Raw genomic sequence first — 55716 nt, 5'->3', positions numbered from 1 at the left:
GAGCACCGCCTTGTTGCCGCGGGCGTTGTCGAGATCGACCCGGACGCGGTCGAGCCGGGCCTGCTGGACCGTCACGCTGGCGACCGCCATCGCGAGGGCGGCGCGGTTCTCCTCGACCTTGGCGAGGAAGCTGCGCGGATCAAGCTCGGCCAGTGGCTCACCGAGCCGGACCCGGTCGTTGAAGTCGACGTACAGCTTGGCGATCTGCCCCGCGAGCTGCGAGCCGACCTCGACCGTGTCGACCGGCTGCACGGTGCCGGTGGCGGTAATGACCTGCTCTAGGGAGCCGCGCTGTACCGGGGTCGTGAGGAAGTGCCCCTCGGGCGCGGGCGTGGCGACCTTAGCGGCCTCCTTGACATCCTCCTGAGCGGCCGCGGCCGCCGGCGACCCGTGCGGGGCGGCTCTGAAGCCGCCGACCTCGGGGTTGACGTAGGAGAGCAAGGCGAAGGCGGTGACCGCCGCGAAGCCGAGCGTCATCAGGTTGTTGGGCAACCATCGCGCCACGAACCGTCCCTCCCTTTGTCCCGCCTCGGATGACCGGAAAACCCGCGCCTCGGGACGGCGGCCCTGGGCTCAAGCCCGAGCCATTTGCATGTGATGTCAGTGATTGCTGCGCTTGGATATTTTCAGTGAAGCCCCGCGTATCCATCTGTAATTTCGACGCGCACGCTTGGGTCGGAGAATGCCCGTGGCCATTCCGGTGCGCCCTCATCGCACGCCGCTTAATTAATAGTTGGACGGGGGAGCAACTCTGTTTCCGACACCGTCTCCCACGCCGAAATTGCCGTTGCCGTTCGTTTGGTTGCCGTTGCCGTTGTTGGAACCGATGTTGCCATTGCCGTTCCCGTTGCCTGCGCCGCTCCTCAGGCCCGGGCTCGACGAGGCAGCAATCCCGCTGTTGAGAATGGTGAGACCTTCGGGCGTGGTGGGCGGCGTGCCCAAGTCGGTTGCGCCCGCGTTAGCGAGGGGCTGGAGCATGCCCCAGAACCGGACGAACTGGCCGTGCGGCGGTACGTGGTGAGGGCGCCAGATGGGGCCTGCACTCCACCTCTGGCTAGCGATCGGGACGGCGGATGCCGGCGGGATCACGAGCACCTGGGCCGAGAGGGAGGCCGGGAGCAGCGCTACGACGGTGATGTAGGCACCGAGGGCGACACGTCGGAACAAGTCGTTCATGCTGCGAACTCCTTCGATGCTGTTTCCTTGGCGAGGCGCGACCCTCATGTCTCGGACGCAAGTCAGCGACATGGCATGCGCCGTGTATTACTCTCTCCAGACTGAGATACCGCTCTCAAAGGTAATATCGCCTGTCCAAGAACATCCAGCGGCAGGGTCCGGGCGCACTCGGGGATCACCGCCGGAAGACGCTCAGGCTTGAGTTACCGTTGAGGTTGCCGTTCCCAGCGCCAATGTTGCCGTTGCCGTTGCTGCTGCCGCCGTTAAGGTTCCCGTTGCCGGCGCCGACATTCCAGTTGCCGTTCCCTGCGCCAGAATTGTTGTTCCCGTTATAGGCGCCGACGTTGTGCGAACCGTTGTTGGCTCCCGTATTGCCCATCCCGTTGAATGCGCCCACGTTGCCCGTCCCGCCGTTAAAGGCCCCGATGTTATTCGAGCCGCTGTTGAAGGCACCCATGTTGCCGTTCACGATCGGCATCCCAGTGCCGTTGCCGTTGCCGGTGCCGTTTCCTGAGCCCGAGTTCCAATTACCGTTGTTGTTCCCATTCATGGAACCAATGTTCCCGTTACCGTTTCCGACTCCGTTGCCGATGGCGAAGACCTGAGCCTGCGCCTGTGGAGAAACCGCAAGCAATGTGCCGAGGAAGAAGACTATGAGGAGAGATTTCACCGCAATGCTCCCTGGTTCCGACGGCCTCGCGTGAGGACGATCTCGAACGCAGTGTCGACGGCCGCACACCGGGCGACCGTCGCATTCGTTCTTGGCCCGCGCGCTTAAGGTAGGTTGCGGTTGCCGTTGAGGTTGCCGTTGAAGCTGCCGAAGTTGTTGACGCCGTTGAGGTTGCCGTTGGCGACCCCGAGGAGATTGCGGTTGCCGTTGAGGTTGCCGTTGGCGTTCCCGGTGTTGATGTTGCCGTTGCCGTTGCCGTTGCCAACGCCGAAGATGTTGCCGTTGCCGTTCAGGTTGCCGTTACCGGATCCCGCGTTGCCGTTGCCGTTGGCGTTGCCGTTCAGAAAGCCGATGTTGAAGTTGCCGTTGCCGTTGCCGTTCAGCGACCCGGCGTTGGCATTGCCGTTGCCGTTGCCGTTGCCCGAGCCGATGTTGCCGTTGCCGTTGCCGTTACCGTTGCCGCCGGCCAGCGCCATCGAGGGCGCGCCAGCAAGGGCAAGGACGGCGACAGCCGAGAGCAGCATTGTCCTCATCGCGTTCCTCCTGATTGATGCTTACCCAAGCCCCTTCTAGCGGGCCGGGCGATGTAGTCCGTCGCCCAGGTCGAGCAACGCGATCAGGGTGCTGATTTGAGCAGAATACGGATAGTTATCATTTCGATCTAGCCTATTAAGACTACTTCGTTTGACGTAACATATCATTCATTAATGGTCTGCGCCCAAATTTTATTTTGCAATGCAATATCCGGCTAATCCCTTGCAGTATTTATCTATACTTTTATTGAATCGGCGGCGGTATTAAGTAATCCATTGAACTAGGATGGCGCGATGAGCAATTACAATCGATGTCGTTGATAAGAGGCATTGTGACTTTGACTGTGGATCGGCCCTCTACGATGGTCAACTGAAGCGCTATAAGTCGCCCTCATGCGAACAGCACGAGTGAGTTCCAGTCATGTGCTTCCGCTATGCCGTACCATCACAACGCCACACGAAGCTTTTCAGCTGTCCGGCCAGCAAACGAGGCGTTCGGTGATCCTCCCACCGCTTCCCGGTTCTCCCGCACTTTGATATTGCCGGCGAATTGAACCCGGGTCCTGCGATGAGAGGGGGGGGCCGTGCGTCGCATCTCAGCGATTGCGCGCGTTCCCGAATCAGCCGGAGGTGAGTGAATTAACTCGCTGCGATGCACACGTACGTTGTGCTACTCGAGACTGCCCAGGTCGCGCGGGCGGTCTTCCCGAATTGGACCTCAATCATGCGCCTGTACCACCAGCTGGGCCGGAGCTGCCGGACGGCCGAGGGTGCCCGCCATGGGGATGCGCTGACGGCCGTCGGCATGACTGGCATGGGTCGAGGCTGTGTCAAAACGCGGGGGTATTGCGAAGTCGTAGAGCAAACGTCTCCGCATCAGCCGCCAGAGATCTCCAGAGCGACTGGCTGGTGGCAACAAGAAGCCCTTGGGGCCGATGTCACACTTCTTTGAGAGACCGATTTCCTACGGCTGCCGACAGCATTCGCGTTTTGACACAGCCTCGGTCGCAAGCTGCGCGTCCGCTTTTCCGACAGACCTGCTCCGAAGCGGACCGGCCGCTTCCGGCCAAATCCTGCCGAACGATGAATGTCCGCTTTTTAGACTCGACGCCCGAAAGCAGACGAGCAGGAAACCACCCGAATCGGAAGGTCGCAACATCAGCTGGCGTCATCTGAATCCGAGCATCATCAGAACACGGCGTGGTCGCCGCGCTCGGCGACCGCGTCGCCACGGACCACGCGCGCGTAGTAGTCGAACAGTGTCTCCGATCCGGTCGACGGGGTGGCTTGCGCATCGTATTGCCCGGTCGCCGGGTCCAGCACGAGCATGGACTCGGTCGCGTAGTAACGCCCGATCCGCGCGAATTCGGCCTTGGCGGCCAGGGCCGGCACCCATCGGCCAATCGTCGCCAGAACGGCGACGATCACATCCAGCAGCACGACCGGAACGTGTGTGAAGCGCGGTTCGCGCCCCAGAAGGGCGAAGAGCCGCTCGCCCTGCGCTCGCGGCGTGATCGCTTTGCCCGGCCCGCCGATCGGCAGAACGCGATTGCGCCGGTCCCCATCGTCGAGGCAGTCCGCGAGATAGCGGCCAAGGTCGTCGTCGCTGATCGGCTTGCAGGCCGTCAGGGTCCCATCGCCGAACACCAGGAACGACTTGCCGCGTCTCACGCGGTCGATCTGCCCCGAGAGCGATTTGAAGAAGGCGGTGGGCCGAACGATCGTGTAATCGAGCCCCGACGCGATCAGCTCTGCCTCGAAGGCGCGCTTGGCGTGCTGAAAGGCGAGGATCGGCTTCTGGACGCAGATCGCCGACAGAAGCACGACATGCGTCACGCCGGCCGTCCGGCCCGCGTCAAGGGCCTTGACCTGCGCGCCGAAATCGATCGCCCAGGCATCGTCAGGCAGACCGGTGCGCGAGGCGAGGCACGACACCAGAACGTCGAAGGGTTCGCCGCGGACGCCATCGCGCCCCAGCGACACCGTATCGGTCAGGTCCACGATCCGCGCGGTGGCGCCTGCGGAAATCGCGGTTCCGGCAGGGCGCCTGACGAGGCAGATGACCTCGTGACCGCGCGACACCAGTGCCCGAACTGTCGCCCGGCCGATTGTGCCGGTCGCCCCCAGAAAGAGGACGCGGCGCGGCCTCACACCTTCCGGTCGATCCGCGGTCATGATCGCCTCATCCCGACGTTCAACCACCCTTCCCAGACGAAGGGGGGTAGGTGCGACGACGCCGGGGGCTGCCGCGGTGAGCGTCAGATATCAGTCTGCTCCGACAGCACCAGCGTATCGTCTGTTTCGATGCCGAGGTAGCGTACCGTGCTCTCAAGCTTCGTGTGGCCGAGTTGCAGCTGGCAAGCCCTCAGGTTGCCTGTGCGCCTGTAGATCAGCGCGACCTTCGTCCGGCGCAGGCTGTGCGTGCCGTAGCCCGCTGGGTTGAGGCGGATCAGCGCGACCCACTCGTCGACGAGCCGCCCGTACTAACGGGTCGTCAGGTGCTCGCCCGGTCGGCTGCGGCTCGAGAAGAGCCAGTCGCTCGCCCGCAGCCCTCGCATCTTGAGCCAAGCCGCCAGTGTCTCGCGGGTCGTCTCGGTCAGCTCGATCGGGACGGGCCGGCCGGTCTTGTGCTGGACGATGGTGGTGCGCGGGCGGACACTGTCCCCGAGGTGGGCGTCGGTCAGGCGGAGGCGGACGAGGTCGCGGCCGTGCAGCTTGCTGTCGTTGGCGGTGTTGAACAAGGCGAGGTCGCGGATGCGGCCCTCGTGCTGCAGGCGGGTGCGGGTCGCCCAGATGCGCTTGGGCTTGAACGGAGGCTTGGGTCCGATTAAGCGGCCGAGATTCTAAGGACGGCGGGTAGTCTCGATCGTCGTGGGCATGATGGAGCTCCGTTTGAGGAGCCATCAGCATCTCACCCCGCCCGCGATCAGCCCGCGCCTCGTTTTCCCGACCTTGACGTCGGCGGGTAGCCCGTGACCTGCCGGAGGCGGAGGCATGCACCGCGCTTTCACGGATACGGCGGTACGGCTACATATCGGACGTGCTCATCCTCCTAGCGCTTGGCGCCCTCCTGTTCGGCCTCGTGTTCGGCCCCAACTGGTGGGTGCGCCGGGCGATGCGGCAACACGCGACCGAGCGGCCGGATCTACCCGGGACCGGAGGTGAACTTGCCCGCCATCTGCTCGACTTGGCGGGGCTGAAGCACGTTCCCGTCGAGATCGCGCCAGCCGACCACTACGACCCGGTGGCAAACGTCGTGCGGCTGTCGCCGGGGAACCATGACGGCCGCTCGGTCACGGCGATCGCGGTCGCGGCGCACGAGGTCTCCCACGCGCTCCAGCACGCGGCGGGGGACCGGCTTTTCGCGGCGCGGGTGAGGTTCGCCCCGGTCGTGCAGGGCTTCGAGTTCGCCGCGGCCGTGGTGATGATGACTGCGCCTGTGGTGCTCGCCTTCGTCCATTCGCCGGTGCTGCTCGCCTTACAGGTCGGTGTCGGCATCGCGCTCCTCGGCGTTCGACTCGTGTTCCACGTCCTGATGCTGCCTGTCGAACTCGACGCGAGCTTCCGCAGGGCGCTGCCCATCCTGGAGACGGGTCGCTTCCTCGACGCAGGCGACATGCCCGGCGCCCGCACCGTACTGCGCGCCGCGGCCCTCACCTACGTGGCCGCATCCCTCGTGGCGCTCGTGAACATTGCCCGCCTACGGCGGCTCCTCCCGTTCTAAAACTTCCGAGGTGAGGATCCGATTATCTGCCCCGCTCGGCTGCGAACGGATCGTCTTCTTCCGAAGCAGACCCAGTCTTTCCTCTCAGTTGCTGTGCGCCGATTTTGTTGAAAAACTCGGAGGCGGCTTTTCAGGCTTCATCCAAAGCGGCGCCCCGGAGAATTTCTGTCTTTCATAGCTGATCACCGCTGCTGTGTCGGCGAGTGTCGGGCAAGATTATAGTAGAAAATTCTCCTTCTGGGGCGGGCCGCAGCGCTCTTTCAGCGCGGTCCCGAGTTTTTCAACGAAATCCGCTCATGCCGGACATACAGGAACGACGGTCAATCTCTCTGAAGCGGACACCTCCTCGCGAGGCCTCTATGAGGGCAGATGGAAGGGAGCAGGACGTCATTGTGACGGAATCACCCGCGCCCGCAAGAATCCGATCGTCGGCGATCGCTCGCGTATTGTTCACTCCGGCAAGCCGGCGATCTGCAATGACTCGGCATAGGTCCTCGCCATGCTGGCGAGTGGAACCGGGATACGTGCGAAGAACGCGCTTACTGTCAGGTCCGGCTCGACACGAAGCAGCGTGCTGACAGCGATGCGCGCCTGTTCGGTCTGACCGAGCTTTACAAGGGCAACCGCCAGGACACGTAAGGCCACCGCAAAGCGGCCGTTCTGGGCCAGCGCCTGCTCAGCCAAGCGGGCGGCTTCAGCATAATCCTCGTCGATGACCGAGGCGAGGGCAAGAACGCCGGACATGAGCCAACCGCGCGGGTCCCGCGGGTTGAGCTTTTGCGCACGCAGTGCCATCGCACGGCCCTCGTCCCGGTTGCCGCACATAGTCTCGATCCACCCTGCCAGGGTCAGGGCCATCGCCGAATTGGGGTTGATGAGCAGCGAGCGGCGAAAGAGATTGCGTGCGCGCTCGCGGTCGGCTCCGGCCATGTTCCAGATGGCGAACGCCGCCATCCAGAGCACTTGAGCGTCTTCGGGCGCAATCTCGACGGCGCGCCACGCCGCGCTGACGGCGGCCCTGCGGTCCGTGTCCGTTTGATGCATCCACCCTTGGAAGTGGCATTGCGCGCGCGTGTAGGCGGCCGCGGCCAGGGCTTGCGCGTAGTCTGGGTCCAGGACCAGGGCTTGGTGGAAATGATCCAGCGCCGCTGTCAGGCTCTCCGCGGTGAACGCGGCCAAATGGGCGTAGGCCCGCAAGGTATGGTCGTAGGCGTCGAGCGGCACCGGACGTTCCCGCTGCAGGCGGCCGAGTTCGGCGCGCTGGAGGGTAGGCTCGATGACCGCGGCGACGCGCTCCGCCACGCGGTCCTGCAGGTCGAACACGTCCTCCGGATCCCCGTCGAAGCGATCAGACCAGATGTAGGCTCCGGAGGCAGCGTCGACGAGCTGGCCGGTGATGCGCAACCGCGTAGCGCTCCGGCGCACGCTGCCCGCGAGCACGTAGCCGACGCCGAGTTCCTGCCCGACTTGGCGAATGTCGACGGTCCCACCTTGGTAGGTGAAGGAAGAATTGCTAGCGATCACGAACAGGCCGCTGCTTCGGGAGAGGGCAACGATGATCTCCTCAGCCATGCCTTGGCCGAAATAGTCCTCCGCTGGGTCGCCGCTGAGATTCGAGAAGGGCAGGACGGCGATTGCCGGCAGCCGCGCAAAACGGAGCGCGCCGTGCGCCACGTCAATGCCTTCCTCTGTCCCGGCGCTGTCGTCGGCGACCTCCTGGACAAGAGCGACGAAGCGCAGGCCCTTCCTGGGCAGGGTTCGGATCAGCTGCTGCGCCGCGCCGGTGTCGCCGATCGCGGCGCGGGCGGCGTTGATGCGACTGCCGAGCGTCGCCTCGGAAACGATACGGCCGTGCCAGACTGCCTCTAGCAGGTCGTCGCGGGTGACTACCCGGTCGCGCGCCTCGATCAAGAACTTGAGAACGTCGAAGACCTGAGGCTCGACGGCGACAAGGGCCCCGTCCGTGCTCAGCTCGCGCCGGTTAGCATCAAGAGTGAAGGGTCCGAACCGGTAGATCACAAGGCGTCCGCTGCAGCGCGCGATGGCTTAGCACGCATGGTCTCCCGCATAAATCATGATGCTCTCAAGATTGCGCTAATGCCCTCTCAAAGCGCGCCACCGCGGCTTAGGGCAGCCTGTGAAGCATCGAAGACGCCAAGTCAGGGAGCTTCTCATGCCAAGGGACATCCATCCCGATACACACACTTGGAGCCGCCGCCGAATCCTCGGGACCGCTGTAGCGACCGTCGCCATCGCGGAAGTTGGGCTTGTTGGTGTTGCACGTGGGGAGAGTGCAACCATCGCGAAGGCCGGTCCAATGCCTGGCACGCTGAAGCAGATCGATGCCGGCGTGCTCAACGTCGGGTATGTCGAGGCCGGCCCAGCCGATGGCCCGGCGGTCTTCTTGCTGCACGGCTGGCCCTACGACATCCACGCTTTCGCGGAAGTCGTCCCGATCCTAACTGCAGCCGGGTACCGGGTGATCATCCCCCATCTCCGCGGCTACGGCACAACCCGCTTCTTAGCCCATGACGCGGTCCGTAACGGTGAGCAGGCCGCACTGGCTGTCGATGTCATCGTATTGATGGACGCCCTCGGTATTGCCCGGGCCGTTCTCGGCGGCTTTGACTGGGGAGCGCGGACGGCCGACATCGTCGCGGCGCTCTGGCCGGAGCGGTGCAAGGCGCTGGTCTCGGTGAGCGGCTATCTGATCGGGAATCAGGAGGCCGGCAAGAAGCCGCTGCCACCGAAGGCCGAGCTGTCTTGGTGGTATCAATTCTACTTCGCCACCAGCCGGGGACGGGCCGGCTACGAGGCATATCGGAAGGATTTCGCCCGACTAATCTGGCAGTCCGCCTCACCGGGGTGGCGCTTCGATGACGCGACTTTCGAGCGGAGCGCTCAGGCCCTCGACAATCCGGACCACGTCAGCATCGTCATCCACAACTACCGGTGGCGGATCGGCCTTGCCGAAGGGGAACGGCAGTACGAGGCTCTGGAGAACCGGCTCGCGCAAGCGCCGGACATTCGCGTGCCGACCATCACTCTGGAGGGGGACGCAAATGGCGCCCCGCATCCGCAGCCCGAGACTTACGCCAATAAGTTTGCCGGCCGCTACGAGCACCGCCTGATCACCGGCGGCATTGGTCACAATCTCCCGCAGGAAGCGCCGCAGGCTTTCGCGCGTGCGGTGGTCGACGTCGATGGCTTCTGATCTCCGCATGCACCGGCGGCTGCTGGCCGCGGCAGCCTTTCTCACCGCCGGTTTCGCCCTTGTGTCAGCCGGCACCGCTCAGGACGTCGGAGAGCCGGCCTCACCGGTCTATGGTGTCACGATCCCAGACGGCTATCGTAGGTGGCTTCTCATCGCCCCAGCCTCGGAGGGCGAACCACTTAACGAGCTGCGCGCCGTCCTGGGAAACGCGGTGGCGGTCGAAGCCTACACGCGCGGCACGTTGCCGTTCCCTGACGGGACGATTTTGGTGAAGCTGGCTTGGAAGCACGTGGCCTCGCCCGAGTTCGAGGCGGCCACCGTGCCGGGGATGGCGACGACCGTGCAGGTGATGATGAAGGACTCGAAGCGCTACCCGGCCTCGGGTGGTTGGGGCTTCGGACGTTTCGTCGACGGTAAGCCGACCGACGAAGCAGAGCACCAAATCTGCTTCGCGTGTCACGAAGCGCGTGTGAAAGACCGCGACTACGTCTTCACGCGCTACGCGCGTTGAGAGAATCCGGTGCAGAGAACCCACACAGGCCCCGGCGATGGCTGTGATGTCGCCAAGCGCCTTGCGCCTCGAGGATTGTGGGTCTAGCTGACAGCGTCTTATCAGAGTGCCGTCTCGCCATGTGATCCTCACCCGAACCTGCTTTTTATCCAAGCCTGTTTCGGGAACAGATCCATGTCCGCGTTCATCACGCTTTCGCGCCTTTCCTGGTCGACGCCAGACGGCCGCCCGCTCTTTTCAGACATCAATCTCGCCTTCGGTCCCGAGCGGGCCGGCCTGGTTGGACGTAACGGTGTTGGCAAGTCGACACTGCTCCGCTTGATCGCGGGCGATCTCCGACCGAGTGCCGGGTCGGTCTCGCTGCACGGCCGCTTGGGCGTCATGCGCCAGATTGTCCACGTGGATGCATCTGAATGTGTCGCCGACCTATTTGGCGTCCGGCGCGATCTTGCGGTGCTGCGTCGAGCCGAGCGCGGCGAGGCCGACGCAGAGGATCTGGCCGATGCCGATTGGACGCTGGAAGCACGGCTTGACGCCGCGCTCGCTCGCCTCGGCTTGGCGATTGCACTCGACACGCCTCTCGCGAGCCTGTCAGGCGGGCAACGCACCTGTGCTGCGCTCGCCGCCTTAGTCTTTGCTCGACCAGACTTCCTGCTGCTCGATGAGCCTACGAACAACCTCGATCGGGAGGGTTGGGACGCAGTTGCGGCTCTGCTAGCCGATTGGCGCGGTGGAGCGCTCGTCGTCAGCCATGATCGGGCCCTTCTCGAGAGTATGGACACGATCGTGGAGGTCACGGCGCTTGCCACAAGCCGATACGGTGGCGGCTGGAGTGCATACCGTGCACAGAAGGATCTGAAGCTCGCGGCCGCTGAGCACGACCTCGTTGATGCCGAGAAGCAAGTGGCCGCCGCCGCTCGTGCGGCACAGGTTGCTGCCGAGCGCAAGGCTCGCAAGGACAGCTTTGGTGCTCGCGCCGCCACCAAGGGCGACGCGCCCCGCATCCTGCTCGGCGCGCAGAGAAACCGCAGCGAGGCGACCGGTGGCGTCCAAGCCCGTATGGCAGAGCATCGACTGGTCGAGGCCAACGCCAGTGCCGCCGTTGCGCGCGAACAACTTGAGGCCCTGCAGCAACTTCGGGTGACGCTCGCGCCGACGGGCCTGCCGGCCAACCGGCGGGTTCTCGTGCTAGAAAAGGTTACCGCGGGATATGCCCCAGACGCGCCCGTACTCCGCGATACGTCTCTAGCGATCGTCGGTCCAGAGCGCGTGGCAATTGTTGGACCGAATGGGTCCGGCAAGTCGACGCTTTTGCGCCTTCTTACAGGTTTGTTGAAACCTTGGTCTGGTGAAGTCGCGCTCTATGTTCATTCCGTGATGCTCGATCAACGGGTCAGTCTGCTTGATCCAAGCGCGACAATCCTAGAAAATTTCAAGCGGCTCAATCCAACCGACGGTGAGAATGCCTGCCGGGCAGCGTTGGCCCGGTTCCAGTTCCGGGCGAATGCCGCGCTGCAGTTCGTGCACAGTTTGAGCGGTGGGCAGATGCTCCGTGCCGGCCTCGCCTGTGTTCTAGGCGGTCAGGCTCCGCCACCCCTGCTCATCCTAGACGAGCCAACAAATCATCTCGACATTGACTCGATCGAGGCTGTCGAGGCGGGGCTTGCCGCATATGACGGTGCCCTACTCGTCGTCAGTCACGACGAACGATTTCTCGACGCGATCCAGATAGAGCGACGCCTCAGGCTGACCAAGTCGCTTGACTGACGTCCAACCGACGGCAGCTTTCGGGAAGCGCCTGCGGCTAACCACACGGCTGGGTTGGGTCGGTAGCAGGCCGTCCGTTTTTCCCGCGAACCTTCTCCGAAGCGGACCGGCGGCTCTCGGCCAGCTTCTGCCGTTGAGGCTGCGATCGGCCTGGCTAAGCGGACTGTTCAAGGGCCTGTTTTCGGCCAGATCAGGCTTCCGGCTGCATCGTTCACAGAAGGTGGAGAGGAGGCGAGCGACGGAAAGGCGCTCGAGCGAGCCCCCTCCTCGTTCGTACAGCGGCGAAGGTCGTCAGACGACCTCGGCCGGAACGTTCGTTTCGCTCCCCAGATTGCCCGTCAAGGCGAGCCTAGAGCGCGGGGTCCCCCGGATTCATGACGGTACCTGCACACCCAACACAGTCCGCGAAGCCCTGTCGAATTCTCCTCGTCGCGACCATGCGAAACGAGGGCCCGTACATACCAGAATGGCTCACCTACCACCGTGCGATCGGGTTTACGGATATCGTCATCTGCACGAACGACTGCGTCGACGGTTCACCGGCACTCCTCGACCGCCTTCAGACGCTCGGTCTGCTCACCCATCTGCCCCATACGGTTGCGCCAGGAGACAAGCCCCAACTCGCCGCCTATGCCCACGCCGAGACGCTGCCCATCCTGACGGAGGCAGACTGGGTCATGGTGCTCGATGCCGACGAGTTCCTCAACGTTCATGTCGGCAAGCGGCGCGTGACAGACCTGATCACGGCCGTTCCCGGGAGCACCGCCATTCTCGTCAACTGGCGCGTATTCGGCAGTTCCGGCCACCGCACATGGTCTCGGGACTTCGTGACGGAGCGGTTCAGCAGGGCAGCGCCTCTGGAACACGGCGTCAATCGACCCTACAAAACACTCTTCACGAAAACGGAAGTTTACGGCTGCAAGCTGCTACCGCATCAGCCACGCTTTCCGCGCGCGGACGCACGCGACACACTTCGCTATGTGAATGGAGCAGGTACTATACTACCCGCCTACTTCTACGACGAGTCGCACGGAGACTTTCTGCAATCCGAGCCGGGGACGGTCTCCTGGGAGCTTGCTCAGGTCAACCACTACAATACGCGTTCTTGGGAGGACTACATCGTCAAACACCGACGAGGCGGCGGTCTGAACATCAGGTGGTCGCGCGAGGCGAACTGGCCTGTCTTCGACCGGAACGAGGAGGAAGACCTCAGCATCGCAGTCGGGCTGCCAGCAGTCAGGGCCAGCTACGATAAGCTCATGATGGATGAAGGCGTCCGAACCCTCTACGAGCAATGTTGCCGCTTCTACGCCACGCATGTCCGTGCGCTTACGCGTGATGTCGCCGCAGCTCAATGCGGCCCAGGGCTATTCTGAGGGCAGCGGATCGTGGCGGAACCTTTCACCTTCGGCATACCTCTGATCGCGCGTGACACTGCGACGGACTGGCCGCTCGTTGAGGCGCTGCTCGGCCTGACCCTCAGGTCAGCCGCGGCCCAGACGGATCAGGCATTCCGTGTCGTCATCGCTGGACATGACCAGCCAGCCATCGCGTCCCTTGATCGCCGGGTTAGCTTTATCGCCGCCGATTGGCCGGTCGAGGCCGTCCGTGCTGACAATCTCGACAGCGGGCGCAAGAAGCACCTGATAGCGCAGCGTACTCTGGCGGAAGGCGGTGGTCTGCTGATGTTCCTCGACAGCGACGACTGGGTCGACCGTCGGCTCGTCGAGGCGGCACGGACCGTGATCCCGGCTGGGGCACTGGGCGGGTACATCGCCGACGGCTTCATTGCCGACATCCGAGGGCACCGGGCGATCCGCCTGCCGGACGAGCGTATCTTTGACGGAAGCTTCCAGCGTCTCTGCGGTTCGAGCGTGGTCGCGCGGCTTGTCCCCGAAGCGCCCGATGCGCTGCAGCGCGATCCCCATGCTGTCCTGCACGAGCACTATCGCTGGCCTGAAACCGCGCAGGAGCACGGCGGAGCGGCTGTCCCACTCCCTGTGTCTGGCGCCTACGTAGTTAATAGTTCCGTGAACCACTCGGAGGTTCACGGCCCCTTCAGTTCCTGGCGCCGGAGCTTGAGCAAGGCGGTGGGGGAAGCCGGCTTTCCAATGGATGATGATTTTCTGTGTGATTTTGGGCTGACATCACACGAGGTCGCTCAAGCTGTTGGATGTCATCTGCGGTGATTGTAGATGCAGATCGGTTCAGCCAAGAGCTCGCTCCGGCCCTATTCGGCTCCTGGCGACGAGCGAGACTTCGTCTTCGACCGAAAAGCGGCCCTCTCGCTTCGCGCCCATTGCAGCCATTCAGCTAAATCTGTCCGACTCTCCGTAGTGGACATGGCGGGCCGCGGACCGTCGAGCGCGCTGCGTCGATCGCCACCGTGGCGGCGCCCAGCAGTCGCGGCTCAGTCGGCCTGTTCAGGGCGTGACAGGCGATCCCCGCCGCTTGGTCGTCGACCTCGACCGCGATGGCGTCCAGACGGTCCCGGTCGGTCTCCCGCCGGGCGGTCGAGCGGAGTGCGAGCAGGCGCGCCAAGGCAGTCCAAGTGCTGCGGGTAGCCGAGGACGGGTCCGAGGTCGAGGACGTGGCGCGCTACCTCGCGCGACACGATGTGAATGCGACGACGCGGCAAGTCGCAGTCTCGGCTTCGACCGCCGCCGAGGAACTGCAGAGAGCGGCGGTCGACGCAGATGCGGACCTGATCGTGAGCGGCGCCTTCGGTTACAGCCGCTTGCGCGAGTGATTCTTCGGCGGGGTCGCGCGCGACCTGCTGGCCGAGGCGGCCGCCTGCTGTCTGATGAGCCACTGACCAGACGAGGTTGACTTCCCATTCGCTGGTGGGGCGAAGGGTGAAGCAAACTTCAATTCAGCCAAAAACATTATAAATCAATAGTAACTGGCGGAGAGGGGGGGATTCGAACCCCCGATGCCCTTGCAGGCATGCCGCATTTCGAGTGCGGTGCATTCAACCGCTCTGCCACCTCTCCGCGAGGTGCCTCGATGAGACGGCCGGTGCCTAGCACGCGCGGCCCGGCTTCACAAGCGACGTCACGCGCCTCGGCCGGCTCAGACCACCACGGTGATCGCCTGCGCCGCGCGGGTGAGGCCGGTGTAGAGCCAGCGCGCCCGGTGCTCGCGGAACGCGTAGGATTCGTCGAACAAGGTCACCCGGTCCCATTGCGATCCCTGCGCCTTGTGCACCGTCAGCGCGTAGCCGTAGGTGAACTCATCCGTCTCGCGCCGCAGGAACAGCGGGATCTCCTCGTCCGTGCCGGAGATCATCGCGCGCAGCACCTTGATGTCGGTGGGCTTCCGGCGCAGCGCCGGGTCGTCCTCCGGCACCACGTCGAGGCGGATCAGGTCCGGCCGCGGCGGCGCGCGCAGCGCCTGGACCGTCCAGGTCGAGCCGTTGAGCAGGCCCTTCACCCGGTCGTTGCGCAGGCAGACCAGCTTCTCGCCGATCGCCGGCATCGGATCGGTGTGGCCGGCCAGTTCCCGGAGCCGGGCGTTGTAGAGGCGGCGCGTCTTGTTGAGGCCGACCAGCACCTGGTCGCATTCGAGCACCTCGGCCGGATCCAGGGCGCGGCGCGACACGACCCGGCTCTGCCCGTATCGGCCGAGGTCCAGCCGGCCACCCTCGCGGATCGTCATCGCCATGCGGACGATCGGGTCGTCCTTGGCCTGCCGGTGAACCTCCGTGAGCATCACGTCGGGCTCGGCCTCGGTGAAGAAGCCGCCGCCGCGCACCGGCGGCAGCTGGGCCGGGTCGCCCAGGACGAGCACCGGCCGCTCGAAGGACAGGAGATCGTTGCCGAGGTCGGAATCGACCATCGAGCACTCGTCGATGATGATGAGATCCGCCTTGGCGGCCGGGCCCGACCGGTTCAGCGTGAAGGTCGGGCCGCCCTCCTCCGCCTCCTTGGTGCGGTAGATCAGCGAGTGGATCGTCGCGGCGTCGTAGCAGCCCTTCTGGCGCATCACCGAGGCCGCCTTGCCGGTGAAGGCCCCGTAGACCACCGTGCCGTCGACATCCTCGGCGATCCGGCGCGCGAGGGTGGTCTTGCCGGTGCCGGCATAGCCGAACAGCCGGAACACCTGAGATCCCCCCTCCCGCCGCCACGCGGCGATCGCCTTCAGCGCTGCGTCCTGCTGCGGGGCGTAGGCGGCCGGCAGACCCGCACTCACGGCCAGCGCACGGTCGGCGGCATCGAGGACAGGATCGAGGCGACATTGCCGCCGGTCTTCAGGCCGAAGATCGTGCCCCGGTCGTAGAGCAGGTTGAACTCGACGTAGCGGCCGCGCCGCACCTGCTGCTCGTGGCGGTCCGCCTCGGTCCAGGGCGTGGCGACGTTGTCGCGCACGATCTTCGGATAAGCCTCCAGGAAGGCCCGACCGACGTCACGCGTGAAGGCGAGGTCGGCCTGTGGATCCCCGCTCCAGCGATAATCGTAGAAGATCCCGCCGATGCCGCGCGGCTCGTTCCGGTGCTTGAGGTGGAAATACTCGTCGCACCACGCCTTGTAGCCGGCGTGATCGATGCCGTGCGCCGTACAGGCCCGCTCCAGGCAGGCATGGAAGCGTCGGCTGTCCGGATCGTCCTGGTTGCGGCGCCGCTCGAGCACCGGGGTCAGGTCGGCCCCGCCGCCGAACCAGGCCCGCGTCGTCGCGACGAACCGGGTGTTCATGTGCACCGTCGGCACGTGCGGATTCCACGGATGGGCGATCAGCGAGATGCCGGTGGCGAAGAAGCGCGGATCCTCGGCGGCGCCGGGCATCTGGGCCCGAAATTCCGGCGCGAACTCGCCGTGCACCGTCGAGATGTGCACCCCCGCCTTCTCGAAGACGCGGCCGCGCAGCATCGCCATGACGCCGCCGCCGCCGGGCCGGCCGGTATGGTCGGTCCGGTTCCATGGGGTCTTCTCGAACGTTCCGGGGCCCTCGGGCGCGTCGGGATGGAACGGGCCCGCGGCCTCCGCCTCCAGGGCCTCGAAGGCCGCGAGGATGCGGTCACGCAGCGTCTCGAACCACGCGGCGGCCTCGGACTTCATGGCCGTCACGTCGGCCTCTGAGGGAGGCGCAACCAGGGCTGCGCGCGCATCATCCGGCTTCGTCATGACACAGGCTTTTCCACCCTGCCGGTCGCACGTCAATGCAAACGCGGCCCCGCACGAGCGCGCAGGGCTCCGGCGCCGTCATTCACGACGGCGGCGTGCCGTCTAGGCCGTCGCCGACCGCTCGCCGACGGGCTTGAGCAGCCCCGTGGCGGTCGCCACCAGATCCCCGGCCGCATCGCGGATCTCGGCCTCGCAGAAGATCACCGACCGGCCCGCCCGGGTGACCTGACCCTCCGCAATCAGGACGCCGCGCCCGGGCGAGAGGAAGCGGGTCTGCATGTCGAGCGTCACCACGGGGCGCCCCGCCCGCAGCCGGGCCGCCGTTCCGAGGGCGACGTCGAGCAGGGTGCAGAGCGCGCCGCCATGGGCGATGCCGAGATTGTTGGAATGCTCCGGCCGCAGGGCGAGGCGCAGGCGCGTCCGGCCCGCGCGCACGTCGAGGGCCTCGATCCCGCAGTAATCCACGAACGGGACGGCGGCGCCGAAGACGGTGCCCGGCTCCGATTGCTGGTCCACGTCGATCGCCCCCGGATCCCGCCCCGTCCGAATCCTTATGGCCAGGATGCGGCCGAGGCCAGGACCGGACCGCTGCAGATCAGGTGACAGTCCGGTTGAAACGTTCGTTCCGCGTGGACGGACTGACGGCACGTCGCAACAGGCCGCGGCGTGAAGTTCCGGGCGTCTCATCAGACCCGAGACCGATCTTCGCAGAGGAAGCCGGCGGCGTGATCGCGGCAGAAGGCATAACCGGCCCCTTCCGCACGCCCCGGTCTCATCCAACCTCGCCTCCGGCGTGTCGGTTTGCTCGACGGTCGATTTCAGCTGGACCGACGGCTTCAACAATATGCGTGTTCACGACCGGGGCATTGTGTAGGGAAATGCTCGACGACGACTTGATTTTGCTGCACAGACGTTAGAACCGTCACACCACGGTCGGATAGAGGGAATCATCGATGGACGACAACGCGACTGAGCAGCAGCAGACCTTTATCGAGCAGGCATCGGACATCGTCTCGGCCTATGTCTCGAACAATTCCGTGCCCATCAGCGAGCTGCCCGGTCTGCTCGCCGGCGTTCACGCGGCGCTGACGAAGCTCTCCGCGCCCGCCGCGACGGTCACCGAGACGGCCGACAAGCCGACCCCGGCCCAGATCCGCAAGTCGGTGACGCCGGACGCGCTGATCTCCTTCATCGACGGCAAGCCGTACAAGACGCTGAAGCGTCATCTGTCGCGTAACGGCCTGACGATCGAGCAGTATCGCGAGCGCTTCGGGCTGCCGCGCGACTATCCGTCGACGGCCGCGAGCTACTCGGCTCAGCGCTCGGAACTCGCCCGCAGCCTCGGCCTCGGTCAGCAGCGCCGCAAATCCGCCGCCCCGGCGCCGGCGCCGGTGCCGGAGCCCGTCGAGGAGGTGGCCGAGAAGCCGAAGCGCGCGAGCCGCCCCCGCAAGGCCAAAGAGACGGCCTGAGATCGGCCTGAGCCCGGCACGGGCCGAGCTCCTGGATCCCGGCCGGCGTGCAGCCCGCGCGCCGGCCGGATCACGCGAAATCGGCGAGATCGTCGGCGACGTCGCCGGCGGCGATCTCCGTCTCGGCCTTGTGCCGCTCGACCGGATCCGCTTTCCCGTTCGGCTCAGGCTGCGACACCGTCCGCCCGGTCTCCGGCGGCGGCGGCACGCCTGCCTCCGCATCGGCGGATTGATCCGTCACCCGACCCGCCATTCTGCCGCTCCCTGATCTTCGACAGGGAAGCAAAGCGCCAGGTTGCGAGCGCGTTCCGGCCCGCGAACATTGCGGGCGACCTCGCCGAATGTGGATCCCGAGCGCCGCATCGCCCGAGGGGCTCATCGGCAATTGCGACTCCGCCGCACCCTTTCCCACGGCCCGGATGCCGCCCCTGCGAGCCGCGCCCGGAGGCGACGGATCGCGCTGCGACGCGTTGAACGCCCGGGCAGGCCGATCGGGAGCAAGATTTGAGCAATCGCTACGGGCTGGAGATCCGCGCCGCCGCGGGCCCGGACGCAGCCGGGCTCACGGCCCTGCTGGGCGAGACGGGGATCGCGGTCGGTGCCGCGGATCTCGCAGCCCGGCTCGAGGCCCTGCAGCGGGACGGCGGCACCGCCCTCGTCGCGGTGGAATGGGGACCGCCGAGCGGCCTCATCACCGTCTCCCCCATCCGGACCCTTGAGGCGCCGCGGCCCTTCGGCCTGATCACCAGCCTCGCGGTCGCGGCCGAGTCCCGTCGGCGGGGGATCGGCCGGGTGCTGCTGAAGGCTGCCGGCCGGGCGGCACGGCAGGCGGGCTGCGACCGGCTTCTGCTGGCCGCGGGGCCCGACCAGGCGGCCCTGCGCGCCTTCTGTGCCGCGGCGGGCTTCAGCGACCAAGGGCAGATGCTCGCACGGCCGCTGCTGAAGCGCGGGGCCGGGGAGAGCTGAGATCCGCGACATCCTGGCCGCAGCCGACCGGGTCGTCCGGGCGTTGACTCCGTAGACTGGAGCCCCGCCGATGACGTTGCGATCCGAGACCCCGCCGCCGCCCGGGAACCTGCCCTGCGATCCGCCGCCGGATTCCGAGGCGCCGACCACCGCCCAGCTCAAAGGCGACATCGACAGCGGCCGAACCGCCGACAAGACCCCGCATATGGATATCGGCGCGGCCCCGCTCGGGACCTGCGAGGAGGCCGGCGGGACGCCGCCGACATCCCAGGAGGTGCGGATCGCCCGGCAGAACGAGCGGGCACCCTCGGAGCGGGCGGCGAAGGGATACGCGCACCAGCGGCAGCCCTGGGTGCTGCCGCTCTATATCGGCTTCATCGCCGCGGCGGCGGTGGGACTTGGCCTCACGCTCTGGCTGACGCGCTGAGGCCTGGCCCGGATGCGGGCCACCATGATGCAGGACGGCACGGCCGTGGCGGAGGCGGTTTAAAGGTCGATTCACGTCGATGCGGTTAGCGTGACCTTACTGCAGTCTTGCGTAACCGATCCTCCATGCCCTCATCCGTCGATGCTCCGCCGGACCTGTCCGGGCTCCTCGAACTGTCACGCATCGAGAATCTCGATCTCAAGCCGGTGATCCTCCGGGTTCAGACGGATCTGTTCGTCCGGGCCGCGGCCCGGGACAGAACCGAGGTCGAGATCTTCGAATCCCTGGCCTGCGGCCTGATCCCGACGGTGGATGAGGAGACGGCCCGGGTGGTGGCCCGCAAGCTGGCCCCCTGCCCAGAGACGCCGCCGGCTGTGCTGGAGGCGCTGGCGCGGCGCGGCGGCGAGGCCCGCGACGCGGTGGTGGAACTGGCCCCGACCCTGAGCCATCGCCTGATCGAGGCGGCCCTGGCCGAGGGGTCGGATATCGCCGCCCGCATCGCGGCCCGGGCCGGGCTGAGCCGCGAGGCGGTGGACGAACTCTCCCGTGAGGGCCGCCCCGAGATCGACCGCGCGCTGGCGGCCAATCTCGGCCATACCCTGCGGGGGGCAGCCCTGGCGCGGCTCGTAAACCGCGGCCGCAGCGCCCCCGACCTCGCCCGGCTCCTCCTGGTCCGGCCCGACGTCTCGGCCGCCGACCTCGTGCCCCTGTACCTGCACGCCGATCCGATGCGCCGCACGGTGATCGGCCGGACCGTCGAGGCGACCGCAGCCCTGCGCCCCTGTCCGCCGCCGCCCCGCGGCCTCGGCGAGACCCTGACCGGCCTGTCCGCCACCCGCGACGTGCCGGCCTTCATGGCATCCCTGGCCGACGGCCTCGGCCTGCCGCGCGATTTCCTGACCGTGGTGGCCGATCCGAGCGCGCGCTACGACCTGCTGACCCTCGGCCTGCGGGCCGCCGGCCTGCACGAGGAGGAGGCGGTCTACATCTTCCTGACCCTCAACCAGGGGGTGGCCCGCTCGGCCGAGCGGGTGGCCGACCTCGTGCGGCTGTTCCGCACCGTGAGCCGGCCGGCATCCCGGGACCTGATCGCCGCGATCCTCGACCGGCCGCTCGCCGAGCGCGGGCGCAGCGAGGCCCACCAGCCCCTTCACGGCCCGGAAGCCAAGCTGCGCCAGGGCGCCGAGCGCGTCGCCGCGCAGCGGCCGCCCCTGCCGGCGCGGGCGAGGGCGTCGGGCGGAGGGGAGCCGGCCTGACCGGCGGGCCGTCAGCGGGGTTCGAGGCGCGGACCAGGCTGCGGATCGGCCTGCGGATCGGCACCCCGCCAAGCGGGTTGCCGGTCGGTCTCCTGGAGGGTGTCGTTCGAGGGCACCGGCTCAGCGGCGCGGCGGCTCAGCTCCGCCATCAGGCCGCGGGCCAGGACGGCGCGCACCGCCCGCTCGCGGGTTTCGGGCGGCACGGCGTCGAGGCCGGCCGGCAGCGCCGCCTGGGCGCTCGGCACCGCGCCGGCAAGTCTTCGGGCTTCGGCGGCCGGATCCGCACCGGTGCGCAGCAGGGCGAAGTAGGAGAGCACACCGATCACCAGCGCGGCGCGCAGCAAAACGGTCATGGGACGGTTCCTCCGCTCCAGGTCGAACGCAAGCATTCGACGGATTTCGTGAACCGGGCCTCTACCGAGCCGAGCTTTCCGGCGCGATGGTGAACGAAGCTTGTTCGCGATCGGTTGGTTACCTCGCGGAAAGCATCCCGATCATTCGGACAAGATCCGCAACACTCGTTTAAGCCGGCTCTGCGACCGTCCGGAAGTCGTTCGAAGTCGAACTGGAGGCGCGACGGATGCGGGAACGCATTCTGCGCGGCGCGTGCCAACCTTGACCATGAAGACTGTCCTGACGTCGTTGATCGACGACCGGCTCGCAGGTCTCGTCCACGAATCCGTGGCCGACAATCCGGCCGCCCGCGCGCGCCACCAGCGCTTCCTGGTGTCGCGTCTGGCGACCGGCGCGGTCATGATGGCCGGGTTGCCGCCCTACCTGCTCTGGCGCGGGGTACCGTCGGGCTTCGAGGTCCTGGCGATCGCGAGCCTGCTGCTGCCGGTCTTCGCCGCCGTCCTGCTCGCCCGCACCGGATCCCTCTGGGTCGCCCACGCGGTCTCCTCGGCGGGCCTGACGGGGCTCGTCGTCGCCTTGGCGGGCGTCACCGGCGGTGCCGCCTCGCCCGCCGCGGTCTGGCTGGTGGCGATCCCCCTGGAAGCGCTGGTCTCCGGCTCGCTCCGCGCGACGATCGCGGCCTCCGTCATAGCGATTCTCGGCGTGCTGGCCGTGGTGGCCCTGGGCGCCTGGGCCGATTCCCTGCCGGTCATGGACATCTCGGCCGCCTACGCCCTGCCGGCCTTCGCGATCACGGCGATCGGCCATGTCGCCGCCCAGGCTCTGGAGCACATGCGCAACGAGGGCGTCTGGCGCGAGCGGCTGCGCGACAACGAGGCCCGCGACCGGCTTCTGCTCTCGGCGATCGACGATCTCGTGACCTGGCACGACCGCAACGGCCGGGTTCTGGAAGCCTCCGTCTCGGCCATGCGCCTGCTGGGCAGCGATCCGGTGCGGCTGCGCGGCCACGGGCTGCTAGAGCGGGTCCACGTGGCCGATCGGCCGGCCTTCCTCAAGGCGGTGAGCGACGTGGCCGCGACCGGCCGGCCCGCGACCCTGCCGCTGCGCCTGCATGTCGAGCCCGCGGCCGGCCGCGCCGACGGCGCGAGCCTGATCCATGCCGAGATGCGCGCCCACCGGATCGAGCACGGGCCGCACGATGCCGCCATGGCGGTGGTGGCGGTCACCCGCGACATGACCGAGCACCACCGGCACGCCGTGGAGCTGGAACGCGCCCGCGCCGAGGCCGAGCGGGCCGACGCGATCAAGGGCCGGTTTCTGGCCAACGTCACCCACGAGCTGCGCACGCCGCTCAACGCGATCATCGGCTTCTCCGAGGTTCTGTCGGGCGAAGGCGCCGTCAGCCTCGGCCCGGATCAGGCGCGGGAATATGCCGGGATCATCGGAGCCTCCGGCCACCACCTGCTCGGCGTCGTGAACACGCTGCTCGACATGAGCCGGATCCAGAGCGGCAACTTCGACTGCGCGCCGGAATCCTTCGACATCGCGGGCCTGCTCCAGGCCTGCTGCGACCTGATGCGCCTGAAGGCCGACGCCGCCGGAATCGTCCTCACCGCCGCCCCATCGGGGCCCGTGGAGATCACGGCCGATCCCGCCGCCTGCCGGCAGGTCCTGATCAACCTCATCTCGAACGCCGTGAAGTTCACCCCGCGCGGCGGCCGCGTCGACCTGTCCCTGCGCCGCGGCGCGGGCAGCCTGGACATCGTCGTGGCCGATACCGGTCTCGGCATCGGTGCAGACGACCTGCCCAAGCTCGGCACCCCGTTCTTCCAGGCCGGGAGCGGCGACTACAAGCGCCAGCACGAGGGGACCGGCCTCGGCCTCTCGGTGGTGCAGGGCTTGGTCGGCCTGCATGGCGGCGCTCTCCTGATCGAGAGCGCGCCGCAGGCCGGGACCGTCGTGACCGTCACCCTGCCTCTCGTCTGCCGGGCTCCGGCCCTTGCCCATGGCCCGGCACAGATCCGCACCGCCGTGCGGGGCGCCCCGACACAGCGCCGGGTGGTGCGCCTGCCGCTCGGCCTGTTCGACGCGGAGCCGAGCACCGCCTCGGCCCCGGCCGACCCGGTCCTGCGCCGCACCGGCTGATCCGCAGATCCCCCGGAAGGAGATAGGATGTCAGGCTACCGCGAGATCACCGTACCGGGCGAACCCGGCCGCGCGCGCGGTCCCGGGCCGCGCCGTGCCGCCATCCAGGGCGACTGGCGCGCCGTCCTCGTCGGCGCGCTGAAGGCCACGGGAGCCACCTGCCGGACCAGCCCGGGCACCGTTCTCGGCAGCCTCGTCGCCGTGGCGGCTGCGGGCTTCGTCTGCGTCAACGCCCTCGGCTACCAGTCCGGACGCCATCCGGCGCCGATCCTGCCGAAGCTCGCCCAGAAGGCGCCTGCCTCGCGGGAGGCGGCGCCGGCCGCCAAGGAGCCCGTCCGGGACGCGGGCCGGGATCCGGTTCGCGTCATCGAGGCCGACCGCGCCGCCGCGCCGCCCCCCGCCAAGCCGGCGGCCCGGGACGCGATCGGCGAGCTGATCCGGTCGGAGGAGACCACCGCCTCGGTCACCCCGAAGGCGTCGCCGGTTCGACCGACCGCTAAGCCGGTCCCGAAGGAGACGAAGGACGCCAATGCGGCCAAGCCCGGGAAGGACGGCGACCCGGTGCTGCGCGCCCAGAAGGCGCTGTCGAAGCTCGGCTACGCGGTGAAGCCCGACGGCGCGATGGGGCCCGGCACCCGGGCGGCGATCGAGAAGTTCGAGCGCGGCGCCAAGCTGCCGGTGACCGGAGAGGCGACGGGCCGGACCCTGCGCGAACTGGTGGCGCGGGCGGGCCACGGCTAGGGCCGATCCCGATCGCGTTGCATCGGTCTGGAAGACGGGCGTCCCCGGTCGAGGCAGCCGCGCCATTCCGCCGCCCTCATGCCTCCTCTCCCGTGCGGGAGAGGGTTGGGGTGAGCGGCGAGACGCGTCCGGGTCGAGCGCGCCATCACCGCCCGGCCGGAATGCGCCTCGCCCGGACAGACCTGATCCCTCACCCTGTCCCTCTCCCGCACGGGAGAGGGGATCCGTGCCTCGTTCGGCACGGGCTCGGCTAGCGCCCCCGTCTCAGCCCGATCGGGAACGGCGCGAGCGGATGTAACACGCGTCACACCCGACGAAGACCCGCGCCGGCCTGATCGCGGCGCGGGTCTCTATCCACCGGGGCATGCGGAAGGCGCGTCCCTCAGTACTGCGTGCCGGTGAACCGGCAGATCGTCTTGCAGCGCGGACCGCCATTGGCCTGCCAGGACTTCGCGTGGCCGATCGATCCGGTCATGTCCTGCGTGGGATTACCGCCGGGCCGATGCACGACGATGTTGCAGCGATCCTGCGGCGTGCGCTGGTAGCGCGGGCAAGACGCGGAGTCGCGGTTGTCCAGTAAATCCATGAGCGTCTCCGAACGGGCGTGGGCCGACGGCGCAACACCGCACAGGCAGGCGACGACCAGCGTCGTGAGCGAGGTCATTCTCCACATCGGAGTGCTCCTTAAATCATCGTGACATGCGAATTCGGGCGCCCTTTGCTCAGTTAATCGGCAGGAAATACTATAGATGTGCGCTGACGCACATCATTCAGTTCTTTTTTAATCCCGAAAAATACTGATTTTTTCGGCGGAATATTCTGCGCCGGGAACCGTTGCGGCTTCAGGGAGCCGTGCGGCGCGCCCGAGGTTGCTCGAACGGGCGCTTTCGCGCATGGCGGATGCAGCACCGCTCTGGACCCCGGGGTTCAGGATCCGACCGCCGTATCGGACCGCCCATCCTGCGGCGCGCCGATCTTCACAGGGCCACAGACGCATGCGCCTGCGCTCCGATTTCTGGGTTTCGGCCCATCTGCGGCGCCTGGACGTCGCGGGCATCCCGGCCGTGCTGCGCCGGCGCGGATCCGCGGAGGCGGGCGCGATTTTCGTGAAGGTCGATCGGCTCGACGGCAGCGCCGACCTCTACGGACCGGCGCCGCAGGCCCTGTTCGAGGCCGAGGAGAGCGGTGACCGCCGCTTCGCCGCGATCGTCACCGGCGGCAGCCCGCTCGACGTGGAGGAGCGCCTGACCAAGGAGATCCGGTTCGACTCCGATCTCTGGATCATCGAGATCGACGACCGGCAGGGGCGGCACTTCCTGGATCTGGCGGAGTAGGACGGCTCGCAGGCCGTCTCTGCAAACGGAGCGAAGCAATCGAGAAGCGCCAGGCCGACTGACGGCGCGCCGTTCCGGGTCACTGCGCTACGCTCGTGCCGACGGCGCGACGCCGCGCGGCGTCGCGCCCGATGACGCGCCCGTCAGCCCTCGATGATGCGCTCGTCGAGCTTCCGGTCGACGGTCTCGACGGTGCGGTCGATCTCGGCGTTCGGCTCGCCGAGCTGGTGCGAGATCAGCTTCACCAGCAGGTCGACGCGCTCGATGTAGGGCGCCCCGTTCGCCACGGCGCGCGCCGCAGAGGACGGCTTCAGCAGGCTCTCGGCGGCCTTGGCGTATTTCTCGAACGGTACCTGATCGGCGGGATCCGCACCGAGCTTCCGGGCGATCCCATCGACATGGTCGTAGATCGCCCGCGATCGCGCCAGATCGCCGTGGACGGCGTCGTGGATCGATTGCGGCTCGCCCGGGGTGATGCAGCGGTAATTGCCGGTGAGCAGCATCGACCATTTGGCGAGCGGCACGAACAGCGAGTCGAACACCTTGAGCTTCACCGGCACGTCGTGCCCGTCGAGGCGCACGGCGTCGATATCGGCCTCCAGCTCGCGGAGAAGCGTGTTGTGCGCCTCGTCTTCGAAGGTCGCGGCCTTGAAGTTCGTCGGCAGGCCGACGTGGAGGACATTGGCCTCCTCCTCGGGCGGCCGGAAGGCCTGCGGATCGGGGGAGCAGAGCGACACCAGGCCCGGCTCGAACCGGTCCCACACGCCGGCATTGGTGTAGGCGTCCTCGAGGTCCATGGCGGCGAGCGCCGGGATCCGCTTGAGGTAAGGCAGCGGCGGCATGTTCATGATCGACAGGCACGGCAGCTTCGCCGCCGCGATCTTGATCATGAGGACGCGGATCGTGTGGTTGTTGTACTGCGGCTCCTGCATGGCGAGGCCGACGAGGTCGTAGCGCGAGACGTCGACGTCTTCCGGCGGCATCGCGTCGACCTTGCCGGGCAGGTCGCGCGAGTGGATCGCGCGGTGCTCCTTCTCGTCGCGCAGCTTGATGCGGACCTCGGTCCCCTCGCGGTTGATCAGGTCCGCGGTCTTCCGGCGGCAGACCAGGGTCACGTTGTGACCGGCCATCAGGAGCTTTGTGCCCAGGAGCGAGCCGTAGGAGGCCCCCAGGATCAGGATGTTTCTGGCCACGTCGTTCCTCCCCAGCATTGAAGACTGCTGTGTGTTGTCTGGCTGCTGGGAACAGCGCGTCTCCGCCGCAGCCCCCATCGCACCCGCGATGGATGGCAGCCGGGCGGGCGGAACGCAAGCCTTCTGGTATACCTAATCCCAAACCCGTTGTGATGCCCCGGCGGTGACAGCCGGGGCGATCCCTATCCTCGCACCCGGGGATCTCCACAGGGCGGGGCACCGCCTTCCGTCAAGCGACCGGCCATGCCGCCGTCATCCCGGGGCTGGAGAGCGGAGCCCGGATGACGACGTGGTGGAGCGGGTGAAAAGCTTCGGAGGCGCGGCGCGGACGCGGCCATCGACCCCGTTCCAAGCCGACCGGGAACGGCGCGAGCTTATCTGCCCTACCCCCACAGCTCCGGCGTGGGCGGGTGCATGAGGCTGCCTTCGTAGCGGAGCGGGGGGTCGCGGTCGCGGGCCAGCAGCAGCGGCCCGTCGAGATCCACGAAATCGGCCCCCTCGGCCAGAAGCGCCGCGGGTGCCATGCCGAGCGAGGTGCCGAGCATGCAGCCGACCATGACCGAGAGCCCCCGCGCCCGCGCCTCGCCGGCGAGGAGCACCGCCTCGGTCAGGCCGCCGGTCTTGTCGAGCTTGATGTTGATCGCGTCGTAGCGCCCGGCGAGCGCGTCGAGCCCGGCGCGATCGTGCAGGCTCTCGTCGGCGCAGACCGGCACCGGATGCGCGATTTCGGCGAGCAGGGAATCGGCATCGGCCGGCAATGGCTGCTCGATCAGCGCGACGCCGGCCTTCAGGCAGGCGGCGAGATTGGCCTCCACGTTTTCCGGCCGCCACGCCTCGTTGGCATCGACGATCAGCCGGGATTCGGGGGCACCTTCCCGCACGGCGGCGATGCGCTCCGGGTCCCCATCCCCGCCGAGCTTGACCTTGAGCAGCGGCCGGTGCGCCGCCTTGCGGGCGGCTTCGCCCATGCTCTCGGGTGTGCCGAGGCTCAGCGTGTAGGCGGTGATGGCCGGACGCGGCGCCGGCAAGCCGGCGATCGCCCAGGCGGGGCGGCCCTGGAGCTTCGCCTCAAGGTCGAACAGCGCGCAGTCGAGGGCGTTGCGCGCCGCGCCGGCCTTCATGCGCGCCATCAGCGCGTCCCGGCCGATCCCGGAAGCGATCGCCTCCGCCTGCCCCTCGATCAGGGCGCTGACGCTCTCGACGCTCTCGCCGTAGCGCGGATAGGGCACGCACTCGCCGCGCCCGATCCGGTCCCCGTCGGTGATCGTCGCCACCACCACGGCGATCTCCGTGCGGCTGCCGCGGGAGATCGTGAAGGCCCCCGCGATCGGGAAGCGCTCGACGGCGAGGGTCAGACGGCGGGCCATGGCGTCGGGTTTCCCGGTTGGAGCCTTCGGTCGATGCAGTCCGCGCCGTCATCGCGAGCGAAGCGACCCGGTGATGCGCGGCGCTGGAGCCCGTGGCGCTACCCTGGATCGCCTCGCTGTGCTCGCGAAGACGGTGTCGGAGCCAGCGCAGGCAACGGTATCAGATCGCCGGGAAGTCGGCGACGATCCGGTCGACCAGCCCGTCGACGCCGAAGCGCACCGGGTCGGTGGCGGGGAGGTCGTGCTCGGACGCGAGTGTCTCGAGGAGCGCCCGGGCCTCGCCCTCGGCGAGCTCCTGGGTGTTGACCGCGATGCCCACCGGCTTGATCGCCGGGTTGGTCAGGCTGCCGAGTTGCACGGTGAGGTCGATGACCTGCCGGATGGTCGGCAGGGGGTGCTTCACGCCGCGCATCGTGGTGCGGGTCGGCTCATGGCAGACCACGAAGGCGTCGGCCTGCGCGCCGTGCAGCAGGCCGAGGCTCACGCCGGCGAAGGACGGGTGGTAGAGCGAGCCCTGACCCTCGATCAGATCCCAGTGGTTCGGGGCGGCCTCCGGCGAGATCGTCTCGACGGCCCCGGAGATGAAGTCGGCCACGACGGCGTCGATGGCGACGCCCTTGCCGGAGATGAATACGCCGGTCTGGCCGGTGGCGCAGAAATCCGCGTCGAGGCCGCGCTCGCGCATGCCGCGCTCCAGGGCCAGCACGGTGTACTTCTTGCCGACCGAGCAATCGGTCCCGACGGTGAGCAGGCGCCGCCCCGCCCGCTTGGTACCCTTGCCCGTGGGGAAGCGCTCGTCGGTGTGGCGGACGTCGTGGAGCTGGCGGCCGCGCCGGGCGGCGGCCTCCGCGATGGCCGGCACCGCGCCGAGCTTGACGTGCAGGCCGCTCGCCACGTCGAGACCCGCCTCGATCGCCGCGACGATCTCCTTGACCCAATGGTCCGGCAGCACGCCGCCGGCGTTGACGACGCCGATCACCAGGGTCCGGCAGCCCTTCGCCAGGGCCTCGGGCAGGGTCATGTCGGGGATGCCGAGATCGGCGGCACAGCCCGGCAGGCGCATCTGGCCGACGCACCATTCGGGGCGCCAGTCCTTGATCCCGTAGGCGGTCTTGGCCGCCAGCGTGTCGGGCACGTCGCCCAGGAACATCAGGTAGGGCGTGGCGATCTGCATCGGTCGAACAACCTTCTCCGGAGGCCGGCGCCCCGTCTATGCGGGATCGCGGGCGCCCGGCGCAATGCATGAGGCCGGCCAGGGCCGTGGACGCGGCCGCAGCCCCGACATGCCAGGCTTGCACGCCGTCATCGCGAGCGCAGCGAAGCGACCCAGGGATTCGCTACGGTCAGAGATCGCGCGCTGCCCTGGGTTGCTTCGCTGCGCTCGCAAAGACGAGCCGCCGCCTCAACCCGGCGACCCATGACACCCCCGCTCAGGCGGCGCGTCGTCGCGCGACCTGGGCCTCGTTCGCCACCGCCTCGACCGGCGACAGCACGCCGGTCGCCCGGACCAGCCCCTCGGCCCCCGCCAGCGCGCCCGCGCGCAGTTCCAGCCCGAGGAAGCGCGCGCGCTCGAACGGGCCCGGCAGGGTCAGGCCCTCCGCGAGCGCCCGGTCGAAGCCGAAGCGGGCATAGTAGGGCGCGTCGCCGACCAGCAGCACGGCGCCGTGGCCGAGCGATTCGGCCCGGCCGAGAGCGGCCTGCATCATCACGGAGCCGAGCCCCTGGCCCTGGATCGCCGGATCGACGGCGAGCGGGCCGAGCAGCAGCGCCGGCCGGGCGAGCCCGGCCTCGACGTGCCACAGCCGCAGGGTGCCGACGAGGCGCCCGGCGCGCATCGCCGCGAAGGCGAGGCCGCGGGCCGGCAGACGGCCCTCGCGCAGGCGCTCCGAGGTCTTGGCGCGTCGGTTGCCCGGAAAGCACGCGTCGAGCAGGCGCTCGCGCGCCGGGACGTCGTGGCAATGCTCCGCGCGGATCTCGATCATGGCTGTGCCCTCCCCGGGCCGGAAAGCGGGAGAAGCGACGGTGTGACGGACGGCCGAGCGCCTTCCGTCAGTGCGGCAGCGGGAGATCAGTCCCAGCAGCCGAGGGCTGCCGGGATCTTCTGCAGCAGATCAGATGACGATCTGCTGAAGGGGCGGGAAGCCGTTGAAGGCCACCGCCGCGTAGGTCGTGGTGTAGGCGCCCGCGCCCTCGATCAGCACCTTGTCGCCGATCGAGAGCGAGACCGGCAGCGGATAGAGCTGCCGCTCGTAGAGCACGTCCACCGAGTCGCAGGTCGGACCGGCGATGACGCAGGGCTCGGTCGCGTCCCCGTCCCGCGCGGTGCGGATCGGGTAGCGGATCGCCTCGTCCATGGTCTCGGCCAGGCCGCCGAACTTGCCGATGTCGAGATAGACCCATCGGACCTCGTCGGCTTCGGCGGACTTCTTCGAGACCAGCACGACCTCGGCCTCGATCAGGCCGGCATTGCCGACCATGCCGCGGCCCGGCTCGATGATCGTTTCGGGGATCTGGTTGCCGAAATGCTTGGTCAGGCCGCGGAAGATCGCCTCGCCGTAGCTCTCCACGCCCGGAACCGCCTTGAGGTACTTGGTCGGGAAGCCGCCGCCGAGATTGACCATCGACAGGCCGATGCCGCGCTCCGCGCACTCGCGGAAGATCGCCGCCGCCGAGCCGAGCGCCCCGTCCCAGGCCTCGGTGTTGCCCTGCTGCGAGCCGACGTGGAACGAGATCCCGTAGGCCTCGAGCCCCTGGCGATGGGCGTGCTCCAGCACGTCCGCGGCCATCTCGGGCACGCAGCCGAACTTGCGGGAGAGCGGCCAGTCGGCGCCCGCGCCGTCGCACAGGATGCGGCAGAACACCCGGATCTCGCGGGTCGGCACGTCCGTGGCCTCGGCGGCCCGGGCGATCTTCTCCACCTCGGCCTGGCAGTCGACCGCGAACAGGCGGATGCCGAGCTTCAGGGCGCGGCCGATGCAGCGCTCCTTCTTGATGGTGTTGCCGTAGGAGATCCGGTCGGCGGTGGCGCCGGCGGCCAGCACCATCTCCATCTCGGCGACCGAGGCGGTGTCGAAGCAGGAGCCCATCTCGGCGAGCAGGCGCAGCACCTCGGGGGCCGGGTTCGCCTTCACGGCATAGAACACTCGGGTGTCCGGCAGGGACCGCGCGAAGGCGGTGTAGTTGTCGCGCACGACGTCGAGATCGAGGACCATCACGGGGCCCTCGTCCTGACCGAGGTCGCGGCGCACGCGCAGGAAGTCACGGATGCGGTCGGTCATGGTCGTCTCCCGGCACGGGTTCGCGAGCGCCCTTACGCGGGGCGCGCTGTCGAAGATGACGGCCAGGACCGGCCGCCGGCGTCAGGGGGCGATGCGTCGCGCGGACCCACGCGCTTTGGAGACGCGTGCATCAGTGCGGGCGCAGAGCACCCGGAAGCTGCCGTGGATTGGAAGGGAGGACCCCCACCGCACGCCGGGCAAAGAGAAACAAGCCTCTTCGGTGCCGGCCTGTGGAGGGCCGACGAGACCAAAAAAGCCCGTTCGTCGTTGCTTTAAGCTGCGTCCCCCGTGGAGAGCGGGGTTCGCCGGTTTCGCCTCCGGCTGCCGGTTGTTGTCGGGGTCCGGTGTTGCCACCTGGATGCCGGCCGTAGGGATCCACCCTTGCGACCATCGATCCTTTAAGACCCCTGGCGGCTGTCCGGCAGTTGACCGGATGCCCACCAACCGACACGCGGCCACAGGCACGTGCGAAATTGGGCACGGCGCATATACGGAGACGAGCCTCGCGCGGCAAGGGGAAGAGGCTCCGCAACGCCCGCTTTTCCGCCCGGAATTCACACCCTTCGCGGCCCGTTGCAAAAACGCCGCATCTCGCTGGCGCCGATCCGGCCGTCCGGACTTCCCAAGTGGGGCGGAAGCGGGCATCTGACCGGTCGGGCAGAAGACGCAGGCGAGCACAAGATGGCCGGGCCGATCAGATCCTCCGCGACGGCGCGGGCGTGAGCGCGCCCCTGCGCAATCCGGTCGGCGACGGGTGCCCCGAGCCGAGGATCCGCACCGCCACGCTCGCCGATCTCGACGCCCTGGTCGCCCTGGAGCACGCCGCCTTCGCCACCGACCGGGCCGAGCGCCGGGCGATCCGCCACGCGATCCTGTCGCCCACCATGGACGTGCTGGCGGCGCTGATCGACGCGCCGGACGGGGATCCGACCCCGGTCCTGGTCGGTGCCGCAGTGCTGGAGCGGCGGCGCAGCAGCCGGATCGCCCGCCTGGCCTCGATCGCGGTGGCGCCGAACCGCGGCGGCCTCGGCCTCGGCGGCCGGCTCCTGGACGCCGCGGAGGCCCGCGCCCGCGCCCAGGGTTGCGATCGGCTCCGGCTGGAGGTGCGCGCCGATAACGGCGCCGGCATCCGCCTCTACCAGCGCCGGGGCTATACCCGCTTCGCGGTGCGGCCCGATTATTACGAGGACGGGATGGAGGCTTGGCGCTACGAGCGGGCTTTGTGAGGCTGTCCGCCCTGATCCCGGCCGGTTAGGAGAGTTTTACGGCTCCCGCGCTACAGCGCGCGGGATGACCTGAGAGATCCCGCAGCTCATGAGACGCCGTCCATGGCCGTGATCGTCGCCTTCGTCTTCAATGCGGGGCTCAACTTCGTCCTCGGCCTGCTGATCGCCAAGCTGCTGGGGCCGGCCGATTTCGGCCGGTTCGCCTTCGCGACCACCGGCGCCATCGTGCTGAACACGGTGCTGTTCGAGTGGCTGCGCCTGTCGGCGACGCGGTTCTACTCGGGACGCGTGCGCGTCGACGAGCCCTGGATCCGCCACGGGCTCGACCGGGCCTATCTGCGCATCGGCCTGCTGCTGCTCGCCGCCGCCGCCCTGTGCGGCGCCTTCGGCTTTGCCGGCGGCGCCGACGGGCGCGAGGCGGTTCTGTGCGGCACCGGCCTCGCGGCGCTGGGGATCGGCGTGTTCGACTACCACGCGGCCCTCGCCCGGGCGCGGTTCGACGGCAAGCTCTATCTCGGCCTCGTCGCGGTGAAGAACGTCCTGTCCTTCGCCCTGATGGCGGGCGCGGCCTGGTGGCTGCCCCAGCCGGCCTGGGTCCTGGCGGCCGCCGGGCTCAGCCAGCTCCTGGCGGTGCTGCTGCTGCGCCACCCTCTGCGCGATCCGCGCACGCCCTTCGAGCGACCGCGCCTGTCGGCGACCTGGCGGGTCTTCGCGCGCTACGGCCTGCCGCTCATCGCCGCCAACACCGCCTATCAATGCCTCGCCTTCTTCAACCGCGGCGCCATTGCGGGCCATGCCGGCTTCGCCGAGGCCGGGTATTTCGCCCTGGCCGCCGACGTCACCGGGCGCGCGCTGATGACGCTGGGCACCGCCCTCGACCTGCTGCTGTTCCAGCTCGCCGTGCAGGCCGAGGAGCAGAGCGGCCGCACCGCCGCCGAGGCGCAGGTCGCAGCCAATGCCGGCACCGTGTTCGCCCTGCTGGCCCCCTGCGCGGTCGGCTTCTGGGCCGTGCTGCCGGCGCTCCAGGGGCTGGTTGTGCCGGATGCCTATCGCGGGCCGTTCGAGACCTACAGCATCGTGCTGATGCCGGGCCTGTTCTGCCTGTCGATGATGTTCTACGCCCTCAATCCGGTCTTCCAGATCCGCCGCCGGACCTTGCCGGTGGTCGCCGCCGCCCTGGTCGGTCTGGCGGTGAACGGCGCCGGACTGCTGGTCCTGCCGGATCGGATGGGCGGGATCGGCGTCGCGCTGGCGCAGAGTGCGGGTCTCGCGGCCGCCGGTTTGTGGCTCGGCTGGCGCGCGCTCACCGGCCCGGAGCGCATCGCGCTGCCCTGGGGGGAGATCGGGGTGGCGGCCCTCGCCTGCGCGGCGATGGGCCTGGCCCTCGCCCCCTTCCGGCACCTGCCGCCCGCCCTGGCGCTGGCCATCCTGGTTCCGGCCGGGATGGGCCTCTACGGGGCGCTGGTCTGGCTCTTCGACATCGCCGGCCTGCGCCGCGAGGTCCTGGCACGTCTGCGTCCGGGCCGGACGGCGCCGGCGGAATAGGCTCACGGCGCGCGGGCGCCGCAAAGCGGCGACGCAGTGGAAACCCGGCCGCTGAAACCCCGCGACTCCACCTGCGCTTGAATCCGCCGCCGGATCCGGCGACACCCGTCCTGGAATGGATACAAACAGGACCGGGACGGAAACGATGGGCGTCTACGAGCCCGGCACCGAGGCGGAGGCCGGGGAGATCGTGCGGGCGGCCGCCGGGCGCGGCGAGCGCCTGCGGCTCGCCGGCGGCGGCACAGCCGCGGGGCTCGGCCGGCCCGCGCAGGACAACGCGACACTCTCCGCGAAGGCGCTCACCGGGGTCACGCTCTACGAGCCCGCCGAGATGGTGGTGGGGGCCCGGGCCGGGACGCCGCTCTCCGAGGTCGAGGCGCTGCTCGCCACCCGGGGCCAGATGCTCCCCTTCGAGCCGATGGACCTGCGCGGCCTCTACGGCAGCGCCGGCGAACCGACCCTGGGGGCCGTGGCGGCGATCAACAATGCCGGGCCCCGGCGGATCAATGCCGGGGCGGCCCGCGACAGCCTGATCGGCGTGCGCTTCGTCAACGGACGGGGCGAGGCGATCAAGTCGGGCGGCCGGGTGATGAAGAACGTCACCGGGCTCGACCTCGTGAAGCTGATGGCCGGCGCCCACGGCACGCTGGGCCTGCTGACGGAGGTCACCTTCAAGGTGCTGCCGGCCTGCGAGCGCGTGGCGACCCTGATCTTCCCCGGCCTGGACGATGCCCGGGCGGTGACGGCCCTGTCGGAGGCCCTCGGCTCGCCCTTCGAACTCACGGGCGCCGCGCATCTGCCGGCGGGGATCGGCGGCCCGGAGGCGCGGACCCTGATGCGCCTCGAAGGCTTCTCCGACTCCATCGCATACCGCACGGGCGAGCTGCGCCGCCTGCTCAAGCGCTACGGCCAGCCTGAGATCGTGGACGGCGAGGACGGCGCCGCCCTCTGGCGGTCCGTGCGCGACGCCGCGCGCCTGGCCGAGCCCCGGGAGTCCGCCCTCTGGCGGATCTCCACCGCGCCGACCCACGGGCCGGCCCTGGCGGCGGCGGTCGCGGCGGAGCGCGACGCCCGCTGGTTCTTCGACTGGGGCGGCGGCTTGATCTGGCTCGCCACCGCCTCGGCGGGCGATGCCGGCGCCGGGACGGTGCGCCGGGCGGTGGAGGCGCAGGGCGGCCACGCCACGTTGGTCCGTGCGCCCGACGCCGTGCGTGCGGCCGTGCCGGTGTTCCAGCCGCTGGCCGAGCCGCTGATGCGGCTCACCGCCGGCATCAAGGCGGCGCACGATCCCGCCGGGGTGCTCAACCCGGGCCGGATGTACGCGCAGCTGTGAGGTTCGTCCCCTCTCCCGTGTGGGGAGGGGCCAGAGGTGGGGGCGCTGCAGAAGGCAACGCGGCGCTCGATCCGAGCCGCCCCCATGGGGGATCTGCGATCCCCAAACGCCTCCCCGCTCGGGGGAGGCGAGCAGGCAGGAAGAGACCGTGCAGACCAACTTCGCCCCCGCCCAGCTCGCCGATCCCGCCATGGCGGCCTCGGAAAAGATCCTGCGGACCTGCGTGCATTGCGGCTTCTGCACGGCGACCTGTCCGACCTACCTGCTGCTGGGCGACGAACTCGATTCCCCGCGGGGCCGGATCTACCTGATCAAGGACATGCTGGAGGGCGGCAAGCCGGCCTCGCCGGAGGTGGTCAAGCATGTCGACCGCTGCCTCTCCTGCCTGTCCTGCATGACGACCTGCCCGTCGGGGGTGCATTACATGCACCTCGTCGACCATGCCCGGGCCCATATCGAGGCGACCTACGCGCGGCCGGCCGGCGACCGGTTCCTGCGCGCCGTGCTCGCCCAGGTCCTGCCTTACCCGAACCGCTTCCGCCTGGCGCTCACCGCCGCCAAGCTCGGCGCGCCGTTCCGGGGGCTGGTGGCGCGGCTGCCGCGGGTCGGCAACCGCCTCGCCGCCATGCTCGACCTCGCCCCCGCCGGGATGCCGCCCCGCGAGCCGACCAACCGGCCGGGCCGGTTCCCGCCGGCCGGCGGACAGGCCGTCAAGCGCGTCGCCCTGCTGCGCGGCTGCGCCCAGAGCGTGCTGCGGCCGGACTTCAACGCCGCCGCGATCCGGCTGCTCAACCGGCACGGCATCGAGGTGGTCCACGCCGCGGAGGGCTGCTGCGGGGCGCTGACCCACCACATGGGCAAGGAGGATTCCGCCCATGCCCACGCCAAGCAGACGATCGACGCCTGGGATGCGGAGATCGCCAAGGGCCTCGACGCGATCCTGGTCACGGCCTCGGGCTGCGGCACGACCATCAAGGATTACGGCTTCATGTTCCGCGACGACCCAGCCTATGCCGCGAAGGCGCAGCGGGTCTCGAGCCTGGCCAAGGACGTCACCGAGTACGTCGCCCAGCTCGACCTCGCGGCGACCGCGGAGAGCGACCTCGTGGTGGCCTACCACTCGGCCTGCTCGATGCAGCACGGCCAGGGCATCCGCACCGAGCCGAAGACGCTGCTCAAGCGCGCGGGCTTCACCGTGAAGGACGTGCCCGAGGGCCATATCTGCTGCGGCTCGGCGGGGACCTACAACATCCTGCAGCCGGAACTGGCGCTGAAGCTGCGCGCCCGGAAGGTCGCCAATATCGAGCGCGTGCGCCCCGACGTGATCGCCACCGGCAATATCGGCTGCGCGACGCAGATCGGGAAGGGCACCGGCATCCCGATCGTCCACACGGTCGAGCTGCTCGACTGGGCGACCGGCGGCCCGAAACCCGCGGCGCTCGCCGGGGTGGCGCCGCGGCTGGAGGCGGCGGAGTGACGGATGCCGTCGCTTGAGCGCCGGCCACGAACACGCACGATCCACGACCGCGTCCTCCGGACAGGAGGACCGGGTGATCCCGGCCGCCCCCTCATTCTGAGGTGCCCGCGTCAGCGGGCCTCGATAGGAGGGCTCCAGGGATCGCGCGACCGGCCGGAGGGCTCCTGCGAGGCCTGCGCTGCGCTCCCGCACCTCAGGACGAAGGCGTGGATCGGACAGCCGATCCGAACCTGCCCGGCATGGAATCGCTTCGTTCGGCGCAAAAGGACCGCACCGCGACCGCGCGCCGTGACAGCCCCGTGACATCTATTCGCGCTTGACCCTTGCCAAATCCGCGCGGCCGTCTGTAATGATGAGGACCCTCTCCGGTCCCGCCGGTCGCCGCAACGGCCCGCGGACGCGACCGAATTCCTTGCGAAAACGGTCGCGGTGTCGCGGTGGGCCCAGTCGGTCCGCTTGGCGGCGACGGGTGTCGCCCGCGATCGGGCAGGTGTCGCACGACGCGGCGGAGCTTCTCCGCCGCACCCCAGAATTCACGGCCGGTCCCCATCCGGCCGAGATTGTTTCGCGAGGTCGGGACCACGATGGACGGACGCACGGCCCAGCATAGAGCTGCGCGTGCCCCGGAGGCGCAAGAGGCGCGTCGCACCGGTCCGTCCCTCCTCCCGGCCTGTTTCAACCCCAGGCGCCCAGGGCGCCGAACGGCGGTTGACGGCAATTTCCCCTCGAACCCATCCGCCTCGGCGACGAGGCCGGCACCCCACCCGACAGGTTTGACGTCGGGCGAGGCGCCGCCGGGACCACGGGCACGGAGAACGACGTCGGCCGCCATGCCGAGAGTCCGACATGGCCAACAAAATGCTGATCGACGCGATGCACCCGGAGGAGACCCGGGTCGTCACGGTCCACGGGTCTAGGGTCGAGGAGTTCGACTTCGAGGCCGCCAACCGGCGTCAGCTGCGTGGCAACATCTATCTCGCCAAGGTCACCCGCGTGGAGCCGTCGCTCCAGGCGGCGTTCGTCGAGTATGGCGGCAACCGCCACGGCTTCCTGGCCTTCAACGAGATCCACCCCGACTATTACCAGATCCCGCTCGCCGACCGGCAGGCGCTCCTCGAGGAGGAGGCCCGCGACGCCGAGGAGCACCGCGAGCGCGAGGAGCGCCGCCGCCGGTCGCCGCGCCGCTCCCGCGGCCGCCGCGCCGAGGCCCGGGCCCGCGGCGCCGACGAGACCGTGAGCGCCGAGGACGGGCACGAGGTGTCCCGAAGCGAAGATCTGGCCGAGGATCACGCCGAGATCCGGACGGAAGCGGGGATCGACCCGGCCGTTGAGCCCGATACCCTCGCCGAGAACCCGGAGGCCGTGCGGGAGGCCCTCGCCTCCGAGACCGCCGCCGGCGACATCCCCGCTTTCCATGACGAGCCGGCACAGGCCGCCGAGCGCGCGGCCGAAGCGCCGTTCGAGGCCGCCCCCGCCGAGGGGCAGGCGGCCGACAGGGGCGCACCGGTGGCCGACCAGCCCGTCGCCTCCGAGGAGGACGCCACCGATCAGGACGCCCCGGTCGAGCCCGAGGCCCGCATCGCCGTGGCGGAGGCGCTGACCGTCGCCGACGCGCCGGCCGAGCCCTTCGCGGAAGAGACCGCCGAGCCGGTCGACGACGACGAGGCGGATGAGGCGTCCGACGAGGACGACGAGGAGTCCGACGACGACGAGGATGAGGACGAGTCGGAGGACGACGAGGACGAGTCCGACGAGGATGAGGATGAGGATGAGTCGGACGAGGATTCCGACGACCCCGACGCCGAGCCCAAGATCGCCCAGGTTGGCGGCAACGGCGACGCGCTGGCCGAGATTCCCGAGCGGCCCCGCCACTACCGCCGCCAGTACAAGATCCAGGAGGTGATCAAGCGCCGCCAGATCATCCTGGTGCAGGTCGTCAAGGAGGAGCGCGGCACGAAGGGCGCGGCGCTCACCACCTACCTGTCGCTGGCCGGCCGCTACTCGGTGCTGATGCCCAACACCGGCCGGGGCGGCGGCATCTCCCGCAAGATCACCTCGGCGGCCGACCGCAAGCGCCTCAAGGAAGTCGTGCAGGACCTGGAGGTGCCCGAGGGGATGGGCGTCATCCTGCGCACCGCCGGCGCCTCGCGCTCCAAGCCCGAGATCGCCCGCGACTTCGAGTACCTGATGCGGCTCTGGGAATCGGTCCGCGAGCTGACGCTGACCTCGATGGCCCCCGCGCTGGTCTACGAGGAGGGCTCGCTGATCAAGCGCGCCATCCGCGACCTCTACAACAAGGATCTGGACGAGGTTCTGGTCGCCGGCGAGGACGCCTACCGCGAGGCCAAGGACTTCATGCGGATGCTGATGCCCGGCCAGTCCAAGGTCGTGAAGCCCTACCGCGACCCGACACCGATCTTCGCCCGTTTCGGGGTCGAGCAGCAGCTCGACGCGATGTTCTCCAGCCACGTCTCGCTGAAGTCCGGCGGCTACCTCGTGATCAACCCGACCGAGGCCCTGGTTTCGATCGACGTGAATTCCGGCCGCGCCACCCGCGAGCACGATATCGAGGACACCGCCCTCAAGACGAACCTGGAGGCCGCCGAGGAGGTCGCCCGCCAGCTGCGCCTGCGCGACCTCGCGGGCCTGATCGTCATCGACTTCATCGACATGGAGGAGAAGCGCAACAACCGCGCCGTCGAGAAGAAGCTCAACGAGTGCCTGAAGAACGACCGCGCCCGCATCCAGGTCGGCCGGATCTCGCCCTTCGGCCTGATGGAGATGAGCCGCCAGCGCATCCGCACCGGCGTGCTCGAATCCTCCTCGATCCCCTGCGCCCATTGCGGCGGCTCCGGCTTCGTGCGCGCCACCGCGTCGGTGGCCCTGCACATCCTGCGCTCCATCGAGGAGGCGCTTCTCAAGTCGGCCTCCCACAACCTCGTCCTGCGCACCCGCACCGAGGTCGCCCTCTACATCCTCAACCAGAAGCGCGGGCACCTGCGCGAGCTGGAGCTGCGCTTCGGCGTGACGATCACGATCGCGGCCGACGAGCGGCTGGCCGCCACCGCCGCGTTCCAGCTCGACCGCGGCGAGCCGGCCCAGCGGGCGGAGGGTCCGGTGACGGGCGTGCGTGCCCAGGCGATCTCGCCGACCACCGAGTTCGAGGACGAGGACGAGGAGGCCGACGAGGCCGAGGCCGAGACGGAATCCGAGGGCGAGGCCGACGAGGGCCGCGCCGAGGCCCGCGAGGACGGGTCGCGCGAGGACGGCGACGGCCGCCGCCGCCGCCGCCGCCGTCGCCGCCGGGGCGGCCGTCAGGAGGGCCGTTCCGAGGATGGCCGCTCCGAGGAGGAGCGCGGCGACGACGAGCGCCAGGAAGACGGCCAGGACGACGGTCAGGACGACGGCCGGGACAGCTCGGACGAGACCGGCCGGGGCGAGGCGTGGGACGGCGAGCAGCCGGCCGGGACCGAGGCACCGGTCGAGGCCGTCGCGGCGGAAGCCGGGGAAGCCGACGAGACAGTGGCGGGTGCCGACGAGGCGTCCCGCACCGAGGATGAGGGCGGGCGCCGCCGTCGTCGCGGACGCCGGGGTGGGCGTGGACGCAGCGAGGGCCGGTCGCGCGACGGCGCCGAGAAGGACGAGGCGCCCGAGGCGGCGGGCGATGGCGTCGCCCTCTCGGCGGAGGAGCCGGTGAGCGCTCAGGCGGTGGCCGAGGCGGTCGATGCGGCCGAGGCCGCCCCGGTCTCGGGCGGCACCGAGACGGCGGTGGACCTGCCGGTGGCCCCGGCCGAGACCCCGGCGCCGGACGATCGGGAGAGCGAAGGCGCGCAGGCTTCCGCCGCGCCGCCCGAGGCTGCGCCCGCCGAACCGGTCCCCGAGCCCGTGGCGATCGTGCTGACGCCGCCCACCGATCCGGACCGGCCGAAGCGCGCGGGCTGGTGGTCGCGCACCAAGGCGGCTCTGACCGGAGAATGAAGCATTGCGCCCCCCGATAGTGCGCTATCCGGGGGCGCAACTTCCCGCAGAAGTCGCGCTGCACCGCACCAATGCGGTGCAACAGTCGTCGAGCGACTAGTCTATCCTTCACCTTTGGTTGAAGGTTCTGTGTGACCATGCCGGCCGATTAAGATGTCGGAGAGGCCCGCATGTTCAGTTTGCGCCGGCAGCGTCAGACCCCTGACGCGCTTGCAATCCCGGTGTCGGCGACCGCGCCCGTTGAGGCGGCGGTGGCGGTGCCAGTCGCTCCGGCGCCGAATCCCGCCGCAGAGCCGGCCTTCGATCGGGAGTGGCTGTCCCTCCTGGCGCGCCTGTCCGCCTCGGCGTCCGATGCCGGCACCTCGATCGGCTGGATGACCCACGACGCCTCCGGGACCGCCGAGCAGGCCCGTCTCATCGCGGCGGCCAGCGAGGAACTCGCGGCGACCACGGGTGAGATCGCCGCCCGCTCCTCCTCGGCGGCCGAGACCGCCGAGACGGCCCGGGCCGGCATCGCCACCTGCGTGGGCGACCTCCACCGCGCCACCGCCGGGATGCGCGGCATCGAGGAGGGCACCGAGGAAATCGGAAGCCGGCTCGACAGCTTCTCGACCGCCGCCCTGCGCATCGAGGAGATGGCCGGCACCATCGCGGCGATCTCGGCCCAGACCAACCTGCTGGCGCTCAATGCCACGATCGAGGCGGCGCGGGCCGGCGAGGCCGGACGCGGCTTCGCGGTGGTCGCCGCCGAGGTGAAGACGCTCTCGGCGCAGACCGCCAAGGCGACCGACGAGATCCGGGCCCGGGTCAGCGGCCTGCGCGAGGAGATGGCGGCGATGCAGGCCGCGGTGACGCGCAGCCGCGGCGCGGTCGAGGCGGGCGCGGCCGCGATGGTGCGGGCCAATGCCCGCGTCGAGGCGGAAAGCGGCGCCGTGGCGAATGTCGCGGCGCAGATGCGCGAGGCCTCGGAGATCCTCGGCCAGCAGATGCAGGCCACCGGCGACATCGCCCAGAATGTCAGCCGCATCGCGGAAGGCACCGACAAGGCGCGCCGGGAGATCGGCGACGCCCTCGCGCAGCTCGGACGGATCGAGGATCTCGGCCGCACCCTACTCGACCGTCAGGCCGGCGCCTCGGCGGATGAGCGGGTGATCCGCCTGTCGGCGGATTGCGCCGCCTGGCGCCGCGCCATCGCGGCGACCCTGGTCGGCATGCGGTCCACGGACACGCCGCCAGAGGGGATTCCCGCCGACGCGACGCGGCCGGCCGCCATCGAGAAGCCCCTGACCCAGGCCCGCGAACAGGCGGCGGCCCTGGTCCGCCACGTGCGCAGCCAGGCCTGGGATTCGGCGACCACGGCGTTCGTCGCCTTCGAGGCGGCTGTGAAGGAAGCCCGGGCGGCGATCGAGGCCTGAGGCCCGGCCGGCTCCGGCAAAGCCGCGCGGCGCCGTCTCACGGCGTGATCAGGCGCTCCAGGCGCATCCGGGTGATCTGGGCGACCTCGTCCAGCGCGGTCGCCTCCTCGGCATCCGGATCCTGTCCGAGCCGGGCCTCGAAGACGGACCGGATCTCGGCCCGTCCCCGGCCTCGCACCGCGATGATGAAGGGGAAGCCGAAGCGCGCGCGATAGGCGGCGTTCAGGCGGTCGAACACCGCGGCGTCGGCCGCCTCCATGCGGTCGAGGCCGGCGCTTCCCTGCTCGCTCGCCGAATCCGCGGTGAGAATTCGGGCGCGTGCCTCCGGCCCGGCGAGCTCCGGGTGACCGTTGAAGAAGGCGCGGCGGGTCTCGGCGGGCGCGGCGCGCAGCACCGCCATCATCGCGGCGTGCAGATCCGCGATCCCCGTGAAGGGGCGCCGGGCCCAGGCGGCCCGTGCCACCCAGGGCGCGTGCTCGAAGACGGGGCCGAGGAGCGCTTCGAAGGCCGGCGCGTCCATGCGGTTGAGGGTGGCGAGATCGGTCATGGACTCAGCGGCTCCGACGGCAGGCCGGCCTGCGAAGCCGTAGGCCTTACACCAAGGGCGGGCTCGTCGGCCCCGCAGAGCCAGCAACCCGTGTGCCATCCGGGCTTGGAGGGCTGCCGAACGCGGGTTCCTGCCGCACGGCGCCGCGCCTGAGCGCCGGGCGAAGCCTTCACGGAACGCTCGCGGCCGGGGATCCGTCATAGTGCGCGGGCGGCACCAGGGGCCGACGGCGTGCCGGGACGAGCCGTGCGCACGCCCCATCGGGCAGCGTCAGGATGCGCGCTCCGACCGGACCTCGTCAGGTCGGCTGCGCATCGGATCTCGGGGCTGTCGGTGCCTCGCCGCCCTTCCGGCGATCGCGCTCCTTGCGCAGTTCCCGCTCGGCCAGAAGCCAGAACTCGATCTCGAAGCCCTCGGGCCGGTGGTTGCGCTCCCAGAGTTCGTAGGCCCGCTCGCGGATCTGCTCGAACGTGATGGCATCGGGCGACGGGGCCGGAGGCTGAGGCGCAGCCTCGTCGGGACCGGTCGCGGGTTCGGGCAGCGTCGTCCCCGCCGCCGGAAGATCCGGAGGCGCACGGAAATCAGGGGGCACGTCCATGACGCGGCCGATCTCAGGAGGCCGGCTTGTCGAGATAGGCGGCCACGCTCGTGATCCGGCTCCCGACCATGGTCACCGCCTTGCGCAGCCTCTCCTCGCTGACGCCGAAACGCTGCGCCCATTCCTCGCGGGTGGGACGGTCGTAGATGTCGATATGCGTCTTGCCCCTGAATTCGGTGGACATGCTGTGCCCGCTCCGGTTCGCCGTGAGCCGCGGCCATACCGGGCTCTTCGAAGGGACAACCGGAGTCGGGCCCTTCGGTTGCCGCCGGTCGCGGCCGGCACGCGGTGCGCCGCGGGATTCGCCTCAGGGCGCGCTCGGCGCGGGCGGCGGGACCGGCTCGTGCCCCGGCTCCAGCCCGTCCGCGTCCGAGCCGACGCGCGCTGCCACGAAGGCGGTCAGGAGCGGCACGAGCAGCGCCGTGACCACCACGCTCGCCGCCACCAGCACGGTGGCGGGACCGGCAGCCTCCGCGTAGGCCGGATTGGCGGCCGCGATGATCGCCGGCACGGCAGCGGCGTTGCCGGCGGTGGAGGCCGCCGCGACCCCGGCGACGCCATTGCCCCCGGTGAGCCGGTCGGCGACGAACAGGGCCGCCCCCGTGACCGCCACCACCGCCACGCCGAGGCCGATGCCGAGCAGGCCCGCCTGCCAGATCTTGGCGAGGTCGAGCCCGAACCCGAGGGCAAACGCGAAGAACGGGATCATCACCGGCGCCGCCCCCGACAGGAAGGCGCGCATGTCGCGGTCGAGGTTGCCCAGGATCATCCCGATCACCAGCGGCAGGATGCTGCCCACCAGCGTCGGCCACGGGAAGGCGGACAGGCCCGCCAGCCCGAGGGTGACCATGGTGAGGAACGGCCCGGATTCGAGACTCATGATCGCGTAGGCGCCCGCATCCTTCGGGCGGCCGAACTGGCCCATCAGGGCGAGGTAGAGCCCGCCATTGGTGTCGTTCATCGCGGCGACGATCGCCAGCGTCGAGATTCCCGCAAAGGCGCCCCCGACCACCGGCGCCTCGCCGAGGACATGGCCGAACACCACGCCCATGAGCGCCGCGATGCCGACCTTGGCGGCCAGCAGAACCCCGCCCTTGCGGGCGATCGCCGGGGTGGCGCGGAAATCGATGCCCGCGCCCATGCAGACGAAGAACACCGCCAGGATCGGCAGGGCCCCGTTGAAGAGCGCACCGGTGAACGAGCCGAAGAACGTCGCCGTGTTGGGAAAGAGCGTGTGGAGGATCGCGCCGAGGAACAGCGGCACCACCATCAGGCCGCCGGGCACGCGCTCCAGGGAACGCTTGATGGGAATCTGCATGGTTCGCCCTTCCGGTGCCACCCTGTTCCGGGCCTTCGACACCCGCTCATCCCCCGGGCCGGCTGCTACAACCTTTTGACAAGCGGGCGCAACTCGCGGCCAGGATCGTACAAATGTTGACAAGCGGCGCGGTTCATCGCTGACTTGACGCAGCCTGGCTCGATCCCTGGAGGCGGCCCCGGATGTCGTCGGCGGTGTCCTCATCCCTGTCCGGTCCGCCCGACCGGGCGGGGGCGCCGAAGCGGCCGGCGGGCCGCGGCGCGGATCCGAACCGGCCCGGCTCCCTGGCCGACGGCATCTATCACGCGCTCCTCACAGGGATCGGGAACGGCACCTACGGACCCGACACGCGGCTACCGAGCGAGCACGACCTCGCGGCGCGCTTCCAGGTCTCGCGTCCGGTGGTCCGGGCGGCCCTCGACCGGCTGCGCCGGGAGGACGCCATCGTCTCGCGGCAGGGGGCGGGCAGCTTCGTGCGGCCGCGGGTGGCGCGTCCGGCCCTCGGCTTCGCCCCGGTGGAGAGCATCGCGGACATCCAGCGCTGCTACGAGTTCCGCCTCACCCTCGAGCCGGATGCTGCCTTTCACGCGGCTCTGCGCCGCGATGCCGACGCCCTCGGCCGGATCGCGGCAGCGCTCGACCGGCTCAGTGTGGCGACCCGGCAGGAGCAGCACCGGGCGGATGCCGATTTCGCATTTCATCACGCGATCGCGGCCGCGTCGAACAACCACTATTACGCGGCTTGCCTGGAGGCGCTGCAACCGCACATCGCCGTGGGCATGACGATCCACGGCCTCGCCCTGCAGGGTCCGCGATCCGGACTGCGCGGCGTGCTGGAGGAGCATCGCGGGATTTTTTCGGCGATCGCGGATCGCGACGCCGAGGCCGCCCGGACCCGCATGGAAGCCCATATCGCCACGTCCCGCGACCGGCTGTTCGAGGGGCGGCTGCTCGATCTTTCCCTCGGCCGGCCTGCCGAACCCGGCCCCGGGAAGCCGCGTGCTTGACCGCGGCGCCGGGGGGTCTGTATGCCTGCCGACAACCTGACAACAAGCTTTCGAGCCGCGGCCTGGCGGAGTGGCCGATGATGGTCCTGCCATGATCCGCTCGACATGACCCGCCTGCGCCTCATCGCCGACGATCTCACCGGCACCCTCGACACGGCCGCGGGCTTTACCGGCCTGTGCGGGTCGATCCCGGTGGCGTGGCCGGAGATCCTGACGGCGGAATCCGCCGGATGCCTGGCGATCGATTCCGGCACCCGTGAGCGATCGGCGGAGGCCGCCGGGCGGATCGTCGGCGCCCTCGCCCCCCGGCTGGTCGGCGCCGGCATCGCCTTCAAGAAGGTCGACAGCCTGCTGCGCGGCCCCTGGGCGGCGGAACTCGCGGCGGTGCTGCGGCACGGCGCCTGGGATCGCTGCGTCGTGGCGCCGGCCTTCCCGTACCAGGGCCGCCGCACGGAGGCCGGATGCCAGCTCGCCCGGCGCGGTGGCGGCTGGGAGCCGGTCTCCGGCGACATCGCCGAGGCCCTGCGGGCCGCCGGACTGCCGGCGCGCCGGGCCAGCGTGGCCGACGGTCCCGTGGCGGGCGTGGCCGTCTACGACGCGGCCAGCGATGCCGATCTCGCCCGGGTGGCCGATCTCGGCGGCGCAGGTCCGGTGCTCTGGTGCGGCAGCGGCGGCCTCGCGGCGGCCCTGGCGCGGGGCGCGGACGCGCCGGGCGACGACCGGCTCGCCGGCCCGGTGCTCGGGCTGTTCGGCTCCGACCGGCCCGAGACCGCCGCGCAGCTCGCGGCCTGCGGCGGCCACCACCTCGTCCTGTCGCCGCAGGACCCGGACCATGCCGGCGCCGTGGCGGCGCGCCTCGACCGGCACGGCGTCGCCCTGGCGAGCCTCGCGCTGCCCGAGGGGATCGCCCGCGAGGCCGCCGCGGCGCGGATCGCCGCGGCCTTCGCGGGCGTGATCGACCGCATCCCGCAGCCCGGGACGCTGCTGGTGGCCGGCGGGGAGACCCTGAAGGCGCTCTGCCTCGCACTGGGTGTCACGCGCCTCGACGTCACCGGGCAGATCACCCCGGGCCTGCCCCGGTCGACCCTGCGGGGCGGCCGCTGGGACGGGCTCGCGGTCGTATCGAAATCCGGCGCCTTCGGAACGGAGGGCGTCTGGCGCGATCTACTTCACGGCAACGGCTTTCCGCCCGAGAGGAGCGACGCGTGACCCCACATCTCGCCATCACCATGGGCGATCCCGCCGGCATCGGCCCGGAGATCATCGTCAAGGCCGCCGCCCGGCTGAAGGAGCGGATCGACGCGGGCGATCTGCGCCTCATGGTCATCGGCAGCGCCCCGGCCCTGCGTCGCGCCGAGGAAGCGCTGGGCCTCCTGCCGGAACGGATCCCGGAGGTTACCGAGGACGGCGACTGGCCGGCCCTGTGCTGCCTCCAGGCGGATGCGGAGGGCGCGCCGATCGAGCCCGGCCGGCTGTCCGCCGATGGTGGGCGCTTCGCCTACAAGGCGATCGAGGCCGGGGTGCGTCTCGCCATGGCCGGAAAGATCGGCGGCATCGTCACGGCGCCGCTCAACAAGGAGGCGCTCAACAAGGCCGGCTACCACTATGCCGGCCACACCGAGATGCTCGCGGAACTGACGGGCGTGCGCGGCTCGGTGATGATGCTCGCCCACGGCAACATGCGGGTCTCCCACGTCACCACCCACGTGGCGCTAGAGGACGTGCCCAAGCGCCTGACCCCGGAGCGGCTGCGCCTCGTCATCGACCTCACCGACAAGGCCCTGAAGGGGCTGGGTCTGGCCAAGCCGAAGATCGCCGTGGCGGCGCTCAACCCCCATGCCGGCGAGGGCGGCCTGTTCGGGCGCCAGGACATCGACGTCAGCACCCCCGTGATCGCGCAGGCCAATGCCGACGGTCTCGACATCCACGGGCCGGTGCCGGGCGATACGGTGTTCGTGAAGCTGCGCGCCGGCCAGTACGACGCGGTGGTCGCGATGTATCACGACCAGGGGCATATCCCGGTGAAGCTCTTGGGCTTCGAGATCGACCCGGCCACGGGGAAGTGGATGGACCTGTCGGGGGTGAACGTCACCCTGGGCCTGCCGATCATCCGGACCTCGGTCGATCACGGCACCGCCTTCGACATCGCCGGAACCGGTATCGCCAATGAGCGCAGCCTGATCGAGGCGATCGAGTTCGCGGAGCGGCTCGCCGCCAATCGCGCGGCGTGAGGCGCGGCGGATGAAGGGCCGGGCGGATCGAAGGGGCCCGGCCTCGATCCGCCCGCATCGTGCCCGACCCTGCGAGACGCCCGTCCGGTCAGGCGTGTTTCACGTGAAACAAATCGGGAACGCGGCCTAGAGCGCGTTGGTCTCCTGCCCCACCGCCTCGCAGGCGAACGGTGACGGCGGCGCCTCGACGCCGCGCCAGCGGCCATAGGTCCAGGGCCGGTACCAGGCGCAACCCTCCGGCAGCCGCTCCGGCACGAGGTCGATCCCATGGGTCCCGAACGGGCCGCAGCGGCAGATCCGGGCGAAGCCCATCCAGCCGCCCGGCCAGAACCCGTGCCGGGCGATCGCCGTGTCGGTGTACTCGGAGCAGCTCGGCCAATGCCGGCACTGGCGGCCGATCAGGCCGGACAGGGTGAGCTGATACAGGCGGATCGCCCCATGGGCGGCGCGCCGGACCATGCCCTCAGGCGGCCTGCCGCTTGGCGGCGATCTGGTCGAGGGCGTCCACCACCGCGTCGAAGGTCAGGAGCGTCGAGGCGTGGCGCGCCTTGAACTCCCGCACCGGCTCCAGCACCGCGAGGTCCGACCACACGCCCTCGGGCGCGGGACCGTTCGCCTTGAGCATCGCCCGCATCGTCTCGCGGACGCCGCGCAGCTCCTCCGCGCTGGCGCCGACCACGTGCCGCCCCATCAGCGACGCGGAGGCCTGACCCAGGGCGCAGGCCCGGACCTCCTGGGCGAAATCCGCCACCCGGCCATCGTCGCCGAGGACGAGATCGACCGTCACGGTCGAGCCGCACAGCCGCGAATGGGCCGTGGCGCTGGCATCCGGGCTCTCGAGCCGGCCGAGCCGCGGGATGTCGGCGGCGAGTTCCAGGATACGGCGGTTGTAGATGTCGTCGAGCATCGGGTCCTCGGCCGGAGGCGCAATGTCCATCGGGACTCTGCCGCGTGCATCGCGCATTGCGCGTTGCCCCGCGAACGATGATATAGGCGCGATACGGTCGCTTCGCGAGGAGGCGGGCCGTCGACCAGGGTCGCGCCCACGGCCACGGTGGTTCCCACGGCCTTTCGTCCATCCCAGGGCGCCGGCTTGAAACCTTTTCGAGCCCGGGATCTTCCCTCGAACGCCCGACGCGATTCCGACGATGTATGCCAAGCCCGACAGCACCCCGATGAAGTCCCGCATCGCGCGGGCCGGAGATGCCATGGATGCCGCGCTCAAATCCTTGTCCTACCAGGGCGACGGCCAGGGTTTCGACCGGAACGGGATCGACCGGCAAGGGCTGAACGGCATGCGCAATGACAATCGGCCGGTGGATGACGGTCGTCCCGTCGAGGTCGCGCCCGAGCCGGCCTCCGCCACCCGCGTCCCGGACGGGATCGAGACCGGCCGCCCGAGCCGCGCCGAGGCCGAGGCCGCCGTGCGCACGCTGCTGCGCTGGGCCGGCGACGATCCGGCCCGCGAGGGCCTGCTCGACACCCCGGCCCGGGTCACCAAGGCCTACGAGCAATTGTTCGGCGGCTACAGCGTCGATGCCGAGAAGCTGCTGGAGCGCGTCTTCGAGGAGGTCGAGGGCTACTCGGACATCGTGCTGGTGCGCGATATTCCGTTCCACTCCCATTGCGAGCACCACATGGTGCCGTTCATGGGGCTCGCCCACATCGCCTATTACCCGACCCGGGGCGTGGTCGGCCTGTCGAAGCTCGCCCGCGTCGTCGACACCTTCGCCCGCCGCCTGCAGACGCAGGAGACGATGACCGCCCAGATCGCCGACGTCATCGAGAGCATCCTCAAGCCCCGCGGCGTCGCCGTGATGGTGGAGGCCGAGCATCTCTGCATGGCGATGCGCGGCGTCCAGAAGGCCGGCGTCTCGACCATCACCAGCCAGTTCCGCGGCGTCTTCAAGGACAATGCCAACGAGCAGGTCCGCTTCCTGACCCTGGTGCGCGGCGGCGCCAAGTAGTCCCAGACGACGTTTCGACCATGACCGCGCGCGACTTCGCCTTCGCTCCCCCCGGCACCCGCGCCGAGGTCGAGGAGGGCCATGCCCTCACGCCCCGATTCGACCGGGACGGTCTCGTCGCCTGCATCGCGGTGGATGCGCGGGACGGGCAGGTGCTGATGCTCGCCCACATGAACGCCGAGTCGCTGGCGCGCACCCTCGAGACCGGCGAGGCGTGGTACTGGTCGCGCTCGCGCCAGGAACTCTGGCACAAGGGGGCGACCAGCGGCCAGATCCAGCGCGTCGTCGAGATGCGCGTCGATTGCGACCAGGACGCCCTGCTGATCCGCGTCGAGGTCGGCGGCGATGGCGGCTGCTGCCACACCGGGCGGCGGGACTGCTTCTACCGCAGCGTCGTCCGGGAGGCGGACGGCCAGGTCGTCCTGAAGGCCGCCGGGCGATGAACCGCCCTCTTGCCACACGCTGGCAAGACGAGTCCGCCGATCCGCATTTCCTTCCCGGCACCGTGGAGCCGGTCCGGCCGCCGCCGAGCGCCGGTCCGCGGATCGGACTCGCGCTCGGCGGCGGCTCGGCCCGCGGCTGGGCACATATCGGCGTGCTGCGCGCCCTGGAGGAGGCCGGGATCCATCCGACCGTGGTGGCGGGCTGCTCGATCGGTGCGGTGGTCGGCGCCTGCTACGCCGCGGGACGGCTCGACCGGCTGGAGACGTTCGCCCGGGCGCTGACCCGGCGCCGGGTCGTCGGGCTCATCGATCCGCGCCTGCCCGGCTCCGGCCTGATCGCCGGCAACCGCCTGCGCCAGCGGCTCTTCGCCGACCTCGGCACGCGCCGGATCGAGGATCTGCCCATCCGCTTCGGCTGCGTCGCCACCGAGTACGGCACCGGTCACGAGGTGAGCCTCACCGAGGGGCCGGCGGTGGAAGCGGTGCGCGCCTCCTACGCGATCCCCGGCCTGTTCCCGCCGGTGACCCATGCAGGCCGGGTGCTGATGGACGGGACCCTGGTCAACCCGGTCCCTGTGGGGCTGGCCCGCACCCTCGGGGCCGATCTCGTGCTCTGCGTGAACCTCAACGGCGATACCGGGGGGCCGGTGGTGCACGAGGTACCGGCGCCGGTGCCGCGTCGCAGCTTCCTGCAGGTGATGCGCGGGCGCCTGCCGGGCTTCGAGGGTGCGGAGCCCGAAATTCCCGTCCCCGGCATCGCCCGGGTGGTGCTCGGCGCCTTCAACATCACGCAGGACCGGATCTCCCGGGCGCGGCTGGAGCGGGACCCGCCGGATGTCGCCATTGGCCCGGATGTCGGCGCCTTCGGCCTGTTCGACTTCCACAAGGCCGCCGAGGGAATCGCCATCGGCTACCGGGCCGCCCGGGCGGCCCTGCCCCGGATCCGCGCCGTGGTCGAGGGCGCGGCCGCGCGGGCGTGACGGATTCGGGGATCGCACGGCCGGATTGAGGGCTCCTTCGAAGCCTCCGCTGCGCCCCGGCAGTTCAGGATGCGGATGCGGGCCGGCGGTTTCCGGGCCGAGACCCTGCCGGGCTTCGGTCCCACCCGTCATCCGGCTGTCGCGACCGCCTGCGATGGGCGCCGTGCATGCTGGAGGACCTCCAATGTATACCAGTCGCCGTCAGATCCTGCTGTCCGGAGGCGCGGGCCTCGTCGGGCTGGCTTCCGGCCTCGCGCGTCCGGGGCTGAGCCGCGCCGCCGACCGGCCGCTCCTGAGCCACGGCCTCCAGTCGGGCGATGTCGGCACCGACTCGGCCATGGTCTGGGCCCGGTCCGATCGGCCGGCCCGGGCGATCATCGAGTGGGCGACCACCGAGAGCTTTTCCGATATCCGCGGCGGCGTGTTCGCCGACGCCCTGCCGGAGACCGACGGCACCGTGAAGGTGGCGCTGACCGGGCTGCCGGCCGGCCAGGACGTGTTCTACCGGGTCCGGCTCCAGGACATCGCCGCGCCCGCGATCGTGGGCCCGAGCCAGGTCGGACGGTTCCGCACCGCGCCGGCGGACAGGCGCTCCGTGTCGTTCTGCTGGTCGGGCGACACGGCGGGCCAGGGCTGGGGCATCGACGAGGCCCGCGGCGGCATGACGATCTACGCGGCCATCCTCAAGAACCGGCCGGACTTCTTCATCCATTCCGGCGACACGATCTACGCCGACGGGCCGATCCAGTCCGAGGTGAAGCTCCCCGACGGCAGCCTCTGGCGCAACCGGGTCACCGAAGAGGTGGCCAAGCCCGCCGAGACGCTCGCGGAGTTCCGGGGCCGGCACAAGTACAACCTCACCGACCGGAACGTGCTGGCGATGAACGCCGCCGTGCCGATCCTGGCGCAGTGGGACGACCACGAGGTCACCAACAACTGGTGGCCGGGCGAGCCCCTCACCCGGGCCGAGCACCTCAAGAAGAAATACGCCGACCCGAATGTGCTGGCCCTGCAGCTGCGGGCCGCCAAGGCCTTCCACGAATACATGCCGATGCGCTTCGAGCCGTCCGAGCCCGGCCGGGTCTATCGCAAGATCGGCTACGGCCCGCTGGTCGACGTGTTCATGCTCGACATGCGCTCCTACCGCGGCCCGAACGGCGAGAACCGGCAGACGGAATACGGGCCCGATTCCCACTTCCTCGGGCCGCAGCAGATCGCGTGGCTGAAGCGGGCGCTGCTCGAGTCCCGCGCCACCTGGAAGGTGATCGCCGCCGACATGCCGCTCGGCCTCGTGGTGACCTACGACGGCGACCGCAATTTCGGCTCGGAGGCTGTGGCGCAGGGCGACGGGCCGCCGCTCGGCCGCGAGCTGGAGATCGCCGACCTGCTGCGCTTCATCAAGAGCGCGGGGATCCGCAACACGGTGTGGCTCACGGCCGACGTGCACTACACGGCCGCCCATTACTACGACCCCAACAAGGCGCAGTTCCAGGATTTCGACCCGTTCTGGGAATTCGTCTCCGGGCCGCTGCACGCGGGCACATTCGGGCCGAACGCGCTCGACGACACGTTCGGGCCGCAGCTGCGCTTCGTGAAGGCGCCCGACAAGGGCCAGGTGAACCTGTCCCCGGCCGCCGGCTACCAGTTCTTCGGTCACGTGGCGGTGGACGGCGCCACCGAGCAGATGACGGTGACCCTCAAGGACGCCACCGACACCGACCTCTGGCACGTCACGCTCGATCCCGTGAAGGCGTGAGACGGACCGCGGGTGATACCGGCTTGAGCTGTCGGCCCCCTCGTCCCTCGACGCGCAGGAGCGCGGGTCCCCTCTCCCGTGCGGGAGAGGGAGCGCGTCGCGCTCCGGCACCGGCCGCCTGTCCTGAACCGGTGAAGCCCGAAGCCGGAGGGCGAGAGAAACGTGCGGCTTCGCGCCCCTACGCCATCGTGATGTAGTCGCGCAGGGCCTGATGCTCGGCCTCGACGGTGGCGATCTTGCGCGCCACCACGTCGCCGATCGAGACCAGGCCGATCAGCCGCCCATCCTCGCAGACCGGCACGTGGCGGAAGCGCCCGTCGGTCATCAGCGCCATGACCTCCTCGATCGTGGCGCTCCGGCCGCAGGTCGTGACCGTGCTGGTCATGTGGGCCGAGACCGGCGCGTCGAAGGCCGAGCCCCCGTGCCGCGCGAGCGCCCGCATGATGTCGCGCTCGGAGATGATACCTGCCACCGTCCCGTCGGCGTGGGCGACCACCAGGGCGCCGATCCGCTTGTCGGCAAGGATCTGGATCACCTCGTCGAGGCTTCTGTCAGGGCTCACCGTGACGACGGAGCTGCCCTTCTCGGCGAGGATGCGTGCGACGGTCATGGCTCTCTCCCTTGTGACGCGTCCGGTACGCCGTCAGCCCGCGGCGCCCTTGTTGCGCTGTCGTCCGGGTGGGCCCCGGCTCGTTCACATTGTGGCGAGTGTGTGACCGATCCGGCCCGTTGGCAAGGTGCTCAGTGCCGGCGCGGCTCCCGGGGGTCCACGAGGGGGAACAGGAAGAAGCCCGCGATGAAGCCGCCCAGATGCGCGTCCCAGGCGATCGCGGCGTTCTCCCCGACCAGCGGCATGCTGACGAGGCCGAACAGCAGGTTGGTCAGGAGCCAGATCGCCAGGAACGACACCGCCGTCCGGTTGCGCAGCAATTCCGGGATCGTCTCGGCCGGTCGGGGCGGCGGCAGCTGCCAGGCCGGCGCGCCGTAGCCGGAGACCGGCGGCTGGAACACGAAACGGGCGGCGGCCGCCATCAGGGCCGAGATCCCCGCCGAGGCGCCGACCAGCGGCCCGGCGCTCAAGGGATCGACCAGAATGTGGAGCAGGCCGCCGGCCGCCGTGCCGGCCAGCGCGAGCACGCACCAGCGCAGGGCGCCGCAGCGCCGCGCCACCGGCGCGCCGAAGGCCGCGAGCCAGACGCTGTTGAAGATCACGTGCATCCACGAGCCGTGCAGCAGCGCGTAGGTGACGAGCGTCCAGGGCAGGAGCGCGTGCTCGCCCGCGATGTAGCGGGCGAAGGCCTCGCGGGCCGCCTCCAGGCCAGGATCGCCGGTACCGCCGGCCGCGCGGATCACCTCGGAGGCCTGGCCGGGATCGAACCAGAGGGTCCAGCGCGCCGGCACCAGCGCGAGATCTAGGACGAGGCGGATGTCCCAGGTATCCGGCAGCAGGAACTCGCGGACCGCCTGGATCGCCAGGAGCAGCCCGATTGCGACGGTGACGATCCCCGGCATGTTGAACACGGGCACGCGGCTCTGCCGCGGGAAGTCGGGGGAGGCATCCATCGCGGCACCATGTCGGGGCGCGGGGCGCCTGGGCAAGCCCCGGCGACGTATTGAAGCTCGCGAATACCGGCCGGATCCCGGACCATGACACCGCATCGATCCGTCTTCCGGCCGGATCCGCCCCGGACGACCGAGGCGCGCCGAGGAGGATGCGACCGGGGTGCGACGATTGTGTCGCCGGCCCCGACGCGCTACCCCCCCCGCACGGTGCGTCGCCGGCGGGCCCGGCGCCGTACGGGTGCGGGCGGCCGGCACGGCCCGTGCGCCCAGACGCGGTGAACGCCCGGATCGGCCGGTCACACCCGCGCGGATGTGCCAGATTGATCCGGGGATGAACCACAGGCGTTGAGAATCGGGACACCGATGAAGCATCCCACCAGCCGCATGCTCCATGCCTACTGGGAGCGCCTGCGCGGAGAGCGGGCCGCGCCGGAGCGCGCCGAGATCGAGCCGGGCGAGATCCGGCACCTTCTCGCCGACAGCCTGATCCTGGAACTCGACATGCCGAGTCGCTCCGCGAGCATCCGGCTCGCCGGGACGCGGGTCTGCGCCCTGTACGGCCGCGAACTGAAGGGCGAGCCCTTCGCCCGGCTATGGGGCTCCCGCGCGCCGGACCCCTGGCGGATCGTCGAGATCGTCGCCAGCGACACCCTCGGCGTCGTGGCGGGCCTGCGCGGCACCAACGCCGAAGGCGAGGCGGCGGATCTCGAACTCCTGCTCCTGCCGCTCCGTCATCGCGGCCGGACGCAGGTCCGCGCCCTCGGAACCCTGAGCCTCGACGGCGCCCCGCACTGGCTCGGCCTGCGCCCGCTGGTGGAGGCCGAGACCACCTCCCTGCGCATCCTTCCCAGCCGCCGCCCGGAGGCGGGACCGCCCGCCCGCGCGGCCGTCCGGACGAGCGCCGGCTATCCCGGTCCGGTGCGCCACGGCCACCTCCTCGTCCATGCCGGCGGACGCGCCTGAAGACTGTATTCATCCAATCTTACGCCCGGATTGCGCCGGCCCATTCGATCGCAGCGCCGCGCGCGCGAGAAGATCTTCGGCGTGCAAGTCGATCGCGCAAGTCGAACGCGCAAGTCGATCGCGC

53 protein-coding genes, 1 tRNA gene and 2 pseudogenes (1 of these 56 only partly in view) are annotated in these 55716 nt (G+C 69.8%); 27 read left to right on the top strand and 29 right to left on the bottom strand.

Annotated features, from left to right (window positions below):
- From CIW48_RS18390 to CIW48_RS18365, 6 genes and pseudogenes are all read right to left on the bottom strand, one after another.
- Nucleotides 1-504, bottom strand: partial view of an efflux RND transporter periplasmic adaptor subunit gene (locus CIW48_RS18390; RefSeq protein WP_246695309.1) — the beginning only. The gene continues 924 nt to the left of window position 1, outside the view; only the first 504 of its 1428 coding nucleotides appear in the window; its start codon is at nucleotides 502-504; the stop codon falls past the left edge of the window.
- 222 nt (nucleotides 505-726) lie between these two features.
- Nucleotides 727-1176, bottom strand: coding sequence for a hypothetical protein (locus CIW48_RS18385; RefSeq protein ID WP_149312052.1), 450 nt, complete (start codon nucleotides 1174-1176; stop codon nucleotides 727-729).
- Nucleotides 1177-1351: 175 nt separating this feature from the next.
- Nucleotides 1352-1846, bottom strand: coding sequence for a hypothetical protein (locus tag CIW48_RS18380; RefSeq protein ID WP_149312051.1), 495 nt, complete (start codon nucleotides 1844-1846; stop codon nucleotides 1352-1354).
- Nucleotides 1847-1950: 104 nt separating this feature from the next.
- Entirely contained in the window at nucleotides 1951-2322 is a 372-nt protein-coding gene (locus tag CIW48_RS18375) for a hypothetical protein (RefSeq protein WP_197739355.1), read from the bottom strand.
- 1245 nt (nucleotides 2323-3567) lie between these two features.
- On the bottom strand, nucleotides 3568-4554 hold the full coding sequence (locus tag CIW48_RS18370) for an NAD(P)H-binding protein (RefSeq protein ID WP_149312050.1): 987 nt from the start codon (nucleotides 4552-4554) through the stop codon (nucleotides 3568-3570).
- A gap of 83 nt (nucleotides 4555-4637) precedes the next feature.
- Nucleotides 4638-5207 (bottom strand): annotated as a pseudogene (locus CIW48_RS18365) (tyrosine-type recombinase/integrase).
- A 212-nt stretch (nucleotides 5208-5419) separates the two neighbouring features.
- On the opposite strand from CIW48_RS18365, the gene CIW48_RS18360 reads away from it, so the two are divergent.
- Entirely contained in the window at nucleotides 5420-6103 is a 684-nt protein-coding gene (locus tag CIW48_RS18360; protein WP_149312049.1) for a zinc metallopeptidase, read from the top strand.
- 450 nt (nucleotides 6104-6553) lie between these two features.
- Here the strand turns inward: CIW48_RS18360 and CIW48_RS18355 are convergent, their stop codons facing one another.
- Nucleotides 6554-8122 (bottom strand): tetratricopeptide repeat protein, encoded by a 1569-nt coding sequence (locus tag CIW48_RS18355; protein ID WP_149312048.1) that lies wholly within the window; start codon nucleotides 8120-8122, stop codon nucleotides 6554-6556.
- Between the two features lie 154 nt (nucleotides 8123-8276).
- Here CIW48_RS18355 and CIW48_RS18350 point away from each other — a divergent pair, with 154 nt between their 5' ends.
- From CIW48_RS18350 to CIW48_RS18335, 4 genes are all read left to right on the top strand, one after another.
- The gene (locus CIW48_RS18350) at nucleotides 8277-9317 is read left to right on the top strand and encodes an alpha/beta hydrolase (protein WP_149312047.1); all 1041 of its coding nucleotides are present in this window, start codon (nucleotides 8277-8279) and stop codon (nucleotides 9315-9317) included.
- Nucleotides 9307-9828, top strand: a complete 522-nt coding sequence (locus tag CIW48_RS18345; RefSeq protein ID WP_149312046.1) for a cytochrome P460 family protein — start codon at nucleotides 9307-9309, stop codon at nucleotides 9826-9828. The genes CIW48_RS18350 and CIW48_RS18345 overlap by 11 nt, the downstream gene beginning before the upstream one ends.
- A gap of 174 nt (nucleotides 9829-10002) precedes the next feature.
- Nucleotides 10003-11595: an ABC-F family ATP-binding cassette domain-containing protein gene (locus tag CIW48_RS18340; RefSeq protein WP_149312045.1), complete on the top strand. Its 1593-nt coding sequence runs from the start codon at nucleotides 10003-10005 to the stop codon at nucleotides 11593-11595.
- A 437-nt stretch (nucleotides 11596-12032) separates the two neighbouring features.
- Entirely contained in the window at nucleotides 12033-12971 is a 939-nt protein-coding gene (locus CIW48_RS18335) for a glycosyltransferase family 2 protein (RefSeq protein WP_207105490.1), read from the top strand.
- 108 nt (nucleotides 12972-13079) lie between these two features.
- On the opposite strand, the gene CIW48_RS18330 is transcribed toward CIW48_RS18335, so the two are convergent.
- Both CIW48_RS18330 and CIW48_RS34055 read right to left on the bottom strand, forming a co-directional pair.
- Nucleotides 13080-13535 (bottom strand): hypothetical protein, encoded by a 456-nt coding sequence (locus CIW48_RS18330; RefSeq protein WP_149312043.1) that lies wholly within the window; start codon nucleotides 13533-13535, stop codon nucleotides 13080-13082.
- A 373-nt stretch (nucleotides 13536-13908) separates the two neighbouring features.
- Nucleotides 13909-14139, bottom strand: a pseudogene (locus CIW48_RS34055) (C4-dicarboxylate ABC transporter substrate-binding protein); the annotation flags it as partial.
- A 46-nt stretch (nucleotides 14140-14185) separates the two neighbouring features.
- Between CIW48_RS34055 and CIW48_RS33315 the strand changes: the two are divergent.
- Nucleotides 14186-14344 (top strand): hypothetical protein, encoded by a 159-nt coding sequence (locus tag CIW48_RS33315; RefSeq protein ID WP_173009304.1) that lies wholly within the window; start codon nucleotides 14186-14188, stop codon nucleotides 14342-14344.
- Nucleotides 14345-14498: 154 nt separating this feature from the next.
- Here the strand turns inward: CIW48_RS33315 and CIW48_RS18320 are convergent.
- The 4 genes from CIW48_RS18320 to CIW48_RS18305 form a co-directional block, all read right to left on the bottom strand.
- Nucleotides 14499-14588 (bottom strand) — tRNA-Ser (locus tag CIW48_RS18320).
- 79 nt (nucleotides 14589-14667) lie between these two features.
- A complete protein-coding gene (locus tag CIW48_RS18315; protein ID WP_149312042.1) occupies nucleotides 14668-15786 on the bottom strand; it encodes an AAA family ATPase in 1119 nt (372 codons plus the stop codon).
- Entirely contained in the window at nucleotides 15783-16715 is a 933-nt protein-coding gene (hemF, locus tag CIW48_RS18310; protein ID WP_149312041.1) for an oxygen-dependent coproporphyrinogen oxidase, read from the bottom strand. The genes CIW48_RS18315 and hemF overlap by 4 nt, the downstream gene beginning before the upstream one ends.
- 102 nt (nucleotides 16716-16817) lie before the next feature.
- Nucleotides 16818-17231 (bottom strand): PaaI family thioesterase, encoded by a 414-nt coding sequence (locus CIW48_RS18305; RefSeq protein WP_149312040.1) that lies wholly within the window; start codon nucleotides 17229-17231, stop codon nucleotides 16818-16820.
- A gap of 437 nt (nucleotides 17232-17668) precedes the next feature.
- On the opposite strand from CIW48_RS18305, the gene CIW48_RS18300 reads away from it, so the two are divergent.
- Nucleotides 17669-18184, top strand: a complete 516-nt coding sequence (locus CIW48_RS18300; protein ID WP_091784446.1) for a MucR family transcriptional regulator — start codon at nucleotides 17669-17671, stop codon at nucleotides 18182-18184.
- A gap of 70 nt (nucleotides 18185-18254) precedes the next feature.
- On the opposite strand, the gene CIW48_RS18295 is transcribed toward CIW48_RS18300, so the two are convergent.
- Nucleotides 18255-18437 carry a hypothetical protein gene (locus tag CIW48_RS18295; protein WP_149312039.1) on the bottom strand — a complete coding sequence of 61 codons (183 nt, stop codon included), beginning with the start codon at nucleotides 18435-18437 and terminating at the stop codon, nucleotides 18255-18257.
- 251 nt (nucleotides 18438-18688) lie between these two features.
- Here CIW48_RS18295 and CIW48_RS18290 point away from each other — a divergent pair, with 251 nt between their 5' ends.
- From CIW48_RS18290 to CIW48_RS18280, 3 genes are all read left to right on the top strand, one after another.
- Nucleotides 18689-19150 carry a GNAT family N-acetyltransferase gene (locus CIW48_RS18290; RefSeq protein ID WP_149312038.1) on the top strand — a complete coding sequence of 154 codons (462 nt, stop codon included), beginning with the start codon at nucleotides 18689-18691 and terminating at the stop codon, nucleotides 19148-19150.
- Between the two features lie 70 nt (nucleotides 19151-19220).
- Complete coding sequence (locus tag CIW48_RS18285; protein WP_149312037.1) at nucleotides 19221-19577, top strand: hypothetical protein; 357 nt, start codon at nucleotides 19221-19223, stop codon at nucleotides 19575-19577.
- Between the two features lie 125 nt (nucleotides 19578-19702).
- Entirely contained in the window at nucleotides 19703-20833 is a 1131-nt protein-coding gene (locus CIW48_RS18280; protein ID WP_149312036.1) for a DUF2336 domain-containing protein, read from the top strand.
- An 11-nt stretch (nucleotides 20834-20844) separates the two neighbouring features.
- Here the strand turns inward: CIW48_RS18280 and CIW48_RS18275 are convergent, their stop codons facing one another.
- The gene (locus CIW48_RS18275; RefSeq protein WP_149312035.1) at nucleotides 20845-21186 is read right to left on the bottom strand and encodes a hypothetical protein; all 342 of its coding nucleotides are present in this window, start codon (nucleotides 21184-21186) and stop codon (nucleotides 20845-20847) included.
- A gap of 268 nt (nucleotides 21187-21454) precedes the next feature.
- Here CIW48_RS18275 and CIW48_RS18270 point away from each other — a divergent pair, with 268 nt between their 5' ends.
- Nucleotides 21455-23332: a PAS domain-containing sensor histidine kinase gene (locus tag CIW48_RS18270; protein ID WP_246695308.1), complete on the top strand. Its 1878-nt coding sequence runs from the start codon at nucleotides 21455-21457 to the stop codon at nucleotides 23330-23332.
- 27 nt (nucleotides 23333-23359) lie between these two features.
- A complete protein-coding gene (locus tag CIW48_RS18265) occupies nucleotides 23360-24073 on the top strand; it encodes a peptidoglycan-binding domain-containing protein (protein ID WP_149312033.1) in 714 nt (237 codons plus the stop codon).
- Between the two features lie 382 nt (nucleotides 24074-24455).
- Here CIW48_RS18265 and CIW48_RS18260 read toward each other — a convergent pair whose 3' ends face one another.
- Nucleotides 24456-24746 (bottom strand): hypothetical protein, encoded by a 291-nt coding sequence (locus CIW48_RS18260; protein ID WP_149312032.1) that lies wholly within the window; start codon nucleotides 24744-24746, stop codon nucleotides 24456-24458.
- Between the two features lie 322 nt (nucleotides 24747-25068).
- Between CIW48_RS18260 and CIW48_RS18255 the strand changes: the two genes are divergently transcribed.
- Nucleotides 25069-25407 carry a DUF1491 family protein gene (locus CIW48_RS18255; RefSeq protein ID WP_091784420.1) on the top strand — a complete coding sequence of 113 codons (339 nt, stop codon included), beginning with the start codon at nucleotides 25069-25071 and terminating at the stop codon, nucleotides 25405-25407.
- Between the two features lie 143 nt (nucleotides 25408-25550).
- On the opposite strand, the gene CIW48_RS18250 is transcribed toward CIW48_RS18255, so the two are convergent.
- From CIW48_RS18250 to CIW48_RS18230, 5 genes are all read right to left on the bottom strand, one after another.
- Entirely contained in the window at nucleotides 25551-26600 is a 1050-nt protein-coding gene (locus CIW48_RS18250) for a 2-dehydropantoate 2-reductase N-terminal domain-containing protein (RefSeq protein ID WP_091784417.1), read from the bottom strand.
- A 383-nt stretch (nucleotides 26601-26983) separates the two neighbouring features.
- Nucleotides 26984-27967, bottom strand: coding sequence for an N-acetyl-D-Glu racemase DgcA (gene dgcA / locus CIW48_RS18245; RefSeq protein ID WP_149312031.1), 984 nt, complete (start codon nucleotides 27965-27967; stop codon nucleotides 26984-26986).
- A 160-nt stretch (nucleotides 27968-28127) separates the two neighbouring features.
- Nucleotides 28128-29141, bottom strand: coding sequence for an N-acetyltransferase DgcN (gene dgcN / locus CIW48_RS18240; protein WP_149312030.1), 1014 nt, complete (start codon nucleotides 29139-29141; stop codon nucleotides 28128-28130).
- Nucleotides 29142-29397: 256 nt separating this feature from the next.
- The gene (locus CIW48_RS18235; RefSeq protein WP_091784408.1) at nucleotides 29398-29949 is read right to left on the bottom strand and encodes an N-acetyltransferase; all 552 of its coding nucleotides are present in this window, start codon (nucleotides 29947-29949) and stop codon (nucleotides 29398-29400) included.
- A gap of 129 nt (nucleotides 29950-30078) precedes the next feature.
- The gene (locus CIW48_RS18230; protein ID WP_149312029.1) at nucleotides 30079-31245 is read right to left on the bottom strand and encodes a type III PLP-dependent enzyme; all 1167 of its coding nucleotides are present in this window, start codon (nucleotides 31243-31245) and stop codon (nucleotides 30079-30081) included.
- A gap of 719 nt (nucleotides 31246-31964) precedes the next feature.
- On the opposite strand from CIW48_RS18230, the gene CIW48_RS18225 reads away from it, so the two are divergent.
- The 6 genes from CIW48_RS18225 to CIW48_RS18200 all read left to right on the top strand — a co-directional run bounded on the left by CIW48_RS18225 (nucleotide 31965) and on the right by CIW48_RS18200 (nucleotide 42219).
- A complete protein-coding gene (locus CIW48_RS18225; RefSeq protein ID WP_149312028.1) occupies nucleotides 31965-32471 on the top strand; it encodes an N-acetyltransferase in 507 nt (168 codons plus the stop codon).
- Nucleotides 32472-32573: 102 nt separating this feature from the next.
- The gene (locus CIW48_RS18220) at nucleotides 32574-34016 is read left to right on the top strand and encodes a lipopolysaccharide biosynthesis protein (RefSeq protein WP_149312027.1); all 1443 of its coding nucleotides are present in this window, start codon (nucleotides 32574-32576) and stop codon (nucleotides 34014-34016) included.
- A 145-nt stretch (nucleotides 34017-34161) separates the two neighbouring features.
- Nucleotides 34162-35349 (top strand): FAD-binding protein, encoded by a 1188-nt coding sequence (locus CIW48_RS18215; protein WP_149312026.1) that lies wholly within the window; start codon nucleotides 34162-34164, stop codon nucleotides 35347-35349.
- Nucleotides 35350-35497: 148 nt separating this feature from the next.
- Complete coding sequence (gene glcF / locus CIW48_RS18210; protein WP_149312025.1) at nucleotides 35498-36826, top strand: glycolate oxidase subunit GlcF; 1329 nt, start codon at nucleotides 35498-35500, stop codon at nucleotides 36824-36826.
- An 846-nt stretch (nucleotides 36827-37672) separates the two neighbouring features.
- Nucleotides 37673-40804, top strand: coding sequence for a ribonuclease E/G (locus CIW48_RS18205; RefSeq protein ID WP_149312024.1), 3132 nt, complete (start codon nucleotides 37673-37675; stop codon nucleotides 40802-40804).
- Between the two features lie 170 nt (nucleotides 40805-40974).
- Nucleotides 40975-42219 (top strand): methyl-accepting chemotaxis protein, encoded by a 1245-nt coding sequence (locus CIW48_RS18200; RefSeq protein ID WP_149312023.1) that lies wholly within the window; start codon nucleotides 40975-40977, stop codon nucleotides 42217-42219.
- 37 nt (nucleotides 42220-42256) lie between these two features.
- On the opposite strand, the gene uraD is transcribed toward CIW48_RS18200, so the two are convergent.
- The 4 genes from uraD to CIW48_RS18180 form a co-directional block, all read right to left on the bottom strand.
- The gene (gene uraD, locus CIW48_RS18195; protein ID WP_149312022.1) at nucleotides 42257-42766 is read right to left on the bottom strand and encodes a 2-oxo-4-hydroxy-4-carboxy-5-ureidoimidazoline decarboxylase; all 510 of its coding nucleotides are present in this window, start codon (nucleotides 42764-42766) and stop codon (nucleotides 42257-42259) included.
- A gap of 298 nt (nucleotides 42767-43064) precedes the next feature.
- On the bottom strand, nucleotides 43065-43364 hold the full coding sequence (locus tag CIW48_RS34725; RefSeq protein WP_149312021.1) for a DUF2934 domain-containing protein: 300 nt from the start codon (nucleotides 43362-43364) through the stop codon (nucleotides 43065-43067).
- 13 nt (nucleotides 43365-43377) lie between these two features.
- A complete protein-coding gene (locus CIW48_RS18185) occupies nucleotides 43378-43548 on the bottom strand; it encodes a DUF3606 domain-containing protein (protein WP_091784380.1) in 171 nt (56 codons plus the stop codon).
- A gap of 123 nt (nucleotides 43549-43671) precedes the next feature.
- Nucleotides 43672-44682, bottom strand: coding sequence for a 2-keto-3-deoxygluconate permease (locus CIW48_RS18180; RefSeq protein ID WP_091784377.1), 1011 nt, complete (start codon nucleotides 44680-44682; stop codon nucleotides 43672-43674).
- Between the two features lie 182 nt (nucleotides 44683-44864).
- Here CIW48_RS18180 and CIW48_RS18175 point away from each other — a divergent pair, with 182 nt between their 5' ends.
- The 3 genes from CIW48_RS18175 to pdxA all read left to right on the top strand — a co-directional run bounded on the left by CIW48_RS18175 (nucleotide 44865) and on the right by pdxA (nucleotide 47920).
- Nucleotides 44865-45689, top strand: a complete 825-nt coding sequence (locus CIW48_RS18175) for an FCD domain-containing protein (protein WP_149312020.1) — start codon at nucleotides 44865-44867, stop codon at nucleotides 45687-45689.
- A gap of 105 nt (nucleotides 45690-45794) precedes the next feature.
- Nucleotides 45795-46898, top strand: a complete 1104-nt coding sequence (locus CIW48_RS18170) for a four-carbon acid sugar kinase family protein (protein ID WP_149312019.1) — start codon at nucleotides 45795-45797, stop codon at nucleotides 46896-46898.
- Nucleotides 46895-47920 (top strand): 4-hydroxythreonine-4-phosphate dehydrogenase PdxA, encoded by a 1026-nt coding sequence (gene pdxA / locus CIW48_RS18165; protein WP_173009303.1) that lies wholly within the window; start codon nucleotides 46895-46897, stop codon nucleotides 47918-47920. Before CIW48_RS18170 ends, pdxA begins: the two co-directional genes overlap by 4 nt.
- A gap of 126 nt (nucleotides 47921-48046) precedes the next feature.
- Here the strand turns inward: pdxA and yidD are convergent, their stop codons facing one another.
- Together yidD and CIW48_RS18155 are read right to left on the bottom strand one after the other, a co-directional pair.
- Nucleotides 48047-48379 (bottom strand): membrane protein insertion efficiency factor YidD, encoded by a 333-nt coding sequence (gene yidD, locus CIW48_RS18160; RefSeq protein ID WP_149312018.1) that lies wholly within the window; start codon nucleotides 48377-48379, stop codon nucleotides 48047-48049.
- 4 nt (nucleotides 48380-48383) lie between these two features.
- Nucleotides 48384-48827 carry an iron-sulfur cluster assembly scaffold protein gene (locus CIW48_RS18155; RefSeq protein ID WP_091784547.1) on the bottom strand — a complete coding sequence of 148 codons (444 nt, stop codon included), beginning with the start codon at nucleotides 48825-48827 and terminating at the stop codon, nucleotides 48384-48386.
- A 241-nt stretch (nucleotides 48828-49068) separates the two neighbouring features.
- Between CIW48_RS18155 and folE the strand changes: the two genes are divergently transcribed.
- The 4 genes from folE to CIW48_RS18135 all read left to right on the top strand — a co-directional run bounded on the left by folE (nucleotide 49069) and on the right by CIW48_RS18135 (nucleotide 53066).
- Nucleotides 49069-49887 (top strand): GTP cyclohydrolase I FolE, encoded by an 819-nt coding sequence (gene folE / locus CIW48_RS18150; protein WP_149312017.1) that lies wholly within the window; start codon nucleotides 49069-49071, stop codon nucleotides 49885-49887.
- Between the two features lie 20 nt (nucleotides 49888-49907).
- Nucleotides 49908-50330, top strand: coding sequence for a phosphoribosyl-AMP cyclohydrolase (gene hisI / locus CIW48_RS18145; protein WP_149312016.1), 423 nt, complete (start codon nucleotides 49908-49910; stop codon nucleotides 50328-50330).
- Entirely contained in the window at nucleotides 50327-51310 is a 984-nt protein-coding gene (locus CIW48_RS18140) for a patatin-like phospholipase family protein (RefSeq protein WP_149312015.1), read from the top strand. The genes hisI and CIW48_RS18140 overlap by 4 nt, the downstream gene beginning before the upstream one ends.
- A gap of 184 nt (nucleotides 51311-51494) precedes the next feature.
- Nucleotides 51495-53066 carry an alkaline phosphatase D family protein gene (locus tag CIW48_RS18135; RefSeq protein WP_149312014.1) on the top strand — a complete coding sequence of 524 codons (1572 nt, stop codon included), beginning with the start codon at nucleotides 51495-51497 and terminating at the stop codon, nucleotides 53064-53066.
- A gap of 178 nt (nucleotides 53067-53244) precedes the next feature.
- Here the strand turns inward: CIW48_RS18135 and CIW48_RS18130 are convergent, their stop codons facing one another.
- Both CIW48_RS18130 and CIW48_RS18125 read right to left on the bottom strand, forming a co-directional pair.
- Nucleotides 53245-53676, bottom strand: coding sequence for a CBS domain-containing protein (locus CIW48_RS18130; protein ID WP_091784355.1), 432 nt, complete (start codon nucleotides 53674-53676; stop codon nucleotides 53245-53247).
- Between the two features lie 131 nt (nucleotides 53677-53807).
- Nucleotides 53808-54629, bottom strand: a complete 822-nt coding sequence (locus CIW48_RS18125; protein ID WP_149312013.1) for a rhomboid family intramembrane serine protease — start codon at nucleotides 54627-54629, stop codon at nucleotides 53808-53810.
- Nucleotides 54630-54992: 363 nt separating this feature from the next.
- Here CIW48_RS18125 and CIW48_RS18120 point away from each other — a divergent pair, with 363 nt between their 5' ends.
- Entirely contained in the window at nucleotides 54993-55592 is a 600-nt protein-coding gene (locus tag CIW48_RS18120; RefSeq protein ID WP_149312012.1) for a PAS domain-containing protein, read from the top strand.
- Nucleotides 55593-55716: the final 124 nt, after the last annotated feature.

The sequence above is a fragment of the Methylobacterium sp. P1-11 genome (assembly GCF_008329595.1).
In the GTDB taxonomy this organism is placed as follows: Bacteria; Pseudomonadota; Alphaproteobacteria; order Rhizobiales; family Beijerinckiaceae; genus Methylobacterium.
Note: the sequence above shows the minus strand (reverse complement) of the source record. Positions and strands in the feature narration are given on the sequence as shown.

Coding starts and splice junctions, on each gene's coding strand:
- CIW48_RS18385 (WP_149312052.1), bottom strand. CDS start 1,176: ATGAACGACTTGTTCCGACGTGTCGCCCTCGGTGCCTACATCACCGTC.
- CIW48_RS18375 (WP_197739355.1), bottom strand. CDS start 2,322: ATGGCGCTGGCCGGCGGCAACGGTAACGGCAACGGCAACGGCAACATC.
- CIW48_RS18370 (WP_149312050.1), bottom strand. CDS start 4,554: ATGACCGCGGATCGACCGGAAGGTGTGAGGCCGCGCCGCGTCCTCTTT.
- CIW48_RS18350 (WP_149312047.1), top strand. CDS start 8,277: ATGCCAAGGGACATCCATCCCGATACACACACTTGGAGCCGCCGCCGA.
- CIW48_RS18345 (WP_149312046.1), top strand. CDS start 9,307: ATGGCTTCTGATCTCCGCATGCACCGGCGGCTGCTGGCCGCGGCAGCC.
- CIW48_RS18340 (WP_149312045.1), top strand. CDS start 10,003: ATGTCCGCGTTCATCACGCTTTCGCGCCTTTCCTGGTCGACGCCAGAC.
- CIW48_RS18335 (WP_207105490.1), top strand. CDS start 12,033: ATGCGAAACGAGGGCCCGTACATACCAGAATGGCTCACCTACCACCGT.
- hemF (WP_149312041.1), bottom strand. CDS start 16,715: ATGACGAAGCCGGATGATGCGCGCGCAGCCCTGGTTGCGCCTCCCTCA.
- CIW48_RS18300 (WP_091784446.1), top strand. CDS start 17,669: ATGGACGACAACGCGACTGAGCAGCAGCAGACCTTTATCGAGCAGGCA.
- CIW48_RS18295 (WP_149312039.1), bottom strand. CDS start 18,437: ATGGCGGGTCGGGTGACGGATCAATCCGCCGATGCGGAGGCAGGCGTG.
- CIW48_RS18285 (WP_149312037.1), top strand. CDS start 19,221: ATGACGTTGCGATCCGAGACCCCGCCGCCGCCCGGGAACCTGCCCTGC.
- CIW48_RS18280 (WP_149312036.1), top strand. CDS start 19,703: ATGCCCTCATCCGTCGATGCTCCGCCGGACCTGTCCGGGCTCCTCGAA.
- CIW48_RS18275 (WP_149312035.1), bottom strand. CDS start 21,186: ATGACCGTTTTGCTGCGCGCCGCGCTGGTGATCGGTGTGCTCTCCTAC.
- CIW48_RS18270 (WP_246695308.1), top strand. CDS start 21,455: ATGAAGACTGTCCTGACGTCGTTGATCGACGACCGGCTCGCAGGTCTC.
- CIW48_RS18265 (WP_149312033.1), top strand. CDS start 23,360: ATGTCAGGCTACCGCGAGATCACCGTACCGGGCGAACCCGGCCGCGCG.
- CIW48_RS18260 (WP_149312032.1), bottom strand. CDS start 24,746: ATGTGGAGAATGACCTCGCTCACGACGCTGGTCGTCGCCTGCCTGTGC.
- CIW48_RS18255 (WP_091784420.1), top strand. CDS start 25,069: ATGCGCCTGCGCTCCGATTTCTGGGTTTCGGCCCATCTGCGGCGCCTG.
- dgcA (WP_149312031.1), bottom strand. CDS start 27,967: ATGGCCCGCCGTCTGACCCTCGCCGTCGAGCGCTTCCCGATCGCGGGG.
- dgcN (WP_149312030.1), bottom strand. CDS start 29,141: ATGCAGATCGCCACGCCCTACCTGATGTTCCTGGGCGACGTGCCCGAC.
- CIW48_RS18235 (WP_091784408.1), bottom strand. CDS start 29,949: ATGATCGAGATCCGCGCGGAGCATTGCCACGACGTCCCGGCGCGCGAG.
- CIW48_RS18230 (WP_149312029.1), bottom strand. CDS start 31,245: ATGACCGACCGCATCCGTGACTTCCTGCGCGTGCGCCGCGACCTCGGT.
- CIW48_RS18220 (WP_149312027.1), top strand. CDS start 32,574: ATGGCCGTGATCGTCGCCTTCGTCTTCAATGCGGGGCTCAACTTCGTC.
- CIW48_RS18215 (WP_149312026.1), top strand. CDS start 34,162: ATGGGCGTCTACGAGCCCGGCACCGAGGCGGAGGCCGGGGAGATCGTG.
- CIW48_RS18205 (WP_149312024.1), top strand. CDS start 37,673: ATGGCCAACAAAATGCTGATCGACGCGATGCACCCGGAGGAGACCCGG.
- CIW48_RS18200 (WP_149312023.1), top strand. CDS start 40,975: ATGTTCAGTTTGCGCCGGCAGCGTCAGACCCCTGACGCGCTTGCAATC.
- uraD (WP_149312022.1), bottom strand. CDS start 42,766: ATGACCGATCTCGCCACCCTCAACCGCATGGACGCGCCGGCCTTCGAA.
- CIW48_RS34725 (WP_149312021.1), bottom strand. CDS start 43,364: ATGGACGTGCCCCCTGATTTCCGTGCGCCTCCGGATCTTCCGGCGGCG.
- CIW48_RS18185 (WP_091784380.1), bottom strand. CDS start 43,548: ATGTCCACCGAATTCAGGGGCAAGACGCATATCGACATCTACGACCGT.
- CIW48_RS18180 (WP_091784377.1), bottom strand. CDS start 44,682: ATGCAGATTCCCATCAAGCGTTCCCTGGAGCGCGTGCCCGGCGGCCTG.
- CIW48_RS18175 (WP_149312020.1), top strand. CDS start 44,865: ATGTCGTCGGCGGTGTCCTCATCCCTGTCCGGTCCGCCCGACCGGGCG.
- CIW48_RS18170 (WP_149312019.1), top strand. CDS start 45,795: ATGACCCGCCTGCGCCTCATCGCCGACGATCTCACCGGCACCCTCGAC.
- yidD (WP_149312018.1), bottom strand. CDS start 48,379: ATGGTCCGGCGCGCCGCCCATGGGGCGATCCGCCTGTATCAGCTCACC.
- CIW48_RS18155 (WP_091784547.1), bottom strand. CDS start 48,827: ATGCTCGACGACATCTACAACCGCCGTATCCTGGAACTCGCCGCCGAC.
- folE (WP_149312017.1), top strand. CDS start 49,069: ATGTATGCCAAGCCCGACAGCACCCCGATGAAGTCCCGCATCGCGCGG.
- hisI (WP_149312016.1), top strand. CDS start 49,908: ATGACCGCGCGCGACTTCGCCTTCGCTCCCCCCGGCACCCGCGCCGAG.
- CIW48_RS18140 (WP_149312015.1), top strand. CDS start 50,327: ATGAACCGCCCTCTTGCCACACGCTGGCAAGACGAGTCCGCCGATCCG.
- CIW48_RS18135 (WP_149312014.1), top strand. CDS start 51,495: ATGTATACCAGTCGCCGTCAGATCCTGCTGTCCGGAGGCGCGGGCCTC.
- CIW48_RS18130 (WP_091784355.1), bottom strand. CDS start 53,676: ATGACCGTCGCACGCATCCTCGCCGAGAAGGGCAGCTCCGTCGTCACG.
- CIW48_RS18125 (WP_149312013.1), bottom strand. CDS start 54,629: ATGGATGCCTCCCCCGACTTCCCGCGGCAGAGCCGCGTGCCCGTGTTC.
- CIW48_RS18120 (WP_149312012.1), top strand. CDS start 54,993: ATGAAGCATCCCACCAGCCGCATGCTCCATGCCTACTGGGAGCGCCTG.